Annotated in this window: 47 protein-coding genes (1 of these 47 cut by a window edge); 23 read left to right on the top strand and 24 right to left on the bottom strand. The window is 66.2% G+C overall.

The features are described from left to right. Positions 1 to 471 precede the first annotated feature (471 nt). Both amaB and ACQR0W_RS03785 read left to right on the top strand, forming a co-directional pair. Positions 472 to 2022, top strand: a complete 1551-nt coding sequence (gene amaB, locus ACQR0W_RS03790; RefSeq protein WP_315752091.1) for an L-piperidine-6-carboxylate dehydrogenase — start codon at positions 472 to 474, stop codon at positions 2020 to 2022. 76 nt (positions 2023 to 2098) lie between these two features. After that, positions 2099 to 2299 (top strand): DUF3606 domain-containing protein, encoded by a 201-nt coding sequence (locus ACQR0W_RS03785; protein WP_315715488.1) that lies wholly within the window; start codon positions 2099 to 2101, stop codon positions 2297 to 2299. Between the two features lie 2 nt (positions 2300 to 2301). On the opposite strand, the gene ACQR0W_RS03780 is transcribed toward ACQR0W_RS03785, so the two are convergent. Next, positions 2302 to 2502, bottom strand: coding sequence for a hypothetical protein (locus ACQR0W_RS03780; protein ID WP_315715489.1), 201 nt, complete (start codon positions 2500 to 2502; stop codon positions 2302 to 2304). A gap of 68 nt (positions 2503 to 2570) precedes the next feature. Next, positions 2571 to 2855, bottom strand: coding sequence for a hypothetical protein (locus ACQR0W_RS03775; RefSeq protein ID WP_315715490.1), 285 nt, complete (start codon positions 2853 to 2855; stop codon positions 2571 to 2573). Between the two features lie 170 nt (positions 2856 to 3025). Between ACQR0W_RS03775 and pncA the strand changes: the two genes are divergently transcribed. Beyond that, a complete protein-coding gene (pncA, locus tag ACQR0W_RS03770) occupies positions 3026 to 3661 on the top strand; it encodes a bifunctional nicotinamidase/pyrazinamidase (protein ID WP_315752148.1) in 636 nt (211 codons plus the stop codon). 10 nt (positions 3662 to 3671) lie between these two features. Here the strand turns inward: pncA and ACQR0W_RS03765 are convergent, their stop codons facing one another. The 9 genes from ACQR0W_RS03765 to ACQR0W_RS03725 all read right to left on the bottom strand — a co-directional run bounded on the left by ACQR0W_RS03765 (position 3672) and on the right by ACQR0W_RS03725 (position 15299). Then, positions 3672 to 5225, bottom strand: coding sequence for a hydantoinase/oxoprolinase family protein (locus ACQR0W_RS03765; protein WP_316171881.1), 1554 nt, complete (start codon positions 5223 to 5225; stop codon positions 3672 to 3674). A 2-nt stretch (positions 5226 to 5227) separates the two neighbouring features. After that, positions 5228 to 6331, bottom strand: coding sequence for a DUF917 domain-containing protein (locus ACQR0W_RS03760; protein WP_315828060.1), 1104 nt, complete (start codon positions 6329 to 6331; stop codon positions 5228 to 5230). 78 nt (positions 6332 to 6409) lie between these two features. After that, entirely contained in the window at positions 6410 to 7498 is a 1089-nt protein-coding gene (locus ACQR0W_RS03755; RefSeq protein ID WP_316171882.1) for an ABC transporter ATP-binding protein, read from the bottom strand. Further along, positions 7495 to 8559 carry an extracellular solute-binding protein gene (locus tag ACQR0W_RS03750; protein ID WP_316171883.1) on the bottom strand — a complete coding sequence of 355 codons (1065 nt, stop codon included), beginning with the start codon at positions 8557 to 8559 and terminating at the stop codon, positions 7495 to 7497. The genes ACQR0W_RS03755 and ACQR0W_RS03750 overlap by 4 nt, the downstream gene beginning before the upstream one ends. 14 nt (positions 8560 to 8573) lie before the next feature. Further along, entirely contained in the window at positions 8574 to 9452 is an 879-nt protein-coding gene (locus ACQR0W_RS03745; protein WP_316171884.1) for an ABC transporter permease, read from the bottom strand. An 8-nt stretch (positions 9453 to 9460) separates the two neighbouring features. Then, complete coding sequence (locus ACQR0W_RS03740) at positions 9461 to 10336, bottom strand: ABC transporter permease (protein ID WP_315715497.1); 876 nt, start codon at positions 10334 to 10336, stop codon at positions 9461 to 9463. Next, the gene (locus tag ACQR0W_RS03735; RefSeq protein WP_316171885.1) at positions 10336 to 11118 is read right to left on the bottom strand and encodes an IclR family transcriptional regulator; all 783 of its coding nucleotides are present in this window, start codon (positions 11116 to 11118) and stop codon (positions 10336 to 10338) included. Before ACQR0W_RS03735 ends, ACQR0W_RS03740 begins: the two co-directional genes overlap by 1 nt. Before the next feature lie 153 nt (positions 11119 to 11271). Continuing rightward, positions 11272 to 14817 carry a molybdopterin cofactor-binding domain-containing protein gene (locus ACQR0W_RS03730; protein ID WP_315828065.1) on the bottom strand — a complete coding sequence of 1182 codons (3546 nt, stop codon included), beginning with the start codon at positions 14815 to 14817 and terminating at the stop codon, positions 11272 to 11274. After that, positions 14817 to 15299 (bottom strand): (2Fe-2S)-binding protein, encoded by a 483-nt coding sequence (locus ACQR0W_RS03725; RefSeq protein ID WP_315715500.1) that lies wholly within the window; start codon positions 15297 to 15299, stop codon positions 14817 to 14819. The genes ACQR0W_RS03730 and ACQR0W_RS03725 overlap by 1 nt, the downstream gene beginning before the upstream one ends. Positions 15300 to 15584: 285 nt before the next feature. Here ACQR0W_RS03725 and ACQR0W_RS03720 point away from each other — a divergent pair, with 285 nt between their 5' ends. From ACQR0W_RS03720 to ACQR0W_RS03685, 8 genes are all read left to right on the top strand, one after another. Beyond that, complete coding sequence (locus ACQR0W_RS03720) at positions 15585 to 17036, top strand: 6-hydroxynicotinate reductase (protein ID WP_315715501.1); 1452 nt, start codon at positions 15585 to 15587, stop codon at positions 17034 to 17036. Continuing rightward, positions 17033 to 17920 (top strand): UPF0280 family protein, encoded by an 888-nt coding sequence (locus tag ACQR0W_RS03715; RefSeq protein WP_316171886.1) that lies wholly within the window; start codon positions 17033 to 17035, stop codon positions 17918 to 17920. The genes ACQR0W_RS03720 and ACQR0W_RS03715 overlap by 4 nt, the downstream gene beginning before the upstream one ends. 39 nt (positions 17921 to 17959) lie before the next feature. Next, positions 17960 to 18544: an amino acid synthesis family protein gene (locus ACQR0W_RS03710; protein WP_315715503.1), complete on the top strand. Its 585-nt coding sequence runs from the start codon at positions 17960 to 17962 to the stop codon at positions 18542 to 18544. Positions 18545 to 18570: 26 nt separating this feature from the next. Continuing rightward, positions 18571 to 19773 carry an ABC transporter substrate-binding protein gene (locus tag ACQR0W_RS03705; protein WP_315752083.1) on the top strand — a complete coding sequence of 401 codons (1203 nt, stop codon included), beginning with the start codon at positions 18571 to 18573 and terminating at the stop codon, positions 19771 to 19773. Positions 19774 to 19955: 182 nt separating this feature from the next. Further along, a complete protein-coding gene (locus ACQR0W_RS03700) occupies positions 19956 to 21839 on the top strand; it encodes an ABC transporter permease (RefSeq protein WP_316171887.1) in 1884 nt (627 codons plus the stop codon). Continuing rightward, positions 21839 to 22630 (top strand): ABC transporter ATP-binding protein, encoded by a 792-nt coding sequence (locus ACQR0W_RS03695; protein WP_316171888.1) that lies wholly within the window; start codon positions 21839 to 21841, stop codon positions 22628 to 22630. The genes ACQR0W_RS03700 and ACQR0W_RS03695 overlap by 1 nt, the downstream gene beginning before the upstream one ends. Further along, complete coding sequence (locus tag ACQR0W_RS03690) at positions 22627 to 23331, top strand: ABC transporter ATP-binding protein (RefSeq protein ID WP_315715507.1); 705 nt, start codon at positions 22627 to 22629, stop codon at positions 23329 to 23331. Before ACQR0W_RS03695 ends, ACQR0W_RS03690 begins: the two co-directional genes overlap by 4 nt. 13 nt (positions 23332 to 23344) lie before the next feature. After that, complete coding sequence (locus ACQR0W_RS03685) at positions 23345 to 23860, top strand: MarR family winged helix-turn-helix transcriptional regulator (RefSeq protein WP_315752079.1); 516 nt, start codon at positions 23345 to 23347, stop codon at positions 23858 to 23860. Positions 23861 to 24007: 147 nt separating this feature from the next. Here the strand turns inward: ACQR0W_RS03685 and ACQR0W_RS03680 are convergent, their stop codons facing one another. Continuing rightward, positions 24008 to 25204 carry an amidohydrolase family protein gene (locus tag ACQR0W_RS03680; RefSeq protein ID WP_315752147.1) on the bottom strand — a complete coding sequence of 399 codons (1197 nt, stop codon included), beginning with the start codon at positions 25202 to 25204 and terminating at the stop codon, positions 24008 to 24010. Positions 25205 to 25535: 331 nt separating this feature from the next. Here ACQR0W_RS03680 and ACQR0W_RS03675 point away from each other — a divergent pair, with 331 nt between their 5' ends. The 3 genes from ACQR0W_RS03675 (at position 25536) to ACQR0W_RS03665 (ending at position 28169) form a co-directional block, all read left to right on the top strand. Further along, the gene (locus ACQR0W_RS03675) at positions 25536 to 26417 is read left to right on the top strand and encodes an aldose 1-epimerase family protein (protein WP_316171890.1); all 882 of its coding nucleotides are present in this window, start codon (positions 25536 to 25538) and stop codon (positions 26415 to 26417) included. Positions 26418 to 26734: 317 nt separating this feature from the next. After that, positions 26735 to 27154 (top strand): hypothetical protein, encoded by a 420-nt coding sequence (locus ACQR0W_RS03670; RefSeq protein ID WP_316171891.1) that lies wholly within the window; start codon positions 26735 to 26737, stop codon positions 27152 to 27154. Positions 27155 to 27347: 193 nt separating this feature from the next. Beyond that, positions 27348 to 28169, top strand: a complete 822-nt coding sequence (locus tag ACQR0W_RS03665; RefSeq protein WP_315715511.1) for an aldo/keto reductase — start codon at positions 27348 to 27350, stop codon at positions 28167 to 28169. A gap of 91 nt (positions 28170 to 28260) precedes the next feature. On the opposite strand, the gene ACQR0W_RS03660 is transcribed toward ACQR0W_RS03665, so the two are convergent. Both ACQR0W_RS03660 and ACQR0W_RS03655 read right to left on the bottom strand, forming a co-directional pair. Continuing rightward, on the bottom strand, positions 28261 to 28488 hold the full coding sequence (locus ACQR0W_RS03660; protein WP_315715512.1) for a hypothetical protein: 228 nt from the start codon (positions 28486 to 28488) through the stop codon (positions 28261 to 28263). A gap of 144 nt (positions 28489 to 28632) precedes the next feature. After that, entirely contained in the window at positions 28633 to 29079 is a 447-nt protein-coding gene (locus ACQR0W_RS03655) for a hypothetical protein (protein WP_315752075.1), read from the bottom strand. Between the two features lie 175 nt (positions 29080 to 29254). Between ACQR0W_RS03655 and ACQR0W_RS03650 the strand changes: the two genes are divergently transcribed. Continuing rightward, positions 29255 to 30535 (top strand): amidohydrolase/deacetylase family metallohydrolase, encoded by a 1281-nt coding sequence (locus tag ACQR0W_RS03650; protein WP_315828073.1) that lies wholly within the window; start codon positions 29255 to 29257, stop codon positions 30533 to 30535. A gap of 11 nt (positions 30536 to 30546) precedes the next feature. On the opposite strand, the gene ACQR0W_RS03645 is transcribed toward ACQR0W_RS03650, so the two are convergent. Next, positions 30547 to 31785, bottom strand: coding sequence for a PLP-dependent aminotransferase family protein (locus ACQR0W_RS03645; protein ID WP_316171892.1), 1239 nt, complete (start codon positions 31783 to 31785; stop codon positions 30547 to 30549). Between the two features lie 176 nt (positions 31786 to 31961). On the opposite strand from ACQR0W_RS03645, the gene ribB reads away from it, so the two are divergent. The 3 genes from ribB to ACQR0W_RS03630 all read left to right on the top strand — a co-directional run bounded on the left by ribB (position 31962) and on the right by ACQR0W_RS03630 (position 35426). Further along, positions 31962 to 33038, top strand: coding sequence for a 3,4-dihydroxy-2-butanone-4-phosphate synthase (gene ribB, locus ACQR0W_RS03640; protein ID WP_316171893.1), 1077 nt, complete (start codon positions 31962 to 31964; stop codon positions 33036 to 33038). Positions 33039 to 33102: 64 nt separating this feature from the next. Beyond that, on the top strand, positions 33103 to 34317 hold the full coding sequence (locus tag ACQR0W_RS03635) for an acyl-CoA dehydrogenase (protein WP_315715517.1): 1215 nt from the start codon (positions 33103 to 33105) through the stop codon (positions 34315 to 34317). Between the two features lie 191 nt (positions 34318 to 34508). Further along, entirely contained in the window at positions 34509 to 35426 is a 918-nt protein-coding gene (locus ACQR0W_RS03630; protein ID WP_316171894.1) for an MBL fold metallo-hydrolase, read from the top strand. Between the two features lie 66 nt (positions 35427 to 35492). Here the strand turns inward: ACQR0W_RS03630 and ACQR0W_RS03625 are convergent, their stop codons facing one another. The 4 genes from ACQR0W_RS03625 to ACQR0W_RS03610 all read right to left on the bottom strand — a co-directional run bounded on the left by ACQR0W_RS03625 (position 35493) and on the right by ACQR0W_RS03610 (position 40831). Continuing rightward, positions 35493 to 36353 (bottom strand): DUF1499 domain-containing protein, encoded by an 861-nt coding sequence (locus ACQR0W_RS03625; protein WP_315715519.1) that lies wholly within the window; start codon positions 36351 to 36353, stop codon positions 35493 to 35495. A gap of 133 nt (positions 36354 to 36486) precedes the next feature. Next, positions 36487 to 37704, bottom strand: a complete 1218-nt coding sequence (locus ACQR0W_RS03620; protein WP_316171895.1) for an MFS transporter — start codon at positions 37702 to 37704, stop codon at positions 36487 to 36489. Positions 37705 to 37831: 127 nt separating this feature from the next. Then, a complete protein-coding gene (locus ACQR0W_RS03615) occupies positions 37832 to 39037 on the bottom strand; it encodes an ABC transporter substrate-binding protein (protein WP_316171896.1) in 1206 nt (401 codons plus the stop codon). Between the two features lie 165 nt (positions 39038 to 39202). Next, positions 39203 to 40831, bottom strand: a complete 1629-nt coding sequence (locus tag ACQR0W_RS03610) for a fatty-acid--CoA ligase (protein ID WP_315715522.1) — start codon at positions 40829 to 40831, stop codon at positions 39203 to 39205. Here ACQR0W_RS03610 and ACQR0W_RS03605 point away from each other — a divergent pair. Further along, positions 40778 to 42250 (top strand): extensin family protein, encoded by a 1473-nt coding sequence (locus tag ACQR0W_RS03605; RefSeq protein ID WP_434888666.1) that lies wholly within the window; start codon positions 40778 to 40780, stop codon positions 42248 to 42250. The genes ACQR0W_RS03610 and ACQR0W_RS03605 overlap by 54 nt on opposite strands. 96 nt (positions 42251 to 42346) lie before the next feature. Here ACQR0W_RS03605 and ACQR0W_RS03600 read toward each other — a convergent pair whose 3' ends face one another. Next, the gene (locus ACQR0W_RS03600; protein WP_011925214.1) at positions 42347 to 43027 is read right to left on the bottom strand and encodes a L,D-transpeptidase; all 681 of its coding nucleotides are present in this window, start codon (positions 43025 to 43027) and stop codon (positions 42347 to 42349) included. A gap of 344 nt (positions 43028 to 43371) precedes the next feature. Between ACQR0W_RS03600 and ACQR0W_RS03595 the strand changes: the two genes are divergently transcribed. Together ACQR0W_RS03595 and ACQR0W_RS03590 are read left to right on the top strand one after the other, a co-directional pair. Next, positions 43372 to 44349 (top strand): magnesium transporter CorA family protein, encoded by a 978-nt coding sequence (locus tag ACQR0W_RS03595; RefSeq protein WP_315715525.1) that lies wholly within the window; start codon positions 43372 to 43374, stop codon positions 44347 to 44349. A 391-nt stretch (positions 44350 to 44740) separates the two neighbouring features. Further along, the gene (locus ACQR0W_RS03590; protein WP_409998659.1) at positions 44741 to 44959 is read left to right on the top strand and encodes a hypothetical protein; all 219 of its coding nucleotides are present in this window, start codon (positions 44741 to 44743) and stop codon (positions 44957 to 44959) included. Between the two features lie 256 nt (positions 44960 to 45215). On the opposite strand, the gene ACQR0W_RS03585 is transcribed toward ACQR0W_RS03590, so the two are convergent. Further along, positions 45216 to 45968: an SDR family NAD(P)-dependent oxidoreductase gene (locus ACQR0W_RS03585; RefSeq protein ID WP_315715526.1), complete on the bottom strand. Its 753-nt coding sequence runs from the start codon at positions 45966 to 45968 to the stop codon at positions 45216 to 45218. Between the two features lie 139 nt (positions 45969 to 46107). Then, on the bottom strand, positions 46108 to 46758 hold the full coding sequence (gene pdxH, locus ACQR0W_RS03580; protein ID WP_315715527.1) for a pyridoxamine 5'-phosphate oxidase: 651 nt from the start codon (positions 46756 to 46758) through the stop codon (positions 46108 to 46110). Positions 46759 to 46883: 125 nt separating this feature from the next. On the opposite strand from pdxH, the gene ACQR0W_RS03575 reads away from it, so the two are divergent. Together ACQR0W_RS03575 and ACQR0W_RS03570 are read left to right on the top strand one after the other, a co-directional pair. Next, positions 46884 to 47288 carry an RT0821/Lpp0805 family surface protein gene (locus ACQR0W_RS03575; protein WP_315752065.1) on the top strand — a complete coding sequence of 135 codons (405 nt, stop codon included), beginning with the start codon at positions 46884 to 46886 and terminating at the stop codon, positions 47286 to 47288. Positions 47289 to 47400: 112 nt separating this feature from the next. Further along, on the top strand, positions 47401 to 48363 hold the full coding sequence (locus ACQR0W_RS03570) for a DnaJ C-terminal domain-containing protein (protein WP_315828080.1): 963 nt from the start codon (positions 47401 to 47403) through the stop codon (positions 48361 to 48363). Between the two features lie 369 nt (positions 48364 to 48732). On the opposite strand, the gene ACQR0W_RS03565 is transcribed toward ACQR0W_RS03570, so the two are convergent. Both ACQR0W_RS03565 and ACQR0W_RS03560 read right to left on the bottom strand, forming a co-directional pair. Next, a complete protein-coding gene (locus ACQR0W_RS03565; RefSeq protein ID WP_316187449.1) occupies positions 48733 to 49506 on the bottom strand; it encodes an anti-sigma factor family protein in 774 nt (257 codons plus the stop codon). Between the two features lie 91 nt (positions 49507 to 49597). After that, a protein-coding gene (locus tag ACQR0W_RS03560) for a sigma-70 family RNA polymerase sigma factor (protein ID WP_315752062.1) crosses the window boundary here: on the bottom strand, positions 49598 to 49761 show its final stretch. 325 nt of this gene lie beyond the right edge of the window; only the last 164 of its 489 coding nucleotides appear in the window; the start codon falls outside the window, past its right edge — the gene reads right to left on this strand; the stop codon is at positions 49598 to 49600.

Here is a 49761-nt window from a genome sequence, read left to right as displayed (position 1 = left end):
TCCCGACCGAGAAAGACGCTAGGATGGAAAACTCCAGCAGAAGCGCTTGACGAGCTGCTGTCACGAATGAAAACACTTGGTGTTGCGACCACCGATTGAGCCCGCCGGATGTCTCGGCTGAACCTGTGGTTCCTGCCGCCTGCATTTTTTTCCGCAGGCGGGCCATGGGGGCGGCCAGCTCCCGGCATTCCCCGCGCCCTCGTGTTTCGCGAGGGATCGTCGATCCCATCAGCCCGGGCGCGTTGCGTCGCGGGATCTCGCCGATGCGCGCCAGAAGGCTGAGCCGGCGCGCGCGAAACAGAACGAGCGGGAGGACGCCTCCGTGCGCCGACGAGCCACCTGCCCAGTGGTCGTTTGCCCAGCGCGCGGGTGCTCGCGCCGCAGCCGGATTTGATCTACACGGGGGCGTTTACGATGGACCATTCATGACGTCTCGCGTGCACCGGTGCGTGGGACAATCCGGAGTTGCATATGTCGCCCAGCCAAGCATCGCCTCTGACACTCGTTGTCGAAACGGCCGAGATCCTGACCTCGCTCGGCGTCGCGCCGGAGCGGCTGCGCGGTGGGACGCGCGCCGCCCGTTCGCCCGTGACCGGCGAGGTGTTGGCCCATGTGCATGACGACAGCAGAGCCGATGCGACCGCGGTGATCGCGCGCGCGCATGCCGCGTTCTTGCAGTGGCGGCTCAAGCCGGCACCGAAGCGCGGCGAACTGGTGCGGCTGTTCGGCGAGGAGCTGCGCGCCCACAAGGCCGCGCTCGGCCGCCTGGTCTCGATCGAGGCCGGCAAGATCGTCTCCGAGGGGCTCGGCGAGGTCCAGGAGATGATCGACATCTGCGACTTCGCCGTCGGCCTGTCACGCCAGCTCTATGGCCTGACCATCGCCACCGAGCGCGCCGAGCACCGGATGATGGAGACCTGGCATCCCCTGGGGGTCACCGGCGTGATCTCCGCCTTCAACTTCCCCGTGGCGGTGTGGGCCTGGAATGCGGCGCTGGCGCTGGTGTGCGGCAACAGCGTCGTCTGGAAGCCGTCGGAGAAGACGCCGCTCACCGCGCTCGCGACCGACGCGCTGCTGGCGCGTGCGCTGCAGCGTTATCGCCGCGAGGGCGGCGAGGCGCCGGAGGGGCTCGCCGGCCTGCTGCTCGGCGGCCGCGCGGTCGGCGAGATGCTGGTCGACGATGCCAGGGTACCGCTGGTGTCGGCGACCGGATCGACCGCCATGGGGCGCGTCGTCGGCGCTTGTCTTGCCGGCCGCTTTGCCCGCGCGATCCTCGAGCTCGGCGGCAACAATGCCGCGATCGTCACGCCCACGGCCGACCTCGATCTCACCCTGCGCGCCGTGGCGTTCGCGGCGATGGGCACCGCGGGCCAGCGCTGCACCAGCCTGCGCCGCCTGTTCGTGCATGCCGACGTCTACACCCAGCTCGTGCCGCGGCTGAAGCAGGCCTACGCCTCGGTGGCGATCGGCAATCCGCTGGAGCAGGGCACCTTGATCGGCCCGCTGATCGATCGCGGCGCCTACGACGCCATGCAGGACGCGCTGAGCGCCGCGCGGGATCACGGCGGCCGCGTGTTCGGCGGCGAGCGCGTCGCGGTCGGCGGCTTTGCGGAGGCGTACTACGTGCGGCCGGCCCTGGTCGAGATCGAATCGCAATCCGGTCCGGTCGAGCGCGAGACGTTCGCGCCGATTCTCTATGTGATGCCGTATCGCGATCTCGATGCCGCGATCGAGCTGCACAATGCGGTGCCGCAGGGGCTGTCGTCGTCGATCTTCACCAATGATCTGCGCGAGGCCGAACTGTTCGTGTCGTCGCGCGGCTCCGATTGCGGCATCGCCAACGTCAATATCGGCCCCTCGGGCGCCGAGATCGGCGGCGCGTTCGGCGGCGAGAAGGAGACCGGCGGCGGCCGTGAGTCCGGCTCGGATTCATGGAAGGCCTATATGCGCCGGGCCACCAACACCGTGAACTACGGCCGCAGCCTGCCGCTGGCGCAGGGCGTCAAGTTCGACCTCGGCTGATCGATGCGATGGGGCTCTCTCATCGGCGGAACCGCTTCGCTGCGTCGTGCGTTGCGCGCTGATAAGGAGATGCACCATGGCAACGAAGAAGAAAGCCTCGACCGCAAAGTCAGCGCGCGGACGCAACCAGGATCGCGCCCGCGTCGCGGGTGGACAGGACCACGAAGTCCGCTACGAAGCCAAGAAGAGCGGCCGCTCGGCGTCCGCGGTGAAGAAGGCGGTCAAGAAGGTCGGCAACAGCCGCAAGAAAGTCGAGCGCAAGCTGACGCGCCAGTGACGTCAATGCTGCTTCGGCCGCTCCGGCGGCCGAAGCGATCCCCTCGCCCAGCGGAGCGCCTTGGGCGAGTGCAGCGGATCGGGCCCATCGCAGGTCGGACAAGCAAGCTCGCGGCGCCCGCCCTTGCCCTCGCGAACCGCGAGCGCACGGCCGCAGGTCGGGCATGGCTTGCGCAGCAGCCACGGGACCGGATGATTCGGCATGATTGCGTCTCCCGGTGGAGGCCTCAGGCTAGGGCATCTCGGGGTAGCTACGGAATCACTTATTTGAATCACGGCGGATATTCCGGCTCTCCGTGCCGTGAACAATCAGGGCAGGTGTCGCCGGTCGCGGCCAGGACGGCCTCGATCGCCGCGAGCGCGTCCGAACTACACAAGCCGCGTGGCGGATCGTCGCGTGCGATGCGAAGCGCCCGCGCCAGCGCATGCGGGTCGCCGCGCTCGCGCATCCAGCCGTGCTGTTCGCATTCGACGATCGCGCCGGCCTCGCGCAGGGTGGCGACCGCCCAGCGCTCGAGACGCTGGCTCGCGGAATGGTGTGTGACGGCAGTCTGCATCGGCCACGCTCTCCCGCCGGGAGAATCCATGAATCGGCGGGCGTTTCCAGGCCCGTCCTGCAGGGCAGGGATTCCAAAATGGAGGGGCTGGCTTGCCGCGGATTATTCGGCGGCCCGGCTTGAGATCGCCGCGGGCTGGGGCCATCCTTGATGGAGTTTGAGTGAAACGGATGCAGACCGGAATGCAGATCAGGGCCAACGAGGATTTGCTGCTCATCATCGATGTGCAGAACGATTTTTGTCCCGGCGGCGCGCTCGCCGTGGCCGACGGCGATGCCGTGGTGCCGGCGATCAACCGGCTGAGCGGGATGTTCGATCACGTCGTCCTGACCCAGGACTGGCACCCGGCGGGACACAGCTCGTTCGCCTCGAGCCACCCCGGCAAGGCGCCGTTCGAGAGCGTCACGATGCCCTACGGGCCGCAGACCTTGTGGCCGGACCACTGCATCCAGGGCACGCCGGGCGCCGCCTTCCATGCCGAGCTTGCGACCGACAAGGCGCAGCTCATCATCCGCAAGGGCTTTCGTGCCGCGATCGATTCCTACTCGGCGTTCTTCGAGAACGACAAGACCACGCCCACGGGCCTCGCCGGCTACCTGCGCGAGCGCGGCCTGAAGCGGGTTTTCCTGGTCGGTCTCGCCACCGATTTCTGCGTGCACTATTCGGCGGTCGATGCGCGGCGGCTCGGCTTCGCGGCCATCGTCATCGACAACGCCTGCCGCGGCATCGACCTCGGCGGCTCGATGGCGGCGGCCAAGGCGCAGGGCGCGGAGGCCGGGGTCGAGCGGATCGCCGAGCTGGCGTAGCGACGATGGACTACGCCGCCGCGCCGATGGTCGGCTCGGCGATGGCGCCGGCGACGCGGACGCGGACGCGCAGCGCGTTGCCGGGGAGGTAGGCGATCGGCATGTCCTCGACATCGACCGTCTTGAGCGTGTCGCGGTCGGCGCCGGCCTGCACCGCGCGCTCCTCGGCGATGGCCCGCGCCGCCGCGATGGCCTCGTCGCGGGTCAGGTCGCGGAAGACCTGGTCGGCCTCGCCGGAGACCTGGGCGATGGCGGCGCCGACCGCGTTGGCGCAGTCGCCATGGTCGACGCGCACGATGGTGGAGATGCCGGCAAGGCGCTCCGGCACCAGGAAGGCGCCGCCGCCCACCGCGAGCAGCGGCACGTCGCCGGCCTCGGTCTTCATGCGGTCGATGTCGCCCTCGAGCTTGCGGTGGGCGTCGGCGAGCGCGGCGTCGATCAGGCTTTTCGGCAGATGCGCGACGCGCGATCGGTCGCCGATGTCGATCAGCCCCACCGCGACCGCGATGTCGGTCGCGGTCAGGCGGTCGCCGCCAAACACCAGCGCGTCGGATGTCAGCCGGTATCCGACGCTGAGCGGGCCGACGCGGACCGGATCCTGCTCGACATGGCTGCCGCCGCCGAGCCCGATCGAGAGCAAATCGGGCATGCGGAACAGGGTGCGGACGCCACCGACCTCGACGACGGTGTTGGCCTCGCGCGGAAAGCCGTGGCGCAACTGGCCGATGTCGCTGGTGGTGCCGCCGACGTCGACGACCATGGCGTCGTCGAGGCCGGAGAGATACGCGGCGCCGCGCATCGAGTTGGTGGCGCCGGAGGCGAAGCTCATGACCGGGAAGGCGGTCGCGATCTCCGCCTGCATCACGGTGCCGTCGTTCTGCGTCAGGAACAGCGGCGCATCGATGCCGGACTCCGCGATCGCCTTGCGGAAGGCGGCGACCGTCGTGACCGCGAGGTCGTGGAGCGCGGCATTGAGCAGGGCGGCGTTCTCGCGCTCCAGCAGTCCGATGCGGCCGAGGTCGTGCGAGAGCGTGACGGCCACATCAGGGCAGATCTCGGCGAGGATTTCCCGCGCCGCGATCTCACAGCTCGGGTCGAGCGGCGAGAACGACGAGGCGACCGCGACCGCGCGCAGGCCCTTGGCCTTGATCGCGCGCGCGGCGGCTTTCAGGCCGCCGATGTCGAGCGGCATGAATGGGCGGCCATCATAATCGTGGCCGCCTTCGAGCATGAAGGTCTCGCCGCTGACCAGCGCGGCGAGATCGCCCGGCCAGTCGCAGAACGGCGGCAGCGAGGCGGAGGCGGGCATCCCGATGCGGATGGCGCCGATCTTCTGCAGGTGCCGCCGCTGCACCACCGCATTGATGAAATGCGTGGTGCCGATCACCACCGCGTCGACCGGCACGGCCGCCGCGGGATTTTCTCGCAGCGCCTTCAGCGCCGCGAGGATGCCGGAGGTGACGTCGGCGGTGGTCGCAGCCTTGACGGAGTGGACGACATGGTCGTCGGCAATCAGGACGGCGTCGGTGTTGGTGCCACCGACGTCAATGCCAATCCGCTTCATTCTCAGGGAGCTCCAGGGGTCGCAAACAGCGACCGGAAATCGAGGTCGTAACCGAAGGCGCGGGGGCCGACGAATTCGAGCCCGCGCGGGCTGGTCAATACGGCGGGCGCGGGCAGCGCGATCACGGTGACGCGCTGGCCGTAGCGCGCCGTCTCGGTGCCGATGCCGTGGCCGTTGACGCTGTCGAGCACGCAGATCAGGTCTGGCGACATCGCGATGGCTTCGCCATCGCGCCAAGCCACGATCCATTCGTTCTGGAACGACAGCTTGAGCCGGGTGCCGCGATCGTCGTCGCTGCCCTCCACGACGGCGCTGCCGCGCAGAAAGCCCTCGGTGGTGCGGCGCTCGACGTCGACGATCTTGCCGCTGAACAGCCGCTGGCCGCCCTCGCAATCGAGGATCGCCGCGATCGGATCCTGGTGGCTCCGGTTCGCTGCCTCGACCGCACGGCCGATCGCGATCGCCTTGGTGGTCGTGAAATGGATGCCCCAGTCCTTGACCTCGCGGCCCGTGCGCGGCGCCTTGCTGGTCGAGGCGATCGAGCCCATCTCGACGCAGATCTTGCGGCTGGCGCGCTCCATCCACTTCCAGCTCGGCACCTTGGTCACGACGGCCTCGATGCCGCGCGGATCGTAGAGCGTGCAGGGATAGGGCTTGAGGTCGCCGATCGCGACCGACGTCATCTGCGCCTCGGGAAAGGCGCGGCCCATGCAGTCGGCGTCGACCACGGGGATGTTCAGATGCGCCGCCGCCATCAGCGCCTGCATGCCGTTGCCGCCGCCGATCTCGACCGACATCACGGCGCGAAATGTGATGCCGTTGATCTCCTCCTGCATGCGCACCGCACGCGCGATGCTGCGGCTGTCGGCCAGCCGTTCCTGCCCGACCAAGGGGGCGCCCATGTTGGAGACCACCGCGACCCAGTCGTCGTCGGCGAGGTCGAGCGGCGATATCATCTGCACGCGACGCCCCTCCGCATAGAGCCGGCGCAGGTTGAGCAGGCCGAGATAGGGACTGCCGCCGCCGCCGGTGCCGAGGATCCAGGCGCCGACCGCGAGCGCCTCGATGTCGTCGAGGCTGATCGTCTTCATGCCGGCTGCGCTCACGGCACAAGCTCTTCGACGTCGCTCTGTGACTGCGGCGCACGGTACTGCTGCGGGAATAGGAATATAACGCTCACAATATCAATCCTCGAGAATGACGAGATCGGCCGGACGCCAGTCGAGCGTGACCGTTTGACCCGGCGCGTGGAGAGGACCAGCTCCGGAATTCGGCTGTTGCGCCAGCACGTGCTGTCCGCACTCCAGGGCGATGCGGTACAGCACCGCGCCGCCGAGGAAATTGGTGCTCTCGACTGTGCCGCGCGCGGACATGCCTGTCCGCTTGGCATCGGCCACCTCGGCTGGCGATACCGATATCTTCTCCGGCCGCAGCGCGACCGACAGAACCTCGGCCTCGGCTGCTGCAACTGTGTCCGCCAGGGCCAGCACCAGACCGTTGCCGACGGCTATCCCGACGCCATTGTCCAAGGTCACGCGCTGACCACGAAAAATGTTGGTGTCGCCGATGAAATCGGCAACGAAACGCGTCCGCGGCTGATCGTAGATCTCGAGCGGGGTGCCGATCTGCTCGACGCGGCCGGCGTTCATGACCGCGATGCGGTCCGACATGGCCAGCGCCTCCTCCTGGTCGTGGGTGACGAACACGAGGGTGAGGCCAAGCGTCTTCTGCAGCCGCTTGAGTTCGAACTGCATCTGCTGGCGCAATTTCTTGTCGAGCGCGCCGAGCGGCTCGTCGCAGAGCAGCACGCGCGGCGAGATGACGATGGCGCGGGCGAGCGCGACGCGCTGCTGCTGGCCGCCGGACAGTTGCGCCGGCCTGCGGTTCTCCAGGCCTCCGAGTTCAACCATCGCCAGCGCTGCCTTCACCTTCGCGGCAATCGTCGCCTTGTCGATCTTGCGCATGCGCAGGCCGAAGGCGACGTTCTCGGCCACGGTCCGGTGCGGGAACAGGGCGTAGTTCTGGAACACCATCGCCATGTCGCGCTTGTGCGCCGGCACGTGGGTGATGTCGGCGCCGTCGAGGCGGATCTCGCCGGCGCTTGGGCTGTCGAAGCCGGCGATCATGCGCAGGGTGGTGGTCTTGCCGCAGCCGGACGGGCCGAGCAGCGAAAAGAACTCGCCAGGCCTGATGTTCACGGCAACCGAGTCGACTGCGCGTACGCCGCCGTCATAGATCTTGCTGACCGCGGCGATCTCGATGGCAGCGCTCATGCGCGGAAGATCCGGTTGACCCGGCTGTCGATCTCGTCCTTCCGTGCGTTGTACCACTTCCAGTCGACCTGGATCAGCTTGCCGACCTTCTCCGGCGTCGTCAGCAGCTTGGCGTCATACTTGGAGTCGAGCTTGACCTTCTTGTTGGCCGGCGAATACCAGACGGTCTCAGCGAGGCGCTTTTGAACCTCGGGGCGCAGCATGTAGTTGATATAGGCGTTGGCGAGCTCCTTCACCTTGCTGCCGGGCGTGATGCTCAGCACTTGCTCGAGCGACAGCACGCCCTCGTTCGGCGTGACGAAGTCGACCGGCTGGTTCTGACCGTCGTAACGATAGATGCCGGAATCATGCAGGATGCCGAGGCCGACCTCACCGGACAGGATCAGCTTCTCCATCGCGCCGGTGAAGTCGACCAGCTTGATCGGCTTCAGCTTCTCCAGCGCTGCATAGGCGGCGTCGAGGTCGGTCTGGCCCTTGCCATACAGCGCGCCGCACATCATCACGAACGCCTGTCCAAGGCTATTGGCAGGGATCACATAGCCGCCGCGCGCGCCGTTGAATTTCGCACCCCAGTAGTCTTTCCACGACGTGACGCTCCCATAGCCCTTGTCGGTGCGCATGCCGAGCCCGATGGCGCTGGTGAAGATGCAGACGCCGACGATCTTGTCGCTGACGGCGTAAGGGTAGACGTCGGCAATGTTCGGAACCAGCTTGGGGTCGACCTTGGGCTCGACGAGACCCATCTCCACGGCCGCCCACTGCTCGTTGGAGTTGGTGTGCAGCACGTCGTAGATGGGAGCCGAGCGCGAACTCGCCTGCAGCTTCGGCAGGAATGGCAGCGCGGTGTCGGTCTTGAGCTTGCACTTGAACTCGCTTTCGAAGGCCGGGCCGATCTCGGCCTTCATCACGTCACCCCATTTGCCGCCCCAGCCGGTGACGTTGAGAACGGGCTCGTCCGCATGCGCGACAAAGGGAGCAGCGACAACGCCGGCGCCGAGCGACGCAGCCGCGGTCAGCAGGCGGCGGCGGCTCAGGGGAAAACGACGCGATGAGGCGGTCATGTCCGGGATCTCCCTTAGAGTTTGACGTAGGAGCGAAGACCTACGGTGCGGTCGAGCGCGATGACGACGATGAAGGCGAGCAGAATCGAGACCACCGAGGCCGCGCCGATGGTGCCGTCGAGATCGAACTTCAGATAGTTGAACAGCGTGATCGGCAAGGTCTCGCTGCCCGGCGCGACCAGGAACAGCGACACCGGAAACTGGTCGAACGAGACGATGAAAGCAAAGATCGCGCCTGCCAGAACGCCGGGCTTCACCAGCGGCAGCGTGATCTCGAAGAAGGTCCGGGTGGGGCTGGCGCCGAGATTCTGCGCGGCTTCCTCCAACCTGACATCGAAATTGTGCAGCACGGCGAGCGTGGTCCGCACCACGTAGGGAATCGTCACCAGCGTGTGACCAGCCACCAGCCCCCACACCGGGCGTCCGACGTCGAGCAGTACGTAGGACTGGAACAGCGCAAGACCGGTCAGGATCGCCGGCAGCATGAGCGGCGACAGCATGGTCGCCACGATCAGCCGGGAGCCGGGCAGGTTGCCGCGGGCGATCGCCAGCGCGGCCGAGGCGCCGAGCACGGTGGCCGCGACCGTGGTCATGGCCGCGACTTCGATGCTGAACAGCAGCGCGTGCATGAAGTCGCCCGAGGCGAAGAATTTCTCGAACCAGCGAAAGGAGATGCCGACTGGTGGAAACTGGATGAAAGGCGTCGGGTTGAGCGCGAACACGATCACGATCGCAATCGGCGCCAGCAGGAAGACGAGGATGGCGGTGTTGGCGGCGAGATAGAGCCTGCGGCCCCACCGGAGCGGCCGCGTCTTGCTGCGAAGGGCAGGTGTGGCTACCAGACCGATTGGCGCAGCGAGCGGCGGCCGCGATCCCGGAGCAAAGCTCGTCATCTGCGCCCTCATTGCAGCTCGCGCTGGCCCGAAACGAGGCCGAGCACGTGATTATACGCGATGACGAGCGAGAGCGAAATGATGAGCAGCACCATGCCGAGCGCAGCCGCGAAGCCGACGTTGAAGTTGGCGGAGATCTGCTGGTAGATCAGGATCGGCAAGGTCATGACCTGGAAGCCGCCGAGCAGGATCGGGGTGACATAGGCGCTGATCGCGAGCGCGAAGACGAGCAGCGAGCCGGCGAGGATGCCGGGCAGGCTGAGCGGCAGGGTGACCTCGAGAAATGCGCGCCATGGGCTGGCGCCGAGATTCTCCGCCGCCTGCTCCAGCCGCTCGTCGATGCGGCCGATCACGCCGGTGAGCGTCAGCACCATGAAAGGCACATAGATGTGGACCAGGCCGATGATGATGCCGGTCTCATTGTACATCAGCTGCAACGGCCTTGTGACCAGCCCGAGCGAGGCCAGGATCTGGTTGATGACACCCTTGTCGGACAGCAGCGTCATCCAGGCGAAGGTACGCACCACGATGCCGGTCAGCATCGGCGCCAGCACGGCCATCAGCAGCAGCGCATGGCCGGTGCGGCTCTTGATCCGCGCCATCCAATGCGCGAGCGGGTAGCCGATCACGAGCGCGGCGAGCGTCGTCCAGAGGCCGATCCGGATCGTGGTCCAGATCACCTCAAGATAGTAGCCGTCATCGCCCATGCGGGCATAGTGCCTGGCTGTGAGGGCGACGTTCGGCATGACCACGGGGTTGCCGGTCAGGACGCTCATCACCGCCATCAATCCGATCGGCAGAAAGAAGAACAACGCAAACAGCAGCGCGCTCGGCAGGATCAACAGCGCCAGGCTGTTGACGCGCGGCGCGCTGCTGCTCGTCATCAGGAGGCCAGTCCGGCCAATTGCTCGATGGTCTGGCCGAGCGGATCGCCGGTCATGCGCCGCAGCTTTGCGGCCATGCTGCCGAGCTCGCGGCGGACATTGGCACGCTCGATCTCGGTGGTGGCCTGGACCGAGTAGGAGACGGCGATGCCGATCAGCTCACCGCTCTCGCCGCTCGTCAGCGCAAAGCCCTGCGAGCCGACGCCCTCGATGGCCTCGTCGGCGGCGTCCGAGATGCCGGTCCGGCGGATCTCGTTCAGCCGCGCCATCAGCTCGGTGAAGTTCTGCGGCGAGTTGGCCGGGACCTTCGGGTAGTCGAGCGGCACGCGCGCCCGGATCTCCTGGTCTGTCAGACGCGCCAGCATGGCGCGGCCGTTCGAGGTGATGATGGCCGGCGTGCGCTGGCCCGGCGGGTTGACGACGCGCAGCGGGTTGGAGCCGGGCACGATGCGCAGCACCACCTGCTGATAGCCGTCGAGCACGGCGATGTAGCCGGTGTGGCCGGTGCGCGCGCAGACATCGCGCAGCTCGCGCTCGCCGGTGGCGATCAGGTCGTCATGGGCCCGGTGCAGCCGCCCGAGCTCGAAGGTGAGCAGGCCCGGCCGGTAGCGGCGGCTGTGCGGATCCTGCTCGAGCAGGCCGCAATCGCGCAGCGAGCGGAGCAGGCGGGAGGTCGAGCTTTTCGGCTTGCCGGTCAGGACCTGGACGTCGGCAAAGGAGAGGTCGGGCCGCGCGGTCGAGAAACAGCGCAGGATGTCGATGGCGTTAGTCAGAGCGCTCATGATGATACCGTTTGTTCCATTTTTTGGAACGTAGTCCCAAATTCTAGAAGCGGCAGACCGTCTGCCGCAAGGCGAAATTACTGGCAACGAGGTGCCCGAATGCGCGTCAGGGTGGTGGTCGGGGCGCCGGGCGCAGACGGAGCATGCTCAGCCTCACTGCGCCACGGTGGATCTGATGCGACCGACGGCGGCGTCGACGCCCGTCCAGGCCGGCTTGTCCGGAGCAAACTGCTGACGAAGATAGGCGACGAGTTCGGCGATCTGGACGTCACTGAGATGGTCCTTGAACGCCGGCATGTAGCCGAGATCGGACGAGACCGGCTTCATGATCCCGTGCAGGATCACCTGGATCAGATTGTCGGGTGTGGCGCTGTGCAGGTTGCTGTTCAGCGCCAGCGAGGGCCGACTGCCGAACAGCGGCAGGCCGCCCACCTCGTGACAGACCGCGCAGGCGCCGAGATAGAGCCGTGCCGCCGGAGACGCCGTCGAGGTCGCCTTGGTGCGCGCTTCCAACTCCGCGGCCATCGCCTCCAGCTTCGCTGCCTCGGGCGAGGGCGTCTGGAACGAGGCGAGATAGATCGCCATGGCCCGAATGTCCGCGTCGGGCAGCGTCGCGAGATCCTTCACGATCGGCGCCATCGGACCGGCCGCGACACCATGGAAGCGCGATTGCCCCGAGCGCAGATAAGTGTAGAGCTCGTCCTCGGTCCACGGGATCGGGGCAGTCGAGAGCGCGGTCAGCGCAGGGGCTTCCCAGCCATCGGCGAAGCCGCCAGCCAGATGTGCGTTGCGCTGCTCGGCGCCGAGCGCGTTGCGCGGCGAGTGACAGGCGCTGCAATGGCCGAGGCTTTCGACGAGATAGAAGCCGCGATTCCACTGCTCCGATTGTGTCGGATCGGGCCGGAACGGCTGCGTGTCGTGAAACAGAGCGTTCCATCCGGCGACCAGCGGCCGCAGGTTGAATGGGAAGCGCAGCGCGTTGTCAGGCGCCTGCTGTCTCACTGGCGCCTGTGCCATCAGGTAGGCGTAGAGCGCCTGCAGGTCGGCATCATCGGTTCGCGCGAAATGCGTGTAGGGAAACGCCGGATAGAGCTGCCGGCCGTCGCGATGCACGCCCTCGCGCATCGCGCGCTCGAAGGCGGGATAGGACCAGGCGCCGATGCCAGTCTCGACGTCGGGCGTGATGTTGGTGCTGAACAGCGTGCCGAACGGCGTCTCCAGTGCGCGGCCGCCGGCATTGATCAGGCCGCCATCCGCGGTATGGCAGACAGCGCAATTGCCGAGCGCCGCGAGCGCCTCGCCTCGCGCGATCGTCGCTGCGGAATAGACCGAGGGATCGGGGCGCGTGATCGGCGCGATGGCGCGCCAGGGCAACACGGCGGTGGCGACGCCGATCGCCGCGGCGCAGGCCGCGACGGCGGTGGCGATCACGCCGCCCCGCTTGGCAAAGGGCTTGGGCCACGTGGTCGCCGGTCTTTCGGGGGCGGGCAGCGACTGCGGCGCCGGCGTCTCCGCCCGTTCGCCGCGCAGGCCTTTCAGGATGCGCTCCGGCGTGAATGGCGGCTCGCGGAAGCGGACGCCGGTGGCGTCGTAGATCGCATTGGCGATCGCGGCGGCGCTGGGCACGGACGCGGACTCGCCGACGCCGAGCGGCGGCTGATCCGGCCGCGGCAGCATCAGCACGTCGATCTCAGGCACGTCGGGGAAGGTGATGATCGGATAGGCGCCCCATTCCCGTGCCGCGACCTTGCCGCGCGTGAAGGGAATCTCCTCCATCAGCGCACGGCTGGTGGATTGGATGACGTTGCCTTCGATCTGGTGGCGTACCCCGTCGGGATTGATCATCAGGCCGGAGTCCTGGCCTGCAATGACCCGCGTGACGCTGACATCGCCGGTGGTCGTATTCACGGCGACGTCGGCGATCCACGCCGACCATGCCGCGCCGTAGCCGGGAAACTTGCTGTGGACGTAGAGCGCGTAGGCGAAGCCGCGGCCATGGACGACGCCGTTCTCAGGCGTCTTCTCCTCCCGCACGGGGCGCGGCGTCCAGCCGGCGCGCTCGGCCACGGCGTTCACGAGATCACGTGCGCGCTCGTCCTTCAGATAGCGCAGCCGGTATTCGATCGGGTCGACGCCGGCCTCGGCGGCGAGCTCGTCGATGTAGGACTCGTGCGCGAAGGTGTTGGGCAGCGCCGAGACACCGCGGATCCAGGACGCACGCACGATCGGCGGCATGTCATGCGCCGTGACGCGCATGTGCTCATAGTCGTAAGGCGGGATCGCGGTGCGGTCGCCCATCTCGAACACCGCAGGCTCCGGTCCGATGCGCCCGGTCAGCAGCAGCGCCAGCGTCGGCGCGCCGTTCGAGGGATAGCGCGTGGCGAACTCATAGGCCGCGACCGAGCCGTCGGCATTGAGGCCGCCATTGACGTCCATCAGCTGCGCGGTGCCCTTGGGCTCCCACAGATGCTCCTGCTCGCGCGACAATTGCACCCGCACCGGGCGGCCGACCGCACGCGACAGCAGCAGCGCATCGGCCGTGACGTCGTCAGCGCAGTTGCGGCCGTAGCAGCCGGCGGCCTCGAGGCGGATCAGCTCGATCTGGTGTTCGGGGCAGTCGATCAGCTTGGCGAGATCGCCGCGCAGGATGTGCGGATTCTGCGTGCCGGAATAAATGCGGATCTGCCCGTCGCGATAGTCGGCGACAGCGCACGACGGCCCGATCGAGCCGTGCATCTGGTAGGGCCAGAGATAGGTCCTCCGCATCGGCTTGGCGGCGCCGGCGATGGCGGCATCGACATCGCCCTTGTCGAGCAGCCGGCGCGGCTCGGACGGATTGGCCCGCAGTGCGTTCTCGACATCGTCGAGGTCGCGCAGGGTCGGCACCGGCTTCCATTTCACCTCGAGGCGCTCGGCGGCACGGATCGCATTCTCCTCGCGCTCGGCGACGACGCCGATGAAGTCGCCGATGACGACGACGTCGACCAGGCCAGGGACATCGCGCACTGACTCCCTATCGACGCCAAGAAGGCTGGTCCCGATGAAGGGGCCGGCATCGACGCCGGCATAGGGCGGACGCACGACGCGGCCGTGTAGCATGCCGGGGACGCGAACGTCATGCACGTAAGTGAGCTCACCGGTCGCCTTCGCCGGCAGGTCGACGCGCGGCACCGAGCGGCCGACGACCTGATAGTCGTTCACCGACTTGACGAGGATATCGTCGGCGAGCTCGAGGCGGATCGTCTCATCGCCGATCAGCTCGCCATAGCTGAGGACGCGGTTGTTGGGCCCGCGGACCAGTCCGTCCTCGACCGTCAAGTCCTGAACGTCGAGGTCGAGCTGCGTCGCCGCCCGCGCCAAGAGGAAGGCGCGCGCCTGCGCCGCCGCCTTGCGCAGGGGTACGGCGGTGATCTGAATTGTCTCGCTGGCGATGGTCGCGCCCTGGTTCGGCACGACCGCGGTGTCCCCGAGCACGACCACGACCCGAGCGAAGGAGACGTCGAGCTCTTCTGCGACGATCTGTCCCAGCGCGGTGCGGATGCCGGTGCCGAGATCGACATGGCCGTTGAAGGCGGAGACCTCGCCTGCCGCCGTGATCCGGATGAAGGTTTCGAACTGGCCATCGTTGCCGGCGATGGGACGTTCGACAACCAGCCAGCCGCGAGGCGTGTCGGCGTTCTTGGTGAGGCGATCGTTCATCAGTCCAGCGCCTCGAGCGTGTGGCCGGCCGCGCGCATCGCCGCGCGGAGGATTTCGACATGCGCACCGCAGCGGCAGAGATTGTAGCGCAGCGCCTGCTTGATCTCGTCGGGTGACGGATCGGGCTTGATCGCCAGCAGCGCCTTGGTCGTCATGATCATGCCGTTGAGGCAGTAGCCGCATTGCGCGGCCTGCTCGGCGATGAAGGCCTGCTGCACCGGATCGGGCGCCTCGCGCGAGCCCAGTCCTTCCAGCGTGGTGACGTCGCGGCCGATGCAGCCTTCCACCGGAATGACGCAGGAGCGGGCGGCGCGGCCGTCGATCAGTACGGTGCAGGCGCCGCATTCCCCCAGGCCGCAGCCGTATTTCGGACCGTTCAGAGCGAGGTCGTTGCGCAGCACATGGAGCAGGGGCGTGTCCGGCGCGGCCGCGACGTCATGCGTCCGTCCGTTCACGGTCAGCCGAATCGTTGCTGGCGTCATGCCCTTCTGTCGTCCGCTATGCTATCGTTAACGAGGATGCGATAGTGATCGCTCCGAGCGTATCGTTTGTATACTAACATGCAAGTGGCACGTATTGCGCTGCAGCGTATGCACGATTTGTCGTCATTGTGCAGGGCAAACTGATCGTTTATCCGGCAATCGTGCTTTTCGTTCGCGGTGGCGCTTGACAGTCGGCGGAGGGGCGCGACATCATTCGTATACGAACGAATTGCCGCGGCGCGTGGATGGCTGCCGCCAACTCCGCTTCAAGATGGGCTTCTCTGCATGGTGACTGAGACGGCGAGCGACGGTGCAGGGGACAAGATCCGCTGCGATGCCTGCCCGGTGATGTGCTACATCAAGCCGGGCGCGGCAGGCGCCTGCGACCGCTATGCCAATCAGGACGGTGTGCTGGTGCGCGTCGATCCGCATATCCTGCTGGAGCGCACGGTGTCGCATGGCGGCAAGCTGGTGCCGTTCCAGGCGAGCGGCGACTGGGACGGCAAGATCGTGCATCAGCCGGAGCTGTTCGTCACCGCGATCGGCGCCGGCACCACTTATCCCGACTACAAGCCGGCGCCGTTCATCGTGTCATCGGTCGTTGATGGCGTCGACATGGTCACGGTCGTGACCGAGGGCATCTTCAGCTATTGCGGCGTCAAGGTGAAGATCGACACCGACCGCTATCTCGGCCCGGAAGCGGCGACGGTGCGCGTCGACGGCGAAGCGGTCGGTCACGTCACGACCAGCGAATACGGCTCGCAGATGTTGTCGCTCGGCGGCGTGCATCATCTCACGGGCGGCTCCAAGAAGGAGGGGCGTGTCACCTGTGACGCGCTGATGGACCTCAGCAACCGCAAGGCCGTGGAACTCGTGGTTGACGGCGGCTCCAGCGTGATCGTGCAGGCGGGGCAGCCCCCGATCGTCAACGGCGTCAAGGAAGAGCGCATGCGCGTCGGCTGCGGCTCGGCCACGATCGGCATGTTCGCCAAGCAATGGCAGGGCAAGGTCGACGAGGTCGTCGTGGTCGATGATCACATCACCGGCGTGCTGTCAGAGCACCAGGCCGGCAAGCTGCTCGACATTCCCGCGACAGGCATCAAGATGAAGGGGCGACGCTCGACGCCGGGCCGCTACTTCCAGGTGGCGCAGCCCGGAACCGGCTGGGGCGGCACCGACATCTCCGATCCGCTGTCGATCCTCGGGCCATTCGATCCCAAGACGGCGAAGCCGGGAACGACGCTGCTGATGGTGTCCACGACGGGCGAGCATGCCGGATACTACGTGCTCGACGAGACGCTCAGGCCGGTGCAGCGCGAGATGCCGCCGGAGCTGCAGTTCTCGGTCGAGCGCATCCAGGAGAACTGCGAGCCGGCGCTGTGCACCGTGCTGTTCATGGCCGGTGCCGGCGGCTCGCTGCGCGCCGGCGTCACCGACAATCCGGTGCGGCTGACGCGTTCGGTCAAGGATACGCTGACGCGGGTGACGAGCGGCGGTGCGCCGGTCTATGTCTGGCCGGGCGGCGGCATCACCTATATGGTCGACGTGACCCAGATGCCGGCCGGCGCCTTCGGCTATGTGCCGACGCCGGCGATCGTCGCGCCGATCGAGTTTACGCTGAGGCTATCGGATTATGCGGCGCTCGGCGGGCACATGGATTACGTCCAGCCGCTCGCTTCGCTCAAGGATGTCAGCAAGGACATTCGCCAACTGCCGTGGCCGAGGCCGGGTGCATGACCCGGCAGCCACAGATCGCCTTGTTGCCCGACCGGCGGCTGCATCTGCAGGACGGCCCGATCGATCTGATCATCGGCGCCGACGCGGTCGATGGTGATATCCGCGCGGCCTATCGGGCGGCGGTCGAGCGTTTCACGGGTCTCTTGGACGAGCTGTGTGTGGAACTGTCCGATCTGCGCAGGGGCGCCGATCACGATCGATGCCCATTGAAAGGTGTCGTCGCGCGGCGGATGCATGCGGCCGTGTCGCCGTTCGCCCGCGAAATGTTCATCACGCCGATGGCCGCGGTTGCCGGGAGCGTGGCCGAGGAGATCCTCGGCGCCATGCGCGGCGCGACGAATCTGACGCGGGCCTATGTCAACAATGGCGGTGACATCGCACTCCATCTGCGGGATGCCGCCACCTTCAGCGTCGGGCTGATGGACCGTCCCGACGGCGCAGGTGTGATGCGCAGGATGACGCTTCGTGCTGCCGATGCGATCGGCGGCGTCGCCACGTCGGGCCGCCACGGCCGCAGTTTCTCGCTGGGCATTGCCGACGCGGTGACGGTACTCGCGCGCAGCGCGGCGCAGGCGGATGCGGCGGCGACGGTGATCGGCAACGCGGTCGATCTTCCGGGTCATCCGGCCGTGCTTCGCCGACCCGCCTGCGAGTTGCAACCGGAGACCGATCTCGGTGATCGCCTCGTCACATGCGAGGTCGGAGAGCTCCGTGATGTCGAGGTTGCCGAAGCGCTGGCCGCGGGCGAGCATCGTGGGCAGTCGCTGCTGTCGGCCGGTCTGATCGAAGGCGCCGTTCTGCAGCTTCGCGGCAACATTCGCGTTGTCGGTCCGCGCGCGATCGAGATCGTTCGTCGGCCGCAGTTGCGAGCGGCGGCGGCGTGAGGTTTGATGCATGATGTGCAGGAACACGAAGGATCATCGATGAGCGCCGTCATCAGAAAGATCGTGACCGTGGTCGAGGAAGTCCATCAGGAGATGGGCCGGTCCGTCTCGCCGCCGACGCGGCGGGCTGCGGCAGTGGCGGTGATCGAGAATCCGTTTGCCGGCCGCTATGTCGAGGACCTGTCGCCTCTGATTGCGATCGGCGAGGAGCTGGGCGAGATGCTGGCCAAGCGCGCCGTGGCCGCGCTCGGCATCGAAGGGCCGGCCGCGCACAGCTACGGCAAGGCGGCCGCCGTCGGCAGCGACGGCGAGCTGGAGCATGCGGCCGCGATCCTGCATCCGAAAATGGGCGCGCCGGTGCGCAAGGTACTCGGCAAGGGCGCGGCGCTGATCCCGTCGTCGAAGAAGCGCGGCGGCGTCGGCTGCACGCTCGACATTCCGCTCGGCCATAAAGATGCGGCCTTCGTGCGCAGTCATTTCGATGGCATGGAGGTGCAGATCAACGACGCGCCGCGCGCCAATGAGATCATGGTCGCGCTCGCGGTCACCGACAGCGGCCGTCCGCTGCCGCGCGTCGGCGGGCTCACGGTCGCCGAGATCAAGGGCGAGGACGGTCTACGGTAATTCGACTCAACATGGAGGCTGAAGGGATGCGACGGAGAACGATGCTTGCGGCAGGCCTGGGCCTTGCCGTCGCGGGATTGACGGGCGCGGCGCGCGCCGAGGACGTCATCAAGATCGGCGAGATCAACAGCTATTCGCTGCTGCCGGCCTTCACCGAGCCCTATCGCAAGGGCTGGCAGCTCGCGGTCGAGGAGATCAATGCGGCCGGCGGCATCAACGGCAAGAAGCTCGTCGTCGTCTCCAAGGACGACAGCGGCAAGCCGGCTGACGCGCAGACCGCAGCCAACGAGCTGGTGTCGAGCGAGAACGTGGCGATGCTCGCCGGTACGTTCCTGTCGAACATCGGCCTCGCCGTCAGCGACTTCGCCAACCAGAAGAAAGTTTTCTTCCTGGCGGCAGAGCCGCTGACCGACGCCATCACCTGGGCGAAGGGCAACAAATACACCTTCCGCCTGCGTCCGTCGAACTACATGCAGGCGGCGATGCTGGTGGAGGAGGCCGCCAAGCTTCCCGCCAAGCGCTGGGCCACCATTGCGCCGAACTATGAATATGGCCAGTCGGCCGTCGCGGTGTTCAAGAAGCTCTTGTCGGAGAAACGGCCCGACATCCAGTGGGTGGACGAGCAGTGGCCGCCGCAGGGCAAGATCGACGCCGGTCCGGTGGTGCAGGCCGTCGCCGCCGCCAATCCGGAGGCGATCCTCAACGTCACCTTCGGCGCCGATCTCGTGAAGCTGGTCCGCGAGGGCAACACCCGCGGCCTGTTCAAGGACCGCAAGGTCGTCAGCTTCCTGACCGGCGAGCCGGAATATCTCGATCCGCTCAAGGAGGAGACGCCCGAGGGCTGGATCGTCACCGGCTATCCCTGGTATTCGATCAAGACGCCCGAGCACGACGCGTTCCTGAAGGCGTATCAGGCCAAATATAACGACTATCCGCGGCTTGGTTCGATCGTCGGCTACCAGACCATCAAGTCGGCAGCCGCCATCCTCGCCAAGGCCGGCTCGACCGATACCGACAAGCTGATCGCCGCGGCCGAGGGACTGTCGGTGCCGTCGCCCTTCGGTGAAATCACGTTCCGCAAGATCGATCACCAGTCGACGCTCGGCGCTTACGTCGGCAAGACTGCGCTGAAGGACGGCAAGGGCATCATGGTCGACGCCGTCTATCGCAAGGGCTCGGACTACCTGCCTGGTGACGCGGAGGTCGGCAAGCTCCGGCCGAAGGACTGATCCACACGATCCTGCTTCTCCCTCTCCCGCAGGGGGAGAGCGGGCGGGGTGAGGGAATACGACGCCTGATCTGCAGGTTCGGGCCGAGATCCCTCACCCCACGCTTGCTCGCCAGCTCTCTGAGGGAGCGCCGAGCGCAAACGCGGCTCATCGATTCGACGATCTCCTCACGCGGACCGCCCATGGCCTTCTATTTCGTCCAGTTCCTGACCGGCCTTGCCAGTGCAGCCTCGCTGTTCCTGGTGGCGTCGGGACTGTCGATCATCTTCGGCGTCACCCGCATCGTGAATTTCGCCCATGGCGCGTTCTACATGCTCGGCGCCTATGTGGCCTTTTCGCTCACTGAGAGGCTGTCCGGTCCGCTCGGCTTCTGGGGCGGCATCGTCGTGGCAGCGCTCGCGGTCGCGGCCGTCGGCGTGCTCGTCGAGATCGTGCTGCTGCGCCGGATCTATCACGCGCCGGAGCTGTTCCAGCTGCTCGCGACCTTCGGCTTGACGCTGATGGTCGAGGATCTCGTTGTGCTGATATGGGGGCCGGACGACCTGGTCGGCCGCCGCGCGCCAGGATTGAAAGGTGCGGTCGATTTCTTCGGCCAGAACATTCCGAGCTACGACCTGTTCCTGATCGCGCTCGGTCCGATCGTGCTCGGGGTGCTGTGGTTGCTGTTCCAGCGCACCCGCTGGGGCATCCTGGTGCGCGCGGCGACGCAGGACCGCGACATGGTGGCCGCGCTCGGCGTCAACCAGAAATGGCTGTTCACCTCGGTGTTTGCGGTCGGCGTCTTCCTGGCCGCGCTCGGCGGCGCCCTGCAGATCCCGCGTGACGCGGTCCATCACGCGATGGATCTGCGCATCATCGTCGAGGTGTTCGTGGTCGTCGTGATCGGCGGCCTCGGCAGCATCCTCGGCGCCTTCGTTGCCGCCGTGCTGGTGTCCGAATTGAATGCGTTCGGCATTCTCATTTTTCCGACGATCTCGCTGATCCTGGTGTTCCTGGTGATGGCCGTGGTTCTGGTGGTCCGTCCCTGGGGCCTGTTCGGCAAGAAGGAGGCGCCGGCGCGCCGCACGCCGGGCCTCACCGTCATTCCCTGGCGCCCGCTGAGCTCGGTCGAGCGGCTGGCGTCCCTCGTCGCTCTGGCGCTGGCGGCGATGCTGCCCTTCATCGCCGGCAACTACGCGCTGACCGTGGGCGCCGAGATCGCGATCTTCGTGATCTTCGCGGCGTCGCTGCATTTCCTGATGGCGGTCGGCGGGCTCGCCTCGTTTGGTCACGCCGCCTATTTCGGCCTCGGCGCCTATGGCGTCGCCTTCCTCGCCAAGATGGTGGGGCTGCCGATGATCGTCTGCCTTTTGCTGGGCCCGCTGCTCGGCGCGCTCGGCGCAGCCGTGTTTGGTGCTTTCGCGGTCCAGCTCTCCGGCGTCTACTTCGCGATGCTGACGCTGGCGTTCGCCCAGATCGTTTGGTCGATCGCGTTCCAATGGGTGGCCGTGACCGGCGGCGACAATGGCATTCTCGGTCTCTGGCCGGAGAAATGGGCCGCGTCGCCGTCGCACTTCTACTGGCTCGCGCTCGGCGTCTCCGCGTTCGTCGTCAGCGTGCTGCGCCTGATCACCTTCTCGCCGTTCGGCTACGCCTTGCGCGGCATGCGCGACTCGCCGCTGCGCAGCGAGTCGATCGGCATCAACGGCAAGCGCATCCAGTGGACCGCTTTCATCATCGCCGGCACCACGGCCGGCATCGGCGGCGCGCTGTTCGCGTATCTGAAAGGTAGCGTCTTTCCCGACAATATGGGCATCTCGCTCTCGGTCGATGCGCTCGTGATGGTGTTGCTCGGCGGCGTCGAGACGGTGCCCGGCGCGATCTTCGGCGCCATCGTCTACAAGGCGCTCAACATCTGGCTGGTCAGCCAGACCGACTGGTCGAAGCTCGTGCTCGGCATCTTCATCGTGCTGATCGTGGTGGTGTTCCCGAAAGGCATCGTGGGCGTGGTCGAAACCGTCATGCATCGGCGCCGCGCAGTGTCCCCCAAGGGGGCTTCGCTGTCGGCCAAGATGGAGGGCGCATAATGAGTCTCGGCGTGTCGATGCTCTCGGTCGAAGGCCTGTCTAAATCCTATGGCGGCATTCACGCCGTCCGCAACGTGTCGTTCACGCTGCGGGCCGGCGAGATCCTGGCGCTGATCGGCCCGAACGGCGCGGGGAAAAGCACCTGCTTCGACATGCTCAACGGCCAGAACGTGCCGGACAGCGGCCGCATCACGGTGATGGGGCAGGAGACCACCGGGCGCAAGCCGCGCGAGGTCTGGCGGCTCGGGGTCGGCCGCACCTTCCAGATTACCGCGACCTATCCGACCATGACGGTGCGTGAGAACATCCAGGTCGCGCTGGTCTCGCATCACCGCCGTCTGTTCGATTTCTGGAGCCCGATGCTTGGCATCGAGCGCGACGAAGCCGATCGCCTGCTCGATCTCGTCGGCATGGCCGGCTATGCCGAGCGTCCCTGCGGCGAGCTCGCCTATGGCGACCTCAAGCGGCTGGAGCTTGCGATCGCGCTCGCCAACCAGCCGAAGCTGCTGCTCATGGACGAGCCGACCGCCGGAATGGCGCCGCGCGAGCGTGTCGAGCTGATGCGGCTGACGGCTGGAATCGCGCGTGAGCAGTCGATCGGCGTCCTCTTTACGGAGCACGACATGGACGTGGTATTCGAGCATGCGGACCGCATTCTCGTGCTCAATCGCGGCAGCCTCATTGCCGAGGGATCGCCAGCCGAGGTGCGCGCCAACCGGGAGGTGCAGGCGATCTATCTCGGCGAAGGCCTGCTGTATGATGCCGATCATCGCGAGGGAGCTCCGGCATGAAGCTGTCCGTCGCCAGTCTCAACAGCCACTATGGTCCGGCGCATATCCTGTTCGACATCGGCCTCGAGGTCGGCGAGGGCGAGGTGGTGGCACTGCTCGGGCGCAACGGCGCTGGCAAATCGACGACGTTCCGCTCGATCGTCGGCTTGGTCGAGCTGCGCGAGGGCCAGATCATGTTCGAGGGCAAGGACATCTCGTCCGCGCCGACCCATGAGATCGTCCGCGCCGGCCTCGGCTATGTTCCGGAAGAGCGCCGCATCTTCACCGAGCTGACGGTGGAGGAAAACCTCGAGGTCGGTCGGCAGAAGCCGCGGCCCAATGCGCCGCAATGGACGCGCGAGAAACTCTATCAGTTGTTTCCCAATCTCGGCGAGATGAAGAACCGCCCGGGTGGCCGCATGAGCGGCGGCGAGCAGCAGATGCTCACCATCGCCCGTACCCTGATGGGCAATCCGTCGCTGGTGCTGCTCGACGAGCCATCGGAGGGTTTGTCGCCGAAGATCGTCGAGCAGATGGTCGATGCGATCCTGACCATGAAGAAGGAAGGCGTCTCGCTGGTCGTCTCCGAGCAGAACCTGCATTTCGCCAAGCTGATCTCGGACCGCGCCTATATCATCGAGCGCGGCCGCATCTGCTTCTCCGGCACCATGGCCGAGCTCGACGCGCGGCCCGACATCCGCGACGCGCATCTGTCGATCTGAGGCGAGGGAAGATATGGCCAAGAGCGCCACGCTGAAGCGATCGGCAAGGACCGCAACGAAGACCGCGCCGAAGCCGCAGGCAAAGGCCGCTGCGAAGGCCACGGCCAAAGCGGCGAAATCAAATTACGTGCTCGACGATCAGATCGGCTTCATCCTGCGTCAAGTCTGGCAGCGCCACACGATGATCTTCGCGCGCGACATCGGCAGCAACCTGACGCCGACGCAATGGGCGGCACTGTCGAAGCTGGTCGAAACCGGGCCGTGCTCGCAGAACCAGCTCGGACGGTTCACGGCGATGGATGTCGCGACGATCAAAGGTGTGATCGACCGGCTGACCGCGCGCGGTCTCACCGAAACCAGCCCGGACCCGCAGGATGGTCGCAGGCTGCTCGTCAGCCTGACCCGCGCCGGCCAGCAGCTCGCGGAGAAGACCGCACCGCTCGCGCTGGCGATCTCCAAGGAGACACTGGCGCCGCTCGATGCCAAGGAACGCGAGACGCTGCTGGGGTTGTTGAGCCGGCTGCGGTAGCCCTTCCTCCACGTCATTCCGGGGCGTCGCGAAGCGACGAACCCGGAATCCCGAGCTGAGGGAAAGAACAGCGCCGGCCAATCTCGGGATTCCGGGTTCGCCCTTTGGGCGCCCCGGAATGACTGTGTATGCCGCTTTACGACGATATTACTTCGCCACGATCTCCGGGATCTTCGTGGCCGGCGGCGTGTTGCGGCTGCGCTGGGTGCGGACGATGCCGTCGATGATGGTCATGCCGATACCCGGGAGATCGCCGAGCTGGACGCTGTCGAGCAAGGTCGTGGCCGGCGAGTGCTGCGCCTTGTCCATGATGACGAAGTCGGCGGAGCGGCCGATCTCAATCAGGCCGCAGTCGAGCTCGCGCATCCGCGCCGTGTTGCCGGTAGCGAAGCAGAACGCGATCTCGGCGGGGACGTCGCCGAGCGACGACAGCAGCGACACCATGCGCAGGATGCCGAGCGGCTGCACGCCGGAGCCGGCCGGCGCGTCGGTGCCGAGGATGACGCGGTGGAGATCGTTCATCTCGCGTGCGGTGCGCAGGGTGAACAGCGCCGAGCGCTCATTGCCGTTGTGCACCAGCTCGAGCCCCGCCTTGCAGCCCTCGCATATGCAGCGGATCTGATCGTCGGGCAGGGCGGTGTGGCCGCCATTGATGTGTCCGATGACGTCGGTGCCGGCCTCCAGCACGACGTCCTTGTCGATCAGGCCGGAGCCGGGGATCGACGGACCGCCGGTGTGAATGGTGCTCTGGATGCCGTATTTGCGCGCCCAGCCGACCATCTTGCGCGCGGTCGGGCCGTCCTTGACGCCGCCGAGGCCGACCTCGCCGAGCAGCTTGACGCCGGCCGCCGCGAGCTCCTTGAAATCGTCCTCGACCATCTCGCATTCGATCACCGGCGCGCCGGCATGCACCTTCACACCGCCGGGGCGGAGCGTCCAGAATGCGCGCTGCGCGAAGATCGCCATCGCCTTCAGGCCGACCACGTCGCGCGGGCGACCGGGCATGTGCACCTCGCCGGCGGAGATCATCGTGGTGACGCCACCATGCAGATAGGAGTCGATCCAGTTGGTCTGGTTCTGCCGCGGCGTCCAGTCGCCGGCGACCGGATGAACATGGCTGTCGATCAGGCCTGGCGCCACCGTCGTGCCATGGGCATCGACGATGGTCGTCGCGCCTTCGGTGTCGACGTCCTTGAAGCGGCCGATGCCCGTGATCTTGCCGTTCTCGGCGACGATCGTGTCGGCGTCCAGGATGGGCCGTTCCAGTGCGCCGGACAGCATCAGGCCGATGTTGCGGATGACCAGCTTGCTGGGACCGGTTGCTTGCGGCGCGTCATGGGCCATCGGGATATCCTTCTTTCCTGGCAAGGCATTTGCGGCAGTTTGCGCCTGCACGCGGCGCAGCATCAAGCCGGTTTCGGTCATTCGTACACGAATGATCAGGTCCGGCAAGCTGCGGCCTGCACGAAGATTTGGCGCGGGTTGCCTACCCTTCAGACACAGCGCGGGCCCTATGAGCGCGGCGACATCCTCGGCTTCGGTCGCGTGTTCGACATTCCCGTCCCCTGTGCTTGTGGCGGTGGTCTACGCGCAGGTGAGGAACCGCACCCCTGGACGTTGCCGCCGCAATCCGGCATCACCTCGTGCGATCTTTTTGCGACGTGGGTGACGGCAGATGAGCGACGACCTCCACATGATCGGAGCGGGCGGCATCACCGCCTCGGTCAAGGCTGATGGCGCCGAGCTGTGCTCGTTGAAGACGGCCGGGGGCCTGGAGTTGCTCTGGCAGGCCGGAGCCGTCTGGCCGCGCCATGCGCCATGGTTGTTTCCGATCGTCGGCCGACTCAAGAATGACCAGCTCCACCACCGCGGCCGGACCTATCCGATGACCCAGCACGGCTTCGCCCGCGACCTGCGATTCACCTGGCTGGAGCGCGGGGCCGAGTCGTGCGTGTTGCAGCTGACCGACGACGAGACGACGCAGGCGCACTATCCGTTCGCCTTCCGTCTCACGGTGAGCTACCGGATCACCGCTGATGCGCTGGACGTGGCGGTCGAGATTGCCAACCCCGGCGCGGAGGTTCTGCCAGCCTCGTTCGGATGCCATCCCGCCTTCAACTGGCCGCTGCTCCCCGGCCAGCCGAAGGAGAGCTATCGGCTGATCTTTGCAGAGCCGGAGCCGGCGCCGATCCGCCGTCTGACAGGAGGTTTGCTGCGCGAGCGGCCGGAGCCCTCACCGATCGAGGGGCGCGTTCTCCCGTTGAGCGAACGTCTGTTCGACGACGATGCCGTGATCCTCGATCAGCCGGCCAGCCGTTCGGTTCGCCTCGTCGGAACCACAGGACCGGCGCTTGAGTTAACTTGGGATCATTTTCGTCAGCTTGGAATCTGGTCGAAGCCCGGCGGCGTGCCGTTCCTGTGCATCGAGCCGTGGCGCGGTTTCGCCAGTCCGCTCGATTTCGACGGCGAGTTTGCCGCCAAGCCCGGCGTCATGCACATCGCCCCGGACTCTGCAGAGACGCTGCGATGCCGCATCCGGGTCGACGGATTGGTATGACTAATGCTCGCAGCGCCCATTTGCGTGCACAGCGGTAACTGTGACTCGCAGTTTTGGGCCTGGAAATGACGGCGCCGTGACCTACATCAGAGACGAGCGCGGAACTTTGGCTATGATACGTCGAACGACCGGCGGTCGGTGGGCGCTTTCTCCGAACTGATAACGGTCGATCATCGAACATGACGTGCGGCGTGATGTCAGGCGCTCTTAGCTGGCTCTTGCAGCCGGGCAGCGCTGCGAGTTCGCCATCAGCCGGCGTGCAGAGATCTCGCGGCGGGGGCGCGTAAGTGGCGTTACGCGGGGAACGGGAGGATGGGATGGTGTTGAGAGCTGTTATCGGCACGATTACATGCGCCGTGTTGCTCACGGCGAGCGATGCTGTGGCGGGGGCCTATCAGCCGGGTGACTTCCTCAAGCTTGATCTGTCGAAGGCCGTGTTGTCGCCGGAGCCGCTCGGCCCCGAGGCGCATTTCGAACCTGTGCCTATCGAAGCCAAATCAGATCGACCTGCGGTCGCCGTCCGTTCCGCGATCGACCCGGACGAGCGCTTCGCCATCCCGCGCGCCATCGCCAGCCGGCGCGCTCATGGCACCAGGACGGCCGAGCGGCCCCGCGGCGGCGCCCGCACCAAGCTCGTCCATCGGCGCGACAATCCGCTCGACGCGCAGGCGATGGATACGCGCATTCAGACCTGGCCGTGCCGGCCTGGCAGCGGCGGCATCTGTAACTGGCGCTGATCGGCGGGGCTACCCCGCGCGCCTGTTGCGTTCAGGAACCTCGCTCCCGACATCTTGATTGAGGCGGATGCCGGCTCGCTTGAACTCGCAAGCGGAGCAAAGGCAAGTTGAACGCTTCCCGCCAAGGTCTTGATGTTTCGAGGCTGCCGCCGGCGTTTGCTGGCGAATGGCTCGCGCGATTCCAGGAGATTTCATGAACGCCATCGACACCCAGGGTATCCGTCTGCCCAAGCTCGGGCTCGGCACCTTTCGCATGCAGGGCACTGTCTGCCGCGAGGCCGTCGAGAGCGCGCTTGCGCTCGGCTACCGCCACATCGACACCGCCGAGATGTATGCCAACGAGGATGCGATCGGTGCTGCACTTGCGGCAACAAATCTGCCGCGCGCCGAATTGCACGTCACCACCAAGGTCTGGCCGGAGAACCTCGCGCCGGACGCGATCCGTCGCGCATTCGACACGAGTCTGAGGAAGCTCAGACTGGAGTTCGTCGATCTCTATCTCATCCACTGGCCGGCCAAGGGGATGAACCTGCCGGCCGCGCTGGAGACGCTGTTGAAGCTGAAGGAGGAGGGGCGTACGCGCGCGATCGGCGTCGCCAACTTCACCGTCGCGCTGCTGAAACAGGCGGTGGAGGACGTCGAGGCACCTGTTGCCTGCAATCAGGTCGAGTATCATGTGATGCTCGACCAGTCGAAGCTGATGGCCTACATGGCGAGCCGGTCGATTCCCCTGGTGGCGTATTGCCCGCTGGCGCAGGGACGCGCCGCCGCCGACGAGACGCTGGGGGCCATCGGCAGGAGGCATGGCGCGAGCGCCGCCCAGGTCGCACTGAAATGGCTGTTGGACCAGGATGGGGTGGCGGCGATCCCCAAGGCCGCGCGTCCGGAAAGTCAGCGTGCGAACTGGGATGCGATGAAGCTTCAACTCGATGATGAGGATCGTGCCACCATCGCGTCCCTCCCGAAGGACAAGCGCTTCGTCAATCCGGCCTTTGCGCCGGAATGGGACCGCTGACCACCACGCGGAGCCCTGCGAGAACGGACGTCAGAACGAACGCCACAGAAAATGGCCCCTCTCGGGGCCATTGCTGTGTCGAAGTTGCAGATCAGTCGCGCCGGATGATCACGGTGCGATCGTGATGGCGGTGGAACGGCCGGACATAGCGGTGAGGCCGGTACTCACGATGCATGCGGTATTCGGCGTGGGACCGATCCCAGCCGTGGTGGTAGTGATGGCCGCCACGCTTGATGACCACCGTCTCGGCGTTGGCGATCGACGGTGCCGCGAGCGCGACGACCGCAAGGGAAGCGAGCGCGAGAGCGATTTTCTTCATGTTGTCCTCCAGAATGAAAGTGCGGGATCAACTTGAAGTGTGAAAGAACGTTCCGCAGGAACTTCCACGAAGTTGCTGAATACACGTTCAGATTTGGTCTTCACGCTCGCGGGCGAACCGTGGCGTCCCCTCGAGCCTGCCGCGTCAGTCGCACTTCCTGAGCGCTGGCGTCGGCTTGCCGTTGGCGACGAAGCGGCCGTCACGAATGGTGTAGCTGTCGTCCTCGCCGCGATTGAACGCGGAGCGGATGTTGCCGTCGGCGGTCCGGGTGATCCCGTTCTCTCGCGTCTGGCGCGCTTTGGGCAGCACGATCGAGAGCACCAGCGTCTGGTCCGCCTCGACGCGTGCGCTCGCCACCTGGTTGACGTCGGACGGATCGTGGTCACGACGATAGATCAGGTGACCATCGTCAGTGACTTCGTAGGAGATGATGGCGCCGCGGCCCTTGACCGCGGGTGCGCTGCAGTCGGCGGCCCAGGTTCCGATCAGGCCCCAGGTCCGAGCAACCTCGACGGTGTCGTCGGCCCGGGCGGCAGACGCTGATGATGCGCAGAGGACGATTGCGATGAGAGGGCGGGAGATCGAAATCATGCGGTCTCGCGGGGATGACTGCCGTGACATCTTAATGCACTGCGTCAATGGCGCAATGACAGACCCGCGCCGAGATCGTTGGCACAAAGTCTCATTCTTTCCGGGCCGGCCTTGCTGGCGAGGGGGACAAGGCGCATCCTCCCCGCAACTACAAACAAGCGTGGGGAGGCTGACCATGTCTGCGCTGTCGCGCCGCAAATTCCTGCTGTCGTCCGGAGCGGCCGCCATGGCCGCGCTATCGGGTCCTGCCGGCGCCGCGGTGGGGCCGGCCGACAAGTTCGATCTGGTGATCAAGGGCGGCGACGTGATCGATCCAAGCCAGTCGCTCCGAGCCAAGCGCGACATCGGGATCCGCTGGGGCGTCGTCGAAGCGGTCGAGCCCGAGATACCGGCCGAGCGGGCGCTGCGGTCGATCGACGCCAACGGCCGGTTGGTGACGCCGGGCCTCATCGACCTCCACAGTCATGTCTATCCCTATGGCTCGGCGATTGGGATCCCGCCCGACGAACTGGTGCAATTCCAGGGCACCACGACGGTCGTCTCGGCCGGCGACGCCGGCGTCAACAATCTTGCTGCGTTGCGCCGCTTCATCGCCGCCCAGTCGCGGGCCCGCATCTACGCCTTCGTCCACATCGCCAACAACGGCCTGTCGGCGTTTCCGGTGGCCGAGCTCTACAACATCGACAATGCGCAGGTAGACGCCTGCGCCATGGCGCTGGCGGAGAACCCGGACTTCCTGCTCGGGGTCAAGGTGCGGATGTCGGAGAACGTGATCTTCAAGCATGGGCTCGAGCCGCTGAAGCGCGGCATCAAGGCCTGCGAGCTGTGCGGCTGGCCTGCGCGGATGATGGTGCATATCGGTGGGGTCGAGACCGGCGAGTTGATGTCGCAGATCCTGGACCTGCTGCGCCCCGGCGACATCCTGACCCATGCCTATTCCGGCGCGCCGAATATGGGCGGCGCCTTCACCAACATCGTCCAGGACGGCAAGCTGCTGCCCGCGGCGCTCGCCGCCAAGCAGCGCGGCGTGCTGTTCGATGTCGGCCATGGCGGCGGCAGCTTCGATTTCACCGTGGCCGAGGTCGCGATCCCCGGCGGCTGCGGCCCGGACACCATCTCCTCCGACATCCATGTATTCTCCGGCAACAGCCCGGGCATGCCGTTCCTGCCCAACGTGATGGCGAAATTCATCGCTATGGGATTTTCGTTGGAGCAGGTGGTGAGCATGGCCACCTCCGCGCCGGCCAAGATCATCAACCGTGCGCCGAAGATCGGCAGCTTGCAGGTTGGCGCGCCGGCCGACGTCGCAATCATGGACCTGGTCGAGGGGCCCGTCAGCTTCGTCGATACCCGCGGCAACAAGCGCGAGGGCAAGCTGCAGCTCAAGCCGGTGCAGACGGTGATCAATGGCGTGCCGTTCGGGCGGCCCTACCAGTCGCCCTTTTCGGTGCGGTGAGCAGCGCGCGATCACTCGATCGCGCGCGTCCGCTCCACATTGGATGAGCGCAATGGGACGCCGAACTCCTCCCGGCAGACGTCGGCGAGGATTGCGATGCCCTCGCGGATCTCCTGATGCGAGGGGCTGGCGAAGCACAGCCGCAGGCGGCTACGCGCATGCGCGGCGTCGGTGGACCATTCCGGTCCCGGATTGATCGAGACGCCGCGTTTGAGCGCTGCCTGTGACAGCTTCATCGCGTCAACCTGGTCCGGTAGCTTGACCCAGAGGAAGATCCCGCCCCTGGGCGGCGCGAACTCGGCCGCGGTGCCGAACTCGGCGTTGAGCGCCTCGATCAGGGTGTCCAGCTTGGCGCGCAGTCCCCGCACCAACTGCGGCACGTGGGTCGCGAAATGCGGCCTGCAATATTCCGCGAGCACCATCTGCTCCAGCGCACCCGAGCCGGCATCGGTCTTGAGGGACAGCAGCACCGACATGATCTCCCAGGGGGCGACCAGGAAGCCGACCCGCAACGCCGGCGCGACCGACTTCGAGAACGATCCGAGGTGGATCACACCGCCATGGTCGGACATGCCGTGGATCGCGCGGGGCCGTTTGCCGTCCCAGATTAGGTCGGCGTAGCAGTCGTCCTCGAACACCGGTACGCCATAAGCGCGCGACAGCCACAGCAGCTCGGCCCGCCGGCTTTCCGGCATGATGGTGCCGGTCGGGTTCTGCACCGTCGGAATGGTATAGATGTATTTCGGCCGGATGCCGCGATCCCTTAGATCGGCCAGCACCGTCGCCAGCGCATCCGTTCGCATGCCGTCCTGGTCGAGCGGGATGCCGATGACCTTGACGCCCAGTCGTGCCAGCCGCGTCAGCGTGCCCTGGTAATTGTCCTGTTCGACCAGCACGGTGTCGCCGCGCGTGAGCAGCGCCTGGTTGACGAGGTCGAGGCCCTGCAGCGAGCCGGACAGGATCATGATGTCGTCGGCGCGTGCCGACATGCCCGCGTCCCGCGTCAGCTTGGCGGCAAGAAAGTCCCGCAGCGGCCGGTAGCCTTGAGGCCCGTGCGCGAGGCCGTAGGTGGCGAGCGCGCGTCCCTCGCGGGCGAGCACGGCGTCGGCGGCCGCGCGCAAGCCCTCCACGGGCACGGCATCGGCGTCGTTGTTGCCGCCGACGAAGCTGTATTTTGCGAGTCCCGTCCAGCGCGCGGCGGGTGCGGGCAGGCCGGGGCTGAGGAGGGGGGCAAAATCGAATGCGGCCATGAGGCGCGGCTCCCTTGTTCTCGATTTGAGGCGACTTTAAACAGATACCAGGGCGCTTGTCCTGGCAGGGCCGGTCCTTTTCCCGGGGGAAGGCGACCTTCGAGCGGCGGTTCCGCCGCTCTGGCGCGCGCCTGCGATCCCGGCTAAAGCAGCCCGGAAAAGCAGCGAGACTTGCAATGGCCGACTCGATCCAGGAAGTTCTGTACGCCTTCACCAAGGGCGAGATGGTCGTCGTGACCGATGACGACGACCGCGAAGGCGAGGGCGATCTCATCGTCGCCGCCTCGCTCTGCACGCCCGACAAGATGGCGTTCATCATTCGCCATACCTCCGGCATCGTCTGCGCGCCGATCACCGCCGACGACGCGCGGCGGCTGCGGCTCGACCCGATGGTCGCGCACAATGATTCCAACCACACCACGGCCTTCACCGTTTCGATCGACTACAAGCCGGACGGTGGCACCGGAATCTCGGCCGAAGAGCGCGCCTCCTGCTGTCGTGCGCTCGCCAACCCGAATGCCGGTGCCGCTGATTTCGCGCGCCCCGGCCATATCTTCCCGTTGATCGCGCGTGACGGCGGCGTGCTGCTGCGCTCCGGCCACACCGAGGCGGCGGTCGATCTCTGCAAGCTCGCCGGGCTCCCGCCGGTCGGCGTCATCTCCGAGTTGATGAACGACGACGGCACGGTCATGAAAGGCGAGCAGGTCGTTCGTTTCGCCGCGGCCCACAATCTCAAGCATGTCACCATCGCCGATCTGATCTCGTACCGGCAGGCGCGCGAGAAGCTGATCGAACGGGTGTCGACCTTCACGACCGACAGCCCGATCGGGCCGCTGCAGGGCTTCGCCTACCGCTCGCCGTTCGATCCGATCACCCACGCCGCGTTCGTCTATAACGGCATCGGCGACGGCAAGAACGTGCTGACGCGGCTGCACAAGCCCAACATCGTGAAGGATCTGATCGCAGGTCCGCAGCGTATCCAGGCGGTGCTGCAGCACTTCAAGCGGGCCGGTCGCGGCGTGCTGATCTATCTGCGCGACGGCGCGGCCGGCGTTCCCGTCGAGCCGGTCGAAGAGCCGCATACCGCGGAGGCCGATCGCCACCGGCAGTGGCGCGAGGTCGGCGTCGGTGCGCAGATCCTGCGTGATCTCGGCGTGACCTCGATCCGGAACCTGACGTCGTCGGTCCATGACTACAAGGGCCTGTCGGGTTTCGGCATCGAGATCGTCGCCAACGAGCGGCTTGAAGGCTGAACTTCCAGGATTTAACCTCTCAACTGCTGCGACCCGTGCGCAGCGAGACGCGAAAGGACCATTCATGAGCGCGCGCCCTCAGGCAAAGGACAAGCCGGCCCAGTCGAGCTTCCAGTGGGACGATCCCTTCCTGCTGGACGATCAGCTGACCGAGGACGAGCGCATGGTGCGTGACACCGCGCGCGCCTACGCCCAGGACAAGCTGCTGCCGCGCGTGACCAAGGCCTATCTCGAGGAGAAGACCGACCGCGAGATCTTCAACGAGATGGGCGAGCTCGGCCTGATCGGCATCACCCTGCCGGAGGAATATGGCTGCGCCAATGCGAGCTACGTCGCCTATGGCCTCGTGGCACGCGAGATCGAGCGCGTCGATTCCGGCTACCGCTCGATGAACTCGGTGCAGTCCTCGCTGGTGATGTATCCGATCTATGCCTATGGCGACGAGAGCCAGCGCAAGAAATATCTGCCGAAGCTCGCCAGCGGCGAGTGGGTCGGCTGCTTCGGCCTGACCGAGCCGGATGCCGGCTCCGATCCGGCCGGCATGAAGACCCGCGCCGAGAAGGTGGCCGACGGCTATCGCCTGACCGGCAGCAAGATGTGGATCTCGAACGCGCCGATCGCCGACGTGTTCGTGGTGTGGGCCAAGTCGGCCGCGCATGACAACCAGATCCGTGGCTTCATCCTCGAGAAGGGCATGAAGGGCCTGTCGGCGCCGAAGATCGGCGGCAAGCTCTCCTTGCGCGCCTCGATCACCGGCGAGGTCGTGATGGACGGCGTGGTGGTGCCGGAGAGCGCGCTGCTGCCCAACGTGTCCGGCCTCAAGGGGCCGTTCGGCTGCCTCAACCGCGCCCGCTACGGCATCTCCTGGGGTGTGCTCGGCGCCGCCGAGGATTGCATGCATCGCGCCCGCCAGTACACGCTCGACCGCAAGCAGTTCGGCAAGCCGCTGGCTGCCACGCAGCTGGTCCAGAAGAAGCTCGCCGACATGGAGACCGAGATCGCGCTCGGCCTGCAGGCCTCGCTTCGCGTCGGCCGCCTGATGGACGAGGGCAAGATGGCCCCGGAGATGATCTCGATCGTCAAGCGCAACAATTGCGGCAAGGCGCTCGACATCGCCCGCGTCGCGCGCGACATGCACGGCGGCAACGGCATCTCGATCGAGTATCAGGTGATGCGCCATGCCGCCAACCTCGAGACGGTCAATACCTACGAGGGCACGCACGACGTCCACGCGCTGATCCTCGGCCGCGCCATCACCGGCATTCAGGCGTTTTTCTAATTCGCCTGGTCGTTCTCAGGGGAGGGGCCTTGAGTCCTGAACTGTCATCGTCCGCAAAGGCGGACGATCCAGTACGCCGAGACGACAGTGTTCAGCCGAGAAGTGACGGAGTACTGGATACCCCGCTTTCGCGGGGTATGACGGCGGAAAGTGGGGCAGGCGATCTACCCCTTGCACAGGGAAGGCACGCCATGGCCGAGAATGACGACGTCCCGTTCAACCGCAACTTCCCGCTTCGGGCGGGCGTCGTCGAGCAGGTCCGCCCGGGCATTCGCCGCGTCCTCTGCAACAATCCGAGTCCGTTCACCTTCACCGGCACGGTCAGCTACATCGTGGGCACCGGCAACGTCGCGATCATCGATCCGGGTCCGGACAACGAGGCCCATGCGCAGGCGCTGCTCGATGCCATCAGAGGCGAGACCGTCACGCACATCCTGGTGACGCACACGCATCGCGATCACTCGCCGAACACCGGCCGGCTGAAGGCCGCGACCGGTGCCACCGTCTATGCCGAGGGCCCGCATCGCGCCTCGCGGCCGCGCTACGAGAGTGAGAAGCACAGTCCGGAATCCGGCGTCGACCGCGACTTTGCGCCGGATGTCACCGTTGCTGACGGCGATGTGATCGAAGGGCGGGGCTGGCGGGTCGAGGCCGTGGCGACGCCGGGCCATACGGCCAACCATCTCGCCTTCGCCTGGGCCGAGCGCAGCACCACCTTCGTCGGCGATCACGTTATGGGCTGGGCGACGTCGATCGTGGCGCCGCCCGATGGTTCGATGGTCGACTACATGGCTTCGCTGGAGCGGCTCGCCGCGCGGCCCGAGGAGCTGTATTTCTCAGGTCACGGTCCGGAAATTCCGGAGGGACCGCGCTACACGCGCTTCCTGATGCGCCACCGCCAGGCCCGAGAGGCCTCGATCCTGCATCGCCTCGCCAAGGGCGAGGCCGACATCCCGACCATGGTGCGCGCGATCTATATCGGCATCGATCCACGGCTCACCACCGCGGCCGGCTATTCCGTGCTGGCCCATCTGGAAGACCTCGTCGCCCGCGGCGTGGTCGCGACGGAAGGTGATCCGGTGATCGGCGGGACGTATCGGCTGGTGTAGCGAATAGCGAGTAGGGGAAGAGTGCGAGCCGGGAAGACTTCGTTCCCTATTCGCCATTCGCCCCGCTCACTTCTTCACCGTCTTCGCATTGCCCTTCGCCGCCACCGGCGGCGGCGTGACCTTCTTCACCGGCTTCTGCGCCTCGGCCTCGCCGGCGTTGGACAGGTCCTCGATCAGCTTGGTCACGCGCGCGGCATTGCTGCCGATATCTGACTCGAAATAGCGCGAGGCGGAGCGGACGTCGACGCGGGAATCCTCGCCGTCGGGCTGGATGCGGATCGAGATGTCCTCGCGGAAGCCCATGATCGGCGTACGTGCGACCGCCTCGATGCGGCCGACGCGGCGCGGCGGCTGTGGCGCGCGTTCGTCGACCACGAACCATTTGCGCCGGTTGACCAGCTTCAGGGCGATCGCGTAGGCGCGATCGGGCGGCAGCTCGATCTGCACCGGCTCGATGTCCGGATAGAATTTCTGCTGCTGCTCGGCTGAATACAGCCCGGCATAGACGGCCGTGTTGGTGCCGTCGCCGTTGCGGAGCGGCGCCAAAGCCTCGAAGCGCGGCGGATCGATCGGGTCGGTGGTGATGTCGTAGATCTTCGGCAGCTTGCGGTACTGGAGCGCGAGGTAGGCCGGATAGGCCAGCACCACCGCATCGATCATGAAGGCGAGCAGGATCCGGCTCATGCCGCGGCTGCCGTTGCGCCAGATCGCGACGAAGGCGGCAAGCCCGAGCAGGATCGACAGCACGGCGAGCCCCAGCGCGCCGAAGAACGTCGCCAGCGCCGGCTTCATCTCCAGAAAATCGAAGCGCAGGATCAGGATCGAGACCAGCACGGCGACGACCGAGAACACCGCCAGATTGCGGGTCCAGGTCGCGAGGCTGGAGATCGGCTCCGACAGATAGGGGGCGTGAAACCTGCGTGCCATCGTGTCAGGAACTGCCGGGGTTGGGCCGCTGCCTGCGTTGCCGGGCGGCCGGATCACCCCGTGTGAGACCACGCGGATGGCGTAAATTCAAGAGGCGTTTGGCCCGGAGAAGGCGGTTGATGCGGAGACCGCGTCAGGCGGCTCGGTCTGGGCGGCTGCGCAACGCCGTCAGCATCAACAGGACGGTTGCGATTGAGAAGGCTGCGCCGGTCGTGAACGTCGCCTGCGACCCATAGGCGTGCCACAGCGATCCCGCCAGCAGGCTCGCGACCAGCAGCGCAGCGCCGGTCACAAGGTTGAACAGGCCGAACGCGGTGCCGCGCAGATCCGGCGGGGCGGTATCGGCGACCATTGCCGACAGCAGCCCCTGCGACAGCCCGAGGTAGAGGCCCCACAGCGCGACGCCGATCGCGGTGCCGATCAGGCCGGGCACGAAGGCCAGCGTCAGGTCGGCGGCTGTCAGCACCACGAGGCCGCAGGTCAGCACGTTGTTGCGGCCGATGCGGTCGGAGAGGATGCCGGCGGGCATGGCGACGCCGGCATAGATCAGGTTCATCAGCACGTAGACCAATGGGATCAGGGCGAGAGCGAGGCCGTCGGCCTGCGCCTTCAGCACCAGGAACGCCTCGCTGAAGCGGGCCAACGCGAACACCGCGCCGGTGGCGACCACGATCCAATAGGCCGATGGCAGCCGGCGCAGCTCGCGCGCATGGACCGGCCAGTCCCGGCGCGCCGCAGGCGCGGTCTGCGCCGGCTCGCGCAGGCCGAACAGGATCAGCAGCACGGCAAGCGTGGCCGGCAGCGCCGACCACCAGAACACCGCCCGGAAGTCGTCGGCGTAGAGCGCCATCAGCGCCACGGCGAGGAGGGGACCGGCAAAGGCGCCGATCGTGTCGAGCGCCTGGCGCAGGCCGTAGCTCGCGCCGCGGATGCCTTCCGGCGTGACGTCGGCGATCAGCGCGTCGCGCGGCGCCTCGCGGATGCCCTTGCCGATGCGGTCGACGAAGCGCGCCGCGAGGATCTGCCATGATGTGCTGGCGAGCGGAAACACCGGCTTGGTCAATGCCGCCAGCCCATAGCCGATTGCGACCAGCAGCTTGCGCTTGCCAATGCGGTCGGACAGTGCGCCGGAGAATACCTTGGTGATTGCGGCGGTCGCCTCGGACACGCCTTCGATCAGGCCGATGGTCACCGTGGAGGCGCCGACCACGGTCGCGAGGAAGACCGGCAGCAGCGCATGGATCAGCTCCGAGGAGATATCCATCAGGAGCGATACCAGCCCGAGCGTCAGCACCGTCGACGGTATGTCGCGCCATGTCGTGGACGCTGGGAGGCGCGCTCTTGAACTCATGCCCACCTTCTAGATGCGGTCCGGCATGCCCGCCTTGCGCCACGTCAACGCCACGGCGGCACGCAACGCCACGGCCCCGCCAAAGGGGAGGGGCCGCGGCTGTCTTGGTCAGGCTTGCGCCGGATGCTCAGTGCGAATGCACCAGCGGGCAGGCGGACTCCGAAAGCTTGCCGAACGCCTCCTCACCGGACATCGTCTGGATCAGCTTGTAGTAGTCCCAGGGGTACTTCGACTCCTCCGGCTTCTTGACCTGCATGATGTACATCTCATGCTCCATCAGGCCGTCGGCGCGGATCTTGCCGTTCGACGTGAACATGTCGTCGATCTTCATATTGCGCAGCTGGTCCATGACCTTGTCGGACTCGGTGGTGCCGGCCGCCTTCACGGCATTGAGATAGGTGATCGTCGCCGAGTAGTAGGCGGCCTGGTTCATGGTCGGCTCGCGCTTGGTCTTTTCGTAGTAGCGCTTCGCGAAGGCGCGCGTCTTGTCGTTGAGGTCCCAATACCAGCCGGTGGTGAGATAGAGACCCTGCGCGGTCTTCAGGCCGAGACTGTGGATGTCGCTGATGAAGGCGAGCAGCGCCGCCGGCTTCATCGTCTTGGCGATGCCGAATTCATCCGCGGCCTTGATCGAGTTCGTGAAGTCGTTGCCGGCATTGGCGAGGCCCAGAACCTGCGCGCCCGAGCCCTGCGCCTGCAGCAGATAGCTGGAGAAGTCCGACGTGGAGAGCGGCACGCGGACCGCTCCGACCACCTTGCCGCCATTGGCCTCGACCACCTTGGACGCGGCTTCCTGCAACTGGGTGCCGAAGGCGTAGTCGGCGGTCAGGAAGAACCAGCTCTTGCCGCCCTGGCTGACCATGGTCTTGGCGGTGCCGTTGGCGAGCGAGGTCGTATCGTAGGCGTAGTGGACGGTGTAGGGCGTGCAGTCCTTGCCGGTCAGCGAGGCGCCGGCGGCACCGATCGCGATGAACGGTATTTTCTTCTCCTTGGCGGCGTTGGCCATCGCGAGGCTGACGCCCGTGTTGGAGCCGCCGAGGATCATGGTGACCCCATCGCGATCGGCCCACTCGCGCAACTTCTGGGCGCCGACGTCCGGCTTGTTCTGATGATCGCTCTCCATGAACTCGATCTTGTTGCCGAGCACGCTGCCGCCGAAATCCTCGATCGCCATCTTTGCAGCCTCGACCCCGCCCGGCCCGATCACGTCGGCATAGAGCCCGGACATGTCGTCGATGTCGCCGATCACGACCTTGTTGCCAGCGGCGTGCGCGGCTGTGGCGGCCAGTGATGCTCCCAGCAGCCAGGGCAGCAGGCGGGTTGATTTTCGCATGGTGGCGTTCCCTCGTTTTTTATGGTGCCGGACCTTAGGAACGCGCCCATGGGCTTCCTATTCGCCTTTGGTCGAGGCGAGGGCGATGGAACTTTTTGCGCGGAACGCAAACGGCCCCCGCGGGGGCGCAGGGGCCGTGAGTCTCGCGCGGAGCGGGAGTTGTTGCTAGGCGGCGGCGTTGGGGAAGCGATAGCTCTTGAACTGGTCGCGCAGCGCAGTCTTCAGGATCTTGCCCGTTGCCGTGTGCGGGATGCCGTCGACGAAGGCGACGTCATCGGGCATCCACCATTTGGCGATCTTGCCTTCCATGTATTTCAGGATGTCCTCGCGCGTCGCGGTCTGGCCGGGCTTCAACTGCACGATCAGCAGCGGGCGCTCGTCCCATTTCGGATGATAGACGCCGATCACGGCAGCCTCGGCGACGGCGGGATGGCCGACCGCGAGATTCTCGAGGTCGATCGAGGAGATCCATTCGCCGCCGGACTTGATGACGTCCTTGGAGCGGTCGGTGATGCGCATGTAGCCATGTTCATCGACGGTGGCGACGTCGCCGGTGTCGAAGAAGCCTTCATCGTCGAGGATGTTGCTGTCGACCTTGTAGTAGGCCTTCGACACCGCAGGACCGGACACCTTGAGCCGGCCGAAGGTCTTGCCGTCCCACGGCAACTCGGTGCCGGCATCGTCGGTGATCTTCATCTCGACCCCGAACGGCGGGAAGCCCTGGGTCTGCAGCACATCGAGCTTGGCGTCGCCGTCGGCGGCGAGGAACGGCGGCTTCAGGGTGGCGAGCGTGCCGATCGGGCTCATCTCGGTCATGCCCCAGGCATGGCGCACGCCGATGCCCATGTCGAGGAAGGCCTGGATCATCGAGCGCGGCATCGCCGAGCCGCCGCACACGACCATCTTCAGATGCGGCAGTTTGAGGTTATGCGCCTGCATGTGCTGCAGCAGCATCAGCCACACCGTCGGCACGCCGGCGGTGTAGGTCACCTTCTCGGTGTCGAGCAGCTCGTAGACCGACGCGCCGTCGAGCTTGGGGCCGGGCATCACCAGCTTGGTGCCCATCGAGGGAGCGGAGAAGGCAATGCCCCAGCTGTTGGCATGGAACAGCGGAACCACCGGAAGCATTGTGTCTGCTGCGGACGTACCGAGTGAATCCCGGCTATTGGCCATCAACGCATGCAGCACGTTGGACCGATGCGAATACAGCACACCTTTCGGATCACCAGTGGTGCCGGACGTGTAGCACATCGCGGCTGCGGTGTTCTCGTCGAAGGTCCCCCAGGCGAAATCGCCGTCGGCCTCGCCGATCCACGATTCGTAGGCGACGGCATTCTTGAGCGTCGTCTGCGGCATGTGCGCGGCGTCGGTCAGCACGATGTAGCGCTCGACGCTCGGCAGCTTGTCGGCGAGCTTCTCGAGGATCGGCACGAACGTCAGATCGGTGATGACGATGCGGTCCTGGGCATGGTTGATGATCCAGCCGATCTGCTCGGGAAACAGGCGCGGATTGACCGTGTGACAGATCGCGCCGATTCCCATGATGCCGTACCAGACCTCGAGATGACGGCCGGTATTCCAGGCGATGGTGGCGACGCGGTCGCCCAGCTTGATGCCGTCGCGCGTCAGCTTCTGCGAGACCTTGAGAGCGCGGTCGTGGATTTGCCGATAGGTGGTGCGAACGATGGGGCCTTCGACCGAGCGGGTCACGACCTCCTGGGAGCCGTGGATTGTCGCCGCATGCTCGATGATCCGGTGACAAAGCAGGGGCCAGTCTTGCATCAAACCAAGCATCAGGTCGTTCCTCCGGTATTCGCTTGCAGCGAGGGTCTTTTGGTCTCTTTGGTCAATTTTAGCGCGCGCCGCACCCGACGCAAATGGGCTTGTGATGGCCACGACGTCGCGCCGGGCGTGATGGTTAGCGCTGTGGCCGTGGCGATCGCATTGAGCTGGCTCATGGCGGCGCCGGCGGCTGCCGCGAAATCGGCGCACCGCAGCCCGCCCGCGGCCTCTGAGCCCGCAGCGAAGCTGGCCGACGGCGTTGCCAAGGTGCCGCTTCCGCAGCCGCGGCCAGCCGACGCGCCGGCGCGGGAGGCGGCCAAGGGTGAGGATGCCGCTCCGCGCGACGCGGCCAGCGCCGGTCCAAAGGCGGATGCCCAAGCCCCGCCGCCGCCTTCGGCCTGCCGGCTGGCCCTGACCGAAGAGGTCGCGATCGCGCCATCGATTCCGCCGATCAAGGGGCCTGGCGGCTGCGGCGGCGAGGACCTGGTGCGGCTGGAGGCGGTGGTGCTGCCTGACAAGCGCAAGGTGGCGCTGACGCCCGCGGCGACCATGCGTTGTCCGATGGCGACCGCGGTCGTCAACTGGGTGCGCAACGATGTGGCGCCGCTGGCCGAACGGCTCGGCAGCGCGGTCGCCGCGCTCGACAATTTCGATTCATATCAGTGCCGCGGCCGCAACAATGTCAACGGCGCGCAGCTGTCGGAGCACGGCCGTGCCAATGCGCTGGACGTCCACGGCTTCAAGCTGGCCGACGGCCGCATGGTCGATCTCACCGACCGCACCCAGCCGCGCGATGTGCGCGAGGCGGTGCTGCACGCGGTCTGCACCCATTTCTCCACGGTGCTTGGCCCCGATTCCGACTGGTACCACGAGGACCACATCCATCTCGACCTGATCGAACGGCGGAACAACTACCGCATCTGCCAATGGGACGTGTTGGATCCGCTGCCGAAGGTCGCGCCCCTGATGCCGGCCGCCAGACCCGAAGACGCGCCGCCACGCGAGACCGCGCAGGCCGGCACCGAAAACGCCCGGAAGAGCCCGAGCACCAAAGCCGAGCACAACGACGGCGGTCGCGCCGGCGCCGACGAGACGAAGGCCGACCCCTCGGCCGCAGCGGAGAGTCCTTCTGCTGACGACAGCTCCCGACGGGCCGACGCGGAAGCAGGGCCTCCGGCCGCAAAGCCCGTTGCAACGGCCCGCAGCCGGCGGACCGCGTCCCAGTCGGCAACTGAACAGCAAGAGCCCGGAAGCTCCGCCGCAGAGGCGCGCGCGCCGACCGCAGCTTCCGACACAGCGCGGAATGCAGCCAGGCGGGACCAGCGCGCACAGAACAGTCCCCGCGTGGGTCGGGCTTCGCCGTCGAAACCGGCTTCTCGGAAGCGCCATCACAGCCGTCGTGGCTGGGATCCCTTCCGCGGATTGTTCTAGCCCCCAAAACAAAAGGCGCCGGGTGACCGGCGCCCTTGGAAAGGCTGCTAAACGCGTTTCTCGGCTTTTTGATATCGTGCCGGCTTCAGCCGAGGCTCACTGCATCGCAGCGTAGGTGCCCCCGCCCTGCAGCGCCATCTGCGGCTTGTAGGGCGAATCACCCTTCTTCGGATCGAGGACCACGACGATGGTGCCGACCTTCACCCGGTTATAGAGGTCGATCGCGTCCTCGTTCGTCAGGCGGATGCATCCCGAGGAGATCGAGGCGCCGATATATTCCGGCTGGTTGGTGCCGTGGATGCGGAACAGCGTGTCCTTGCCGTTGGCATAGAGGTACATCGCGCGCGAGCCCATCGGATTGTCGGGGCCCGGGGCGACGAAGGTCGGAACGCCCAGCCGCTCGATCTCGCCCTTGGTCGGATGCCAAGCCGGCCACTCGGTCATGGCGCCGACCTTGGCGATGCCCGACCAAGCCATGGCCTCTTCGCCGACGGTGATGCCGTAGCGGATCGCCTTGCCGCCATCCAGCACGTAATAGAGGTAGTGGCTGTCGGAATCGACGACGATCGAGCCAGGAGCTTCCTTGCGGTGATAGTCGACGATCGCGCGCCGATAGGGCTCGGCCACCGGCGTGTTGGTGTAGCGGATCTTCGCGAGAAGTTCCTTGTCCTTCGGCTTGAAGGCCTGGGTGTTGGTCGCCTCGTACGTCGTGGCCTGCATGCAGCCCGACAGCATCAGGCCGGCGGCCAGGAGTCCGAGTTTCACCTTCAGCGACATGTCACCAATTCCAATCGACAGCTGACGTTGCAATGACACGGCCGCGCCACTGCAGCGCGATTCCACATGTCCCATTATCGTCAAAATCGTTCTCAATTCCAGCCGATACACGCACAGGTCACGCTGCAGCGCCGCGATTGTTGCTTTTTTGCCGCAAAGTTGCGGGCAGTCATCCACAGCTGTGCTTCGAATGGCACGGTCAGCTCCCCCTCGGCGCCGCGCGAGAGGCCGCGGAGCTTTGGCGCGAAAAGCCGATGGACCGGACTCGCAAGCTGCGTCACAAGGCGGCAGCATCCCACCGCTAAGTCCCCGAAATTCAGGTTTTCGCGATTCGGAGTTTGTCCATGTTCTCGGTGTTCGTCCCGTCCGAAACCGCGCTGAAGAAGATGGCGATCACCGATCCCGCGGCTCTGCCGGACAATGCGGTCTGGGTCGACCTGGTGAACCCGAGCAGTGCCGAGGATCGGGCCGTCGAAAAGCTGGCCGGGATTGCAGTGCCGACGCGCGAGGACATGCAGGAGATCGAGATCTCCAGCCGCCTCTATATCGAGAACGGCGCCCGCTACATGACGGCTACGCTGATGTGCCACTCGGACTCCGATATGCCCAGGACCACCGCCGTCACCTTCATCCTGGCGGGCCACCGTCTGGTGACGGTCCGCTACGACCAGCCGCGACCGTTCGCCGTGGTGGAGGCAAAGCTCGCTCGCAACTGTGCGCCCGGGATCACCGGCGAGATGGTGCTGATGGAGTTGCTCGATGCGGTAATCGACCGCTGCGCCGACATTCTCGAGAAGGTCGGGGCCGATATCGACCAGGTCAGCCACGAGATCTTCGAGCCGAACAATGAGCGTCACGGGCACGCCAAGCAGTATTCGCAGATCCTGATCGCGATCGGGCGCAAGGGCGACCTGACCTCGAAGGTGCGTGAGAGCCTGGTGTCGATCGGTCGTCTCGTCACGTTTCTCTCTGCGGTCGTCGAAGGCGTGAAGTGGTCGAAGGATATGCGCGAGCAGCTCAAGACCATGCAGCGCGACGTCGCCTCGCTGACCGACCACGCGTCCTATCTCGCGGGCAAGATCACCTTCGTGCTGGATGCGATGCTCGGTGTCGTCAACCTCGAGCAGAACAACATCATCAAGCTGTTCTCGGTGATGGCGGTGGTGCTGATGCCGCCGACCTTGATCGCATCGATCTACGGCATGAACTTCAAGATGATGCCGGAGCTCGAATGGGTGCACGGCTATCCGATGGCGCTGGTGCTGATGCTGATCTGCGCGATCGTGCCGTACTACATCTTCAAATTGAAGAAGTGGCTGTAGTGCCGCGGGCCTGAAAATCCAGGCTCTGTCGACAAATCTGGGCGAGGCCTGCGGCATTGTGCCGTCATTCCAGGTGATGCCTCATTCGCGCCCCGTTGTTAGCAGCGGGACAGAGTCCGTCGCTATGCACCTCAGGTGACACAAGCGGTGAGATGCAACACATAATGGGAAATACTTGTTAGGCCGGCTGCAATGCCGCTGCAAAGCCGCCCCAATTCCTCAGGTAAAATTTGATGGGAACGCTGAACGTTTGATCGAAACTTCTCTGCGATAAATCTGCACCAGCATGACAAACAACGAGCGCCTCGGCGCGTGGCATGCAAGGCAGAGCTCGAGGGCGCGTTCATCGCGCCTTATCCAAGAGGCGGCGGCAATGGTTGAGAAACGCATAATGGCATCGAACAACGTGATCGATCTTGCCAGCTATCAGCGCAGCCGCGCCGACATCGTCGTGGCCCATGCGCTGTCGCCGCGCACCTGCCGCTACTGCGGCGCCGATCTCGAGGAGGACGAGCGCGACGATGATTGCTCCAGCGCCCTCAACGTCGAGTCCGACCGCCTGCGCTGGCGCGCCGCGCAGATTCTGCGCGGTTTGGTGTGCGAAGGCTGAACGACCGTTCTCGACCGGACGGTATTCAGGCAATGCCGCCCGCGCAGCCAGCGACTGGAAATTCAGTACGCCGATCCCATCCCATGAACAGCGTTCCCTCCGGGAGCGCTGTCTTGTTTGTGGTGGTCGGTAGGTCCGTATCGATCTTCGGAGATGGCGTTAATCACGCCTTCGCGCGGTCATCGGGAACTTGCCGAACGTGGCAAGCCGCCATGAACCAAATCGAACACGGGCAACCGTCTCCGCGCCGAATGGCTCAGACGTGCTGGCCGCCGTTGATGTGGATCTCGGCGCCGTTCACGTAGGAGCTGGTCTCCGAGCACAGCACGTAGATGATCTTGGCGACCTCGTCGGGCGTGCCGAGGCGCTGCATCGGGATCTGCTCCTGCACGATCTTCTCGGTGCCCGGCGACAGGATCGAGGTGTCGATCTCGCCCGGCGCGATCGAGTTGACGCGGACGCCGACCCGGCCGAAATCCGACGCCATCTCGCGGGTCAGGGCGGCCAGCGCCGCCTTGGAGGTCGCGTAGGCCGCGCCGGCGAAGGGATGCACGCGCGAGCCGGCGATCGAGGTGACGTTGACGACGGAGCCCTTGGCCGCCTTCAGCTCCTTGATCAGGCCGCGCGCCATCATGATCGGCGCGAAGAAGTTGACGCGGAAGACGTGATTCCAGGTGTCGAGGTCGGTGTCGACGGTGCCGAGCCGGGCACCGCCCGCGCCCTTCGGCGAGATCGCGGCGTTGTTGACCAGCGCGTGCAGCTCGCCGCCGTCGATCCGCTGTTTGATCTCGGCGATCGCGCGCACGGTGTCCTGGGGATCGGACAGGTCGACCTGGACGTGGTCCTCGGGGCCGGCGCCCCACGGGCATTCTTCGGGAAAGGGGTGCCGCGAGCAGGTGAGGACGCGCCAGCCGGCTGATGAGAAGCGGATCACGGTGGCATGACCGATGCCGCGGCTGGCACCGGTCAGCAGCATCGTGCGCCGTGGCTGATTGGAAGAGGTCGGCATGAACTGCGTCTTTCACGATCCCGGACGGGATCAACTTACCACAATGGTTGTGCGTTCGGCGCCTGATTCACGCGCGCGATGGCGATTCGTTGGCGTATCGGACGCCTGGAGGCCGGGCGCAAGCCCGCGCGGCGATCCCCTACGGATACATCCGCACCTTGGTCCACGGCCGGCCCGAAGCCTCGCGCCGGAATTCGATGCGGTCGTGCAGGCGGAATGGCCGGTCGTGCCAGAACTCCATGCTGACGGGAGTGATGCGCCAGCCGCTCCATCCTGGCGGGCGCGGCACCTCGCCGATGATGTATTGCGCGGCGACCTTGGCGATCGCCTGCTCGAACGCGAAGCGGCTCTCCAGCGGCTGCGACTGCTTGCTGGCCCAGGCGCCGAGCTGCGCCTGCTTCGGCCGGGTCGCGAAATAGGCGTCGGCCTCTTCGTCGGTCACCGGCGCCACGAGGCCGCGGATGCGGACCTGGCGGCGCAGCGATTTCCAGTGAAACAGCAGCGCGGCCTTCGGATTGGCGGCGAGCTCGCGGCCCTTCTGGCTGGCCTTGTGGCTGTAGAAGACGAAGCCGTCCTCGTCATAGCCCTTCATCAGCACCATGCGCACGTCAGGCAGCCCGCTGTCGTCGACCGTTGCCAGCGCCATCGCATTCGGATCGTTGGGCTCGCTCTTGCCGGCTTCGGCAAACCACGCCGCAAACAGCGCAAACGGCTCGCCGGCCTGGGTAAAATCGGCCGATGTACCGGATGTTAAGGTTGTCTGGTGTTTGATGCTCGTGGGGTCGGTCATGTGTATGGGGAGTCCGAGTTTTGCGTTCACCCGCGGCCAGGCGCGTGCAAGTCCATTCTGGTCCGGCCCTATATAGGGCATCGGTCCGGCTTGGCCTATCCGCGATCGGTCATGCCGGCACGGCTTTGACACTCATTCTAATCGGCCTGTCCGGCGGCGGCTGCAGCCTGTCGCGCCCTGAAACGGCCTTTGCCAAGATGGACGATGCGGAGATCACCGGCGCGGTCAGCCCGCCGCCCGAGCGCGAGCCGACCGAAGCCGATCTCGCTTTTGCCCGCAACGCCGCGTCGGACGTGCTGACCAAGGGGAGCAAGGATTCCAGCCAGCCGTGGCAGAATCCCCAGACCGGCGCCCGCGGCTCGGTGACGCCGATCGCCAAGTCCTACACGGCCGACAACGGCCGCACGTGCCGCGATTTCCTGGCGAGCTACGTCAACGGCAAGACGGAACGCTGGCTGCAGGGCTCGGCGTGCCGTATCGAGCGTGGGCGCTGGGACATCCAGACGCTCAAACCCTGGCAGCAAAGCTAGCCGGGGTCGTCTGGACCCCGTTGCAAAAATACAACGGACTCCCCAGATGAAATGCGAAGCGGGCGGGGAGCCCATAGGTTAGTATCTGACTTTCTGTAAGGAGACGTGACGGATGCGCGACCCCTATGAGGTCTTGGGGGTGCCGCGAAGCGCCAGCGCTGCGGCCATCAAGAGCGCCTATCGCAAGCTCGCCAAGAAGCATCATCCCGACAGCAACAAGGATGACCCGAAGGCATCGGCGCGGTTTGCCGAGATCAATTCGGCCAACGAGATCCTGGGCGACGAGGAGAAGCGCAAGCAGTTCGATCGCGGGGAGATCGACGCTGACGGCAAGCCGCGCTTCCAGGGCTTTCCGGGTGGCGGCGCCGGCCGCGGCGGGCCGGGTGGCGGCTTCGAGAGCTATACCTTCCGCAGCGGCGGTGGGCCGGGCGGCGGCTTCGGCGGTGGCGGATTCGAGGACATTCTGAACAGCATGTTCGGCGGCGCCGGCGCGCGCGGTGCACGCGGCGGCGGCGGCTCGTTCGAGTTCGACACCGGCGGTGTCGGCCTCGACCTCGATCTGAAGGTTGCAATGTCGGTCTCGCTCGAGGAGTCCGTCAATGGCGGCGAGAAGCGGGTGCGGCTGCCGTCGGGCAAGGAGCTCAACGTCAAGGTCCCCGCCGGTGTTACCGCCGGCCAGCAGATTAGGCTGAAGGGGCAGGGCGAGAGCGCGCCCGGACACCGGCCGGGTGATCTCCTGATCACGATCCAGATCGCGCCGCATCCGTTCTTCAAGGTCGAGGGCAGCGACCTCAGGCTCGATCTGCCGATCACGCTTTACGAGGCGGTCCTGGGCGCCAAGGTGAGGGCGCCGACGCTCGGCAGCGCGGTCGAGCTGTCGATCCCGAAGAACACCTCCAGCGGCCGGACCTTCCGGCTCAAGGGTAAGGGCCTGCCCAAGAGCGACGGCTCGGCCGGCGATCTGTTCGTCACCACCCGGATCGTGCTGCCCGACGGCAACGACGCAGAGCTCGAAGCCCTGATGACCAAATGGCGCGACCGTCATCCCTACAATCCGCGCAGCAACCTCTCCTGAGGTTGCGCGTTGCGGGCCACTCGGCTGAAAGCTGAAGGACGAGCTGGAAAGCTGAGAAAAAAGTGCGGCCTCGAAAGGGGGACCAGCGCGGTACAAAACCCCGATCGAGGCCGCTTCCGTGTCGATCGGCGGATCGAACACTCCTCATTTTTTCGTGAACATTTGGCGCTATATTGAGACGTGCCGGTGACCTGATTCCAGATTTCCGGTGACCGAATTGCGGCGCCGACCCTGGGGTGTCGCCCGCCTGAGCCATGCGGGGATCAGTATCCTCTCGGGCAGCGTTCGCGGCCATCCTGCAAACGCTTCTGATCACGGCCGTAATCGCGCCGAGGCCGGCACCTCGCGAAATCGGGCAATGGTCCGCCGCTAGCCGCCCGCCCGTTCGGTCTGGTCATAAACAAGGCGCGCGACCTGGGTGAGACGCGTCCGGTCACTGCTGCCGCTGACGACGTAGCTGACGCCGCGCTCCGCCCATGAGAGTGCGGCGGTGTTGCCCTGCGCCGTATAGCGCATCTCGGCCGCCTCGATCCCGACCTTGGTCGCATACACCGTGAAGCGCTCGCCGGAGGTGCTCTCGTACATCAGGAAGGACGCCGGGCCGGTCGGCCCCGGCAGCAGCCGGCCGCCGACGAGCTTCAGTCCGGTGGTTTCCAGCTCCGGCGCCTGCACGGTGCGACCGCAGCGCCGCGTCAGCCATTGCTGCAGATGGGCCTTCTCGTCGCCAGGAACCTCGACCGGATGGCGCACCTCCACGACATAGAGCCGGTGCGCATCGAGCGCCTCGCCGGCGAGGGCCTGGAGCGGCGACGGCGCGGACGCGGCGCCACGCGCGACCCAGCCGACCGCGCCGCCGACCGCGAAGGCCGCCACGCTTGCCGCCATGGCCGCGACGACCCAGCGCCGCGGCCGGCGCTCCAGACCGTCGAGGTCGAGCCGCGGCGGCACCGGCTCGTTGACGATCGAATCGTAGCGGGCATGGAGCGCCTCAGCCATGCTGCGCCAGGATTGCACCCGCTCGGCGTCCGCCGGATGCGCGGCCAGCCAGCGCTCGACGTCGCTGCGGCGCTCGGCCGGCAGCTCGTTGTCGACATAGGCGTGCAGCTCGTCTTCGGTGACGGGAATGGTCGGCTCGGTCATCATCGGGGTCTCGTTGCAATCGGGCGGCTGCGGCGATGCGCGGTCGCTGCAGGCTTGGGCAGCCGAACATGGCAGGGCGGCTTTTGTGCAGTGGTCATTTCACCCTCCGCAGCGCCGGCCGCTCGCCCTCGAGCACGGCACGGACATGGGCGCGGGCGCGGGCGAGGCGGGACATCACGGTGCCGATTGGGACACCCTGGATGTCGGCGACCTCGCGGTAGCTCAGGCCTTCGAGCACGACGAGGAGAAGCGCCGCGC

The sequence above is a fragment of the Bradyrhizobium sp. HKCCYLRH1034 genome, from assembly GCF_051168375.1.
Taxonomy (GTDB): Bacteria; Pseudomonadota; Alphaproteobacteria; order Rhizobiales; family Xanthobacteraceae; genus Bradyrhizobium.
This window is presented reverse-complemented; position numbering and strand designations above follow the sequence as displayed.

What these genes read in the sequence shown, in the direction of transcription:
- amaB (WP_315752091.1), top strand. Translation starts at nt 472, where the DNA reads ATGTCGCCCAGCCAAGCATCGCCTCTGACACTCGTTGTCGAAACGGCC.
- ACQR0W_RS03785 (WP_315715488.1), top strand. Translation starts at nt 2,099, where the DNA reads ATGGCAACGAAGAAGAAAGCCTCGACCGCAAAGTCAGCGCGCGGACGC.
- ACQR0W_RS03780 (WP_315715489.1), bottom strand. Translation starts at nt 2,502, where the DNA reads ATGCCGAATCATCCGGTCCCGTGGCTGCTGCGCAAGCCATGCCCGACC.
- ACQR0W_RS03775 (WP_315715490.1), bottom strand. Translation starts at nt 2,855, where the DNA reads ATGCAGACTGCCGTCACACACCATTCCGCGAGCCAGCGTCTCGAGCGC.
- pncA (WP_315752148.1), top strand. Translation starts at nt 3,026, where the DNA reads ATGCAGACCGGAATGCAGATCAGGGCCAACGAGGATTTGCTGCTCATC.
- ACQR0W_RS03765 (WP_316171881.1), bottom strand. Translation starts at nt 5,225, where the DNA reads ATGAAGCGGATTGGCATTGACGTCGGTGGCACCAACACCGACGCCGTC.
- ACQR0W_RS03755 (WP_316171882.1), bottom strand. Translation starts at nt 7,498, where the DNA reads ATGAGCGCTGCCATCGAGATCGCCGCGGTCAGCAAGATCTATGACGGC.
- ACQR0W_RS03750 (WP_316171883.1), bottom strand. Translation starts at nt 8,559, where the DNA reads ATGACCGCCTCATCGCGTCGTTTTCCCCTGAGCCGCCGCCGCCTGCTG.
- ACQR0W_RS03745 (WP_316171884.1), bottom strand. Translation starts at nt 9,452, where the DNA reads ATGACGAGCTTTGCTCCGGGATCGCGGCCGCCGCTCGCTGCGCCAATC.
- ACQR0W_RS03740 (WP_315715497.1), bottom strand. Translation starts at nt 10,336, where the DNA reads ATGACGAGCAGCAGCGCGCCGCGCGTCAACAGCCTGGCGCTGTTGATC.
- ACQR0W_RS03735 (WP_316171885.1), bottom strand. Translation starts at nt 11,118, where the DNA reads ATGAGCGCTCTGACTAACGCCATCGACATCCTGCGCTGTTTCTCGACC.
- ACQR0W_RS03730 (WP_315828065.1), bottom strand. Translation starts at nt 14,817, where the DNA reads ATGAACGATCGCCTCACCAAGAACGCCGACACGCCTCGCGGCTGGCTG.
- ACQR0W_RS03725 (WP_315715500.1), bottom strand. Translation starts at nt 15,299, where the DNA reads ATGACGCCAGCAACGATTCGGCTGACCGTGAACGGACGGACGCATGAC.
- ACQR0W_RS03720 (WP_315715501.1), top strand. Translation starts at nt 15,585, where the DNA reads ATGGTGACTGAGACGGCGAGCGACGGTGCAGGGGACAAGATCCGCTGC.
- ACQR0W_RS03715 (WP_316171886.1), top strand. Translation starts at nt 17,033, where the DNA reads ATGACCCGGCAGCCACAGATCGCCTTGTTGCCCGACCGGCGGCTGCAT.
- ACQR0W_RS03710 (WP_315715503.1), top strand. Translation starts at nt 17,960, where the DNA reads ATGAGCGCCGTCATCAGAAAGATCGTGACCGTGGTCGAGGAAGTCCAT.
- ACQR0W_RS03705 (WP_315752083.1), top strand. Translation starts at nt 18,571, where the DNA reads ATGCGACGGAGAACGATGCTTGCGGCAGGCCTGGGCCTTGCCGTCGCG.
- ACQR0W_RS03700 (WP_316171887.1), top strand. Translation starts at nt 19,956, where the DNA reads ATGGCCTTCTATTTCGTCCAGTTCCTGACCGGCCTTGCCAGTGCAGCC.
- ACQR0W_RS03695 (WP_316171888.1), top strand. Translation starts at nt 21,839, where the DNA reads ATGAGTCTCGGCGTGTCGATGCTCTCGGTCGAAGGCCTGTCTAAATCC.
- ACQR0W_RS03690 (WP_315715507.1), top strand. Translation starts at nt 22,627, where the DNA reads ATGAAGCTGTCCGTCGCCAGTCTCAACAGCCACTATGGTCCGGCGCAT.
- ACQR0W_RS03685 (WP_315752079.1), top strand. Translation starts at nt 23,345, where the DNA reads ATGGCCAAGAGCGCCACGCTGAAGCGATCGGCAAGGACCGCAACGAAG.
- ACQR0W_RS03680 (WP_315752147.1), bottom strand. Translation starts at nt 25,204, where the DNA reads ATGGCCCATGACGCGCCGCAAGCAACCGGTCCCAGCAAGCTGGTCATC.
- ACQR0W_RS03675 (WP_316171890.1), top strand. Translation starts at nt 25,536, where the DNA reads ATGAGCGACGACCTCCACATGATCGGAGCGGGCGGCATCACCGCCTCG.
- ACQR0W_RS03670 (WP_316171891.1), top strand. Translation starts at nt 26,735, where the DNA reads ATGGTGTTGAGAGCTGTTATCGGCACGATTACATGCGCCGTGTTGCTC.
- ACQR0W_RS03665 (WP_315715511.1), top strand. Translation starts at nt 27,348, where the DNA reads ATGAACGCCATCGACACCCAGGGTATCCGTCTGCCCAAGCTCGGGCTC.
- ACQR0W_RS03660 (WP_315715512.1), bottom strand. Translation starts at nt 28,488, where the DNA reads ATGAAGAAAATCGCTCTCGCGCTCGCTTCCCTTGCGGTCGTCGCGCTC.
- ACQR0W_RS03655 (WP_315752075.1), bottom strand. Translation starts at nt 29,079, where the DNA reads ATGATTTCGATCTCCCGCCCTCTCATCGCAATCGTCCTCTGCGCATCA.
- ACQR0W_RS03650 (WP_315828073.1), top strand. Translation starts at nt 29,255, where the DNA reads ATGTCTGCGCTGTCGCGCCGCAAATTCCTGCTGTCGTCCGGAGCGGCC.
- ACQR0W_RS03645 (WP_316171892.1), bottom strand. Translation starts at nt 31,785, where the DNA reads ATGGCCGCATTCGATTTTGCCCCCCTCCTCAGCCCCGGCCTGCCCGCA.
- ribB (WP_316171893.1), top strand. Translation starts at nt 31,962, where the DNA reads ATGGCCGACTCGATCCAGGAAGTTCTGTACGCCTTCACCAAGGGCGAG.
- ACQR0W_RS03635 (WP_315715517.1), top strand. Translation starts at nt 33,103, where the DNA reads ATGAGCGCGCGCCCTCAGGCAAAGGACAAGCCGGCCCAGTCGAGCTTC.
- ACQR0W_RS03630 (WP_316171894.1), top strand. Translation starts at nt 34,509, where the DNA reads ATGGCCGAGAATGACGACGTCCCGTTCAACCGCAACTTCCCGCTTCGG.
- ACQR0W_RS03625 (WP_315715519.1), bottom strand. Translation starts at nt 36,353, where the DNA reads ATGGCACGCAGGTTTCACGCCCCCTATCTGTCGGAGCCGATCTCCAGC.
- ACQR0W_RS03620 (WP_316171895.1), bottom strand. Translation starts at nt 37,704, where the DNA reads ATGAGTTCAAGAGCGCGCCTCCCAGCGTCCACGACATGGCGCGACATA.
- ACQR0W_RS03615 (WP_316171896.1), bottom strand. Translation starts at nt 39,037, where the DNA reads ATGCGAAAATCAACCCGCCTGCTGCCCTGGCTGCTGGGAGCATCACTG.
- ACQR0W_RS03605 (WP_434888666.1), top strand. Translation starts at nt 40,778, where the DNA reads ATGCTCGATGATCCGGTGACAAAGCAGGGGCCAGTCTTGCATCAAACC.
- ACQR0W_RS03610 (WP_315715522.1), bottom strand. Translation starts at nt 40,831, where the DNA reads ATGCTTGGTTTGATGCAAGACTGGCCCCTGCTTTGTCACCGGATCATC.
- ACQR0W_RS03600 (WP_011925214.1), bottom strand. Translation starts at nt 43,027, where the DNA reads ATGTCGCTGAAGGTGAAACTCGGACTCCTGGCCGCCGGCCTGATGCTG.
- ACQR0W_RS03595 (WP_315715525.1), top strand. Translation starts at nt 43,372, where the DNA reads ATGTTCTCGGTGTTCGTCCCGTCCGAAACCGCGCTGAAGAAGATGGCG.
- ACQR0W_RS03590 (WP_409998659.1), top strand. Translation starts at nt 44,741, where the DNA reads ATGGCATCGAACAACGTGATCGATCTTGCCAGCTATCAGCGCAGCCGC.
- ACQR0W_RS03585 (WP_315715526.1), bottom strand. Translation starts at nt 45,968, where the DNA reads ATGCCGACCTCTTCCAATCAGCCACGGCGCACGATGCTGCTGACCGGT.
- pdxH (WP_315715527.1), bottom strand. Translation starts at nt 46,758, where the DNA reads ATGACCGACCCCACGAGCATCAAACACCAGACAACCTTAACATCCGGT.
- ACQR0W_RS03570 (WP_315828080.1), top strand. Translation starts at nt 47,401, where the DNA reads ATGCGCGACCCCTATGAGGTCTTGGGGGTGCCGCGAAGCGCCAGCGCT.
- ACQR0W_RS03565 (WP_316187449.1), bottom strand. Translation starts at nt 49,506, where the DNA reads ATGATGACCGAGCCGACCATTCCCGTCACCGAAGACGAGCTGCACGCC.